Raw genomic sequence first — 55,637 nt, forward strand, 5'->3', positions numbered from 1 at the left:
TGCCTCGAAACCGTACGCGGTCCCGCCCCGCCTGCCCAGGCCTGTGGATAACGGTCGGCCGGGGGGCGGGCGGGCGGCCCCGGAACATGCCCCGGCGTGCGCCGGTCATGCGCCTGCCATGCGCCGGATGCGGAGCGCGGGCCGCCGCCGGACCATGGACCCATGGAAGACCTGGCCGATGACAGGACCGCGGCGCACGCCACCCCGGTCGCCGCCGCCCACCGTGCCCTCACCTCCGAGGGCGTCCACCTGATGTCCCCGGCGGCCCTCTCGGAGTGCCTCGGCACGGACGAGCACGACTGGGCCGCCTTCGCCGCCCATTGGGAGGACCTCGTACCCGACGCGTACGCGGCCGAACGGGGCACGCGCCGGCTGCGCCGCTACGGGCACTTCTCGCTGTCGCGCACCGGGGAACTGACGCCCCGGCCGCACGACACGTTCGTGCAGCCCGAGGACTCCAATCCGCTGTACGTGGACGTGGACCGGCACTTCGAGCCCCTGACGGACACCTTCGTGGCCGACCCGCTCCTGACGCCGCTGCTGCGGATGCTGGGCGACGTGGCGGCCTGCCTGGACGGCACGGACGAGTGGAGCGTCAAGGTCCACCCGTTCCGGGTGATCGCCACGGCCGGCGGTCAGGGCGCGCCCACCCCGGAGGGCCGGCACCGCGACGGCGTCACCCTGGTGACCTCGCTGCTGATCGGCAGGGAGAACGCCACCGGCGGCGAGAGCACCGTGTACGACGCGGACGGCCGGGAGTTGCTGACCACCACGCTCGACGCGCGCGGGACGCTGCTCCTGGGCGACGACCGCTCCACCCTGCACGGCGTGTCGCCCATCCGGCCGCTCGACGCCGGCGGGCCCGCCCGCCGGGACGTGCTGGTGACCACGCTCACGGCCCGCTGACCCGGCCGGTGGCGCGTACCAGCGCGTCGACCACCCCGGCCGGGCCGGCTCCGTCGCGGGCCCAGGCGCGCTGCCGCTCGGCGCCGGTGCCCCGGGCCGCCAGGCGCCGCAGGAACGCCGACACCTCGCCCATGTCCCCGTACGCCTCCAGCACCGGCCGGACGTGCCGCACCAGGCGCTCGGCCTGCTCCGGCACGGGCAGGACCCGCCCGCTGAGCGCGTCCACGCCGCTGCCGGGCCAGCCGTCCCGGGCGGCGCGCCAGTAGGCGGCGCGCAGCACTTCGGCGTCCGGGCGGGGTCCGGGGTCGCCCCGGACGGCCCGGTCCGCACTGGTCACGACGAGCGCCCTGACCAGTGCCGTCAGGGCCACCGTGTCGTCGACGTCCGCCAGGACGTCCATGGAGCGGACCTCCAGCGTCGGCAGGCGCGGGTTGGGCCGCAGGTCCCAGAAGGGCATGCCGGGCTCCAGCATCGCCTCCGACTCGGCCATGGCGACGGCCACCCGCTCGTGGTGGTCGAGGGACTCGGCGTACGGCGGCGGGCCCAGGCAGGGGAAGCGTGACCGGATGACGGACCGCCAGCTTGCGTAACCCGTGTCGTACCCCTCGTGGAACGGCGAGTTCGCGCTGAGCGCCACCAGGAGCGGCAGCCAGGGCCGCAGGTGGTTGCCCGCCATGACGGCGAGCTCGCGGTCGGGCAGGTGCACATGGACGTGGAGGGCGCTGATGGAGAAGTCGTCGAGCATGGCCCGGTACTGGTCGGCCCCGGCCCGGTAGCGCGGGTGGTCGCCGATCTCGGTGCGGGAGGAGGCGTCCCGGGGGGCGCCCAGGACGGGTGTGCCGGACGCGCACAGGTGGAGGCCCTCCGCCCGGGCGGCGGCGACGGCTGCCGCCCGAACCCGGTGGAGCTCCCGGCGGAGGTCCTCGGTGCCGGGGCAGGGCGGGGTCTTCCCCTCGATCTGGTACTCGGTGAACTCGCCGCACACGAGGTCCCCGACCATGGCGCGGGCCCTGGCCACCACCTGGGTGCCGGCGGGTTCCACGCCGCGGGTCTCCGGGTGGACGAGGAAGTACTCCTCCTCGACGCCGACCGTGGGCGCGCTGTTCTCCCAACCGTTCACCGCTACAGCATCACGCCCCCGGCGGGCCGTGTCTCGGGGAACGGCGGTGCGAGGGTGCCCGGGCTCAGGCGGTCAGCGGTGCCGGTCCGGCGGCGAGCCGGTCGAGGAGCAGGTCGCGGTGGAGCTCCGCCACGGGCGCGAGCAGGTCCGGGTGGCGCAGCAGCGCGGCGGCCCGGCGGTCGCGCTCGTCCGGGTCCACCAGGCGCCGGAAGTCGACGGGGGCGCCCGCGGTGTGCGCGGATCCGGTGAGGGCCTCCGCGGCGGTGGCGGCCAGCTCGGGCGCGCCGAGCAGGGCGGCGGCCCAGCTCGCGACGACCTCGTCGACCCAGGTCCGCCACGCCTCACCGTCCTCGTCCCCGGCCGCGTCGGCCCCGGTCACCCCGTCGAGCCGGGCGGCCCCGCCCGGTCCGGCGACGGCGACGAGCGCCGCGTCCATCGCGGTCGGGTAGCGCAGCCACGCGGCGACCGTGACGGCCTGCCGCGCCTGGGCCTCGGCCAGGGCGTGGTCGAGTGCGCCGCCGCCCGCCGGATAGGCGCGGGTCAGCCACCGCGCGGTCGCCGCTATGAGCGGGGAGAGCGAGAAGTCTGCGGGCACGGCTGGTCCATTCCGGATGTACGGGTGCGAGCGGACGGAAAACGTACCCCTGGAGCCCGAGGACCGAAATGACGCAGCTCACGCACGGCCGCACATGGGGCCGGGCCCGACACGCTGGGCGGACGGCAATACGCCCGGCACCGGCGCGGCGGCGTTTCATGGGGGATCCGTACAGCACGCGCGTGAGGAGCGACGGCATGGCACACGGTGGAGACGTCGTCACCGAACTGAGCAACGACCACCAGGAGGTGGAGGAGCTCTTCACCACCATCGAGGAGCTGCCGCCCGGCGACGGCCGGCGCAAGCAGTACGCCGACCAGGTCACCATCGAGCTGGTCCGGCACGCGGTCGCGGAGGAGACCTACCTGTACCCGGCGGTGCGCGAGCACGTGCCGGGCGGTGACGCGCTCGCCGACAAGGAGCTGGGCGATCACGCGGCCGCCGAGCGCGTCATGAAGGACCTGGAGGGCTGCGAGGCGGCGGACCCGCGGTTCGACGTGCTGGTCGACCGGCTCATGGCGGAGATCCGGTCGCACATCACCGACGAGGAGAACAACCTCTTCCCGCGTCTGAGGGAAGCGTGCTCCGCCGAGGTGCTGGCGGAGCTGGGCGACAAGGTGCGGCAGGCCAAGCGGACGGCGCCGACCCGCCCCCACCCCTCGGCCCGGGACCGGCCCCCGGCCGACAAGCTGCTCGCCCCGGGCGTCGGCATGATCGACCGCCTGCGCGACGCGATGACGGGCCGCGGCAAGGACGCCTGACGGGAGCGGCGGCCCGGCCCACGGAGGGGAGGCCCTCCGCCGTCACCCCGGCCGGCCGGCGACCCGCCAGGGCGGAGGGCAGGTCGATACGCGTGCCGTCCGGCGCCTGCTCGGTGGCGGGCAGCGGCATCCTGCCGGAGGCGAGCACGTCGGGGCCCGCCGTACGGAAGTGCTCCGGCAACTCGGCGCCGGCGACCGGGGCCGGGGCGATGCCGTGGCGGAGGACCGGCAGGACCTTGGGCGGCGGGCCGCCGGGGCCGCTCCCGTGCGCCGTTGCGCGCCGGGCATCCACCGGACCGACCGCCGTCAGTCCTCGTGGCCCAGACGGAGATCCCGCTCGGTGCGTCCGCCCCCCGCGACCTGGAAGACGGTGGCCACCGGCGCGTACCCGGCGGCGATGACGGTGTACTCGCCGGACGCGAGGTCCACGAAGCGGAACGTGCCGTCGGGGCCGGTGGTGAGCGTGTCGACGACCGTGCCGGCGGCGTCGAGCAGGGTTACGCGCGCGTCCTCCACGGGCCGTCCGCCGGGCGCCCGCACCGTCCCGCGCAGCACCGCTGTCCCGGCCAGCTCGATGTCCCGCCGGGTCTCACGGGCCGCCTGGACGCTCACGGGCAGGGCGGCGGGCCGGAAGCCCGGGGCGCTCGCGGCCAGGGTGCACTCCCCCGCGACCGGCGCGGTGAGGAGGTACCCCCCGTCGGGGCCCGTGCGGGTGCTCGCGACGACTTCTCCGCAGGCGTCGGTGAGGGTGACCGACGCCTCGCGCACGGGCGTGCCGTCGGCGGTGCGCACGGTCCCGGCCAGCCGGCCCGCGCAGCCGAGGACGACGTCGATCTCGACGGGCCCTTCGCCGACGGTGACGGGTACGGCCCGGGGCTGGTGCCCGCCGGCCGCCGCGATCAGCACGTACGACCCGGTACCGGGCACGCCGAGCGCGTACCGCCCGTCGTCGCCGCTCGCCGCGCGTCCGATCTGCCGCCCCTGGTCGTCGACGAGGGTGAGGGCGGCGCGCGGCACGCACGCCCCGTCGTGCTGCCGGACGGTTCCCCCGACCGGTACGTCGCCCCGCCGGCCCGGCTCGGTGCGGGGCGGGGGCACGGCGGCCGTGGTGGCGGCGCCGGCCGTCAGCGGCTTCTCCTTGAGGAAGAAGGCGATGACCAGGCCGAGCCCGAGGACCGGCACCAGATGGAGGAAGGTCCGGGGCATCGCCTGGGAGCACGCCTCCAGGTACGCGTCCCGGAGGGTGGCCGGCAGGGCGTGCAGGGTGTGGGCCGTGTCCGCCCAGGGGCCCGGCAGGCCGGGACCGGCGGGGGGCCGGCCGGTGAGGGCCCGGTCGAGGCGGTGGGTGAACAGGGCGCCGAGGGCGGCGGTGCCGAGACAGGTGCCGACCAGCCGGAGGTGGAAGTGGGCGCCGGTGGCGGTGCCCAGGGCGGCGGGCTGCGCGGCGTTCTGGACGGCGAGGACGAGGGCGGGCAGGACGAGTCCGATGCCCACACCGAGGACGGCCTGCCAGACGCCGTGGGTGAGGCGCGGTGTGTCGGGTCCGAGGCGGGACAGCAGCCACATGCCCACCACCGACACGGCGCCGCCGAGCACCGGGTGGACCGTGTGGCGGCCGGTGCGGGTCATGAGGTGTCCGGAGACGAGGGAGGCGACGGCGATGCCGCCCGCCAGCGGCAGCACCAGCAGCGCGGCCCCGGCCGCGTCCGTACCGGCGGTCAGCCGGAAGTAGGCGGGCAGGCAGCCGGCGACGACGTGGAGGGCGACGCCGGTGGTCACGCCCACGAGGCCGCTGACGGCGAAGGCGGGGTCGCGGAACAGCGCGAGCGGGAGGATCGGCTCGGGCGCGTAGTTCTCCACCACGACGAACAGCAGGGCGGCGCCGGCCGCCCCGCAGGCGAGGCCCAGGACGACGCGCGAGTTCCAGGCGTGCTCGGTGCCGCCCCAGTCGGCCAGCAGCACCAGGAAGGTGGTGGCGGCCGCCACCAGGACCGCACCCAGGACGTCCAGGCGCCCCCGGGCCGCGGGGGCGAGCGGGGTGAGGGCGGCGCCGACCAGGAGCAGGGCCAGCAGCCCGGGAGGCACGGTGAGCCAGAAGCACCAGCGCCAGGAGAGGTGGGCGGTGACGAGTCCGCCGAGCAGCGGGCCCGCCAGGGTGGCGAGGCCGAACACGGCGCCGAGCACCCCCATGAAGCGCCCGCGCCGGGTGGCGGGGACCAGGGCGGCCGTGATCGCCGGGGCGCCCGCCAGCAGGCCGCCGGCACCGGCGCCCTGGAGCGCGCGGAAGGCGATGAGCTGGTCCATGCCGCGCGACCAGCCGGACAACGCCGAGCCGGCGAGGAAGACGACCAGGGCGAGCAGGAAGAGCCCCTTGCGGCCGCGGAGGTCGCCGAGCCTGCCGTGCAGGGGCAGGGTCACGGCGGCGGCCAGGAGGTAGGCGGTCGCCACCCAGGGGGCCCGGCCCTCGCCCTGGAGGTCGCGGGTGACGGAGGGGAGGGCCATGGCGGTGACGAACTGTTCCAGCACGGCGAGCAGCAGTGCCAGGACGAGCCCGCAGAAGACGACGCGCACGCGCGCGGGGCTGTGGCCGGCGTCCGTCGGAGCGCCACCGCCCGGGGCTCCGGACTCGCCGGCCTGCTCCACTCCCCGTGCCATGTCCGGCCCCGGATCCTTGGGGACGCTGTCCCCGGGAGAGGCCTCGGGCACCCGGGGCGCGGCGACCCGTGCGCCGGGCAGGGACGTGGCGGCGGCGCCTTCCCAGGTGACGGTGTCGGGCCCCCACCCCCCGTCCGTCCCGGGGACCGCTCCCCGGCCCGGCCCGGGAGCGCCCTCCTGGTGGAGCCCCGCGCCACCGCCGGGTTCCCCATCGCCCGGTCCCGCACCATCGGGCCCTACGCCGCCCGGCCCCAGGGAAACCGGCCCCATGACGCCCGGCCGGGCAGCCGTACGGCCCGTGGCGCCGGACGCGGAGACGCCGTGCGCCGGAACACCGGGACCGGACGCGGCGACGTCGTACGCCGGGACACCGGAACCGGACGCCTCTCCCCCGGCCGCTCCGCTCCCGAACCCCTCACCGCCCGAGGCGGGCCGGCCGGCCCGTCCGGGGCTCACCGGCCCCGGGCCGGCGGCGGGGTCCGGGGGCGGGCCGGCCGCCGCGTTCCGCCAGGTGGCCGGGCCGGACCGGCCGCGGGCGGGTGGTGTGGTGTAGCCGTCGTTCGCCAGCGTGTTCCCACCCACGAACCTGCTCCCCTCGGTCGCGCCAACGCGGGGCGCCATTCTTCGCATTGCGCGCCGAGGGGGAGCAAGCGGGGCAATGCGAGGTCACGAGGGTGGGCGCCCGTTGCGCGCCGGGGCGCCCCGGCGCTCACCAGCGGCTTTTCCGTGGCCTACGGTGCGCCGGGCCGCCCTCACGCGCCGGGGAGCCGACGGGAAGACCACCCGAACCAGTGACCATGGCCGGGCGGCCGCGGGTCCTACTTCTCGACCTCGGCGGCGAGGTTGGCGAGCATCTGGTCGTAGATGCGGCCGAGCCCCTTGGGCGCGAAGGTCTTCTCGAAGAACCCGCCGATGCCGCCCGCCCCGTTCCACACGGTGGTGACGACGGCCTTGGAGCGGCCCTCACCGGCCGGGGTGACCGTCCAGGTGGTGACCATGGACGAGTTGCGGTCCTTCTCGACGAGCCGGCCGTCGGTCGGCTCGGTGACCTCCAGCAGGCAGTCGCGGATGCGCTTGCTGGTGGCCTGGAGCTTCCAGTGGACGAGGGTGCCCTCGCCGTCGCCGCCCTCCCGGACCTTGTACTCGCTGAAGTGCTCGGGCAGCAGCTTCTCGCGGGTCTCCTTGTAATCGGCCAGCGCGTCGAACACCGTCTCCGCGTCCGCCGCGATGACCCGCTCCGTCGTGGCCTCGACCTGCGCCATGCCATGTCCTCCAGCACTCGTTCCTAAGGGGGCACCAGCCAACCACTTGCGCCGTGACCGCCCAAATCCGCGGGAGTGGCCCGAGGCGATCATGGGAACACTTGTTCTATTGTGTGGGCGAGTACTACCGAGGAGGCGTCCATGCGCTGGGACAACCTGAGCGACCGGCCCGCCGGGGCCACCAGGGACACCGTGCTGTTCGGTACGGACGCCGTGACCACGCGAACGTTCGACACCCCCGAGTTCCGCGGGATCACCTTCCACGAGGTGCGCGCCCGCACCGCCCTGAACCGGGTCCCGGGTGCGTCGCGCATGCCGTTCGAATGGACCGTCAACCCCTACCGGGGCTGCACGCACGCGTGCGTCTACTGCTTCGCCCGCAAGACCCACAGCTACCTGGACCTCGACACCGGCCTGGACTTCGACTCCCAGATCGTCGTCAAGACCAACGCGCCGGAGCTGCTGCGCCGGCAGCTCGCGTCGCCGCGCTGGCAGGGCGCCCACATCGCCATGGGGACGAACGTCGACTGCTACCAGCGCGCCGAGGGCCGCTACCGGCTGATGCCGGGCATCATCGCCGCGCTGCGCGACCACGCCAACCCGTTCTCCATCCTGACCAAGGGGACGCTGATCCTCCGGGACCTCGACCTGCTGGTGCAGGCGGCCGAGGTGACCGACGTCGGCATCTCCGTCTCGGTGGGCTTCACCGACCGCGAGCTGTGGCGGACCGTCGAACCGGGCACCCCGTCCCCGGAGCGCCGCCTCGACGTCGTCCGGACCCTGACCGACCACGGCATCGGCTGCGGGGTGCTCATGGCCCCGGTGATCCCGTTCCTCGGCGACCACCCCGACCAGTTGCGCGCCACCGTGCGTGCCGTCGCGGCCTCCGGGGCGACGTCGGTGACCCCGCTCGTGCTGCACCTGCGGCCGGGGGCGCGCGAATGGTTCATGGCCTGGCTGGGCCGGCACCACCCCCACCTGGTGCGGCGCTACGAGCGGTTGTACGCGGAGGGCGCCTACGCCCCGAAGTGGTACCAGCGCCGGATCACCCGTCAGGTGCACGAGCTGGCCGACGAGTTCGGCATGGGACCCGCCCGGCGGGGAACGCCCCGCCGTGTTCCGGCGCCGCCCGTACCGCCGGAGCACCGCCCCACCGGCCCGGGCTCCGGCCCCGAACAGCTCACCCTCCTCTGATCGGGTCAAGTCTCACCCGTACGTGCCCCACCCGGCCGGATTGCGGGGACGATCCGCCGAGGGCCCCCGCGCCCTCGCCGCCATCGTTCCGCTCGCTCGGGAGGCCGTATGCAGAAACGCGCAGGAGTGCTGATCGCCACCGGGGCGCTGGTGGCGGGCGCGGTCGCCGCCGCCCCGTCGGCGGCGCGGCCGGCCGTGCGGGACCCGGCCGCCGCTCTCGTGTGGAAGGCGTGCGCCACCAAGGCGTACCCCAGCCTCCAGTGCGCGACCGTGCGGGTGCCGCTGGACCACGACGATCCGGACGGCGAGCGGATCACCCTCGCGCTCTCCCGGGTCCCGCACACCGCCAAGGCCTTCCAGGGTCCCCTCCTCGTCAACCCGGGCGGTCCGGGCGCCGGCGGGCGCTCGATGGCCGGGTTCGTCGCGGCGTCGCTGCCGGAGCGGGTGGCGGCGCAGTACGACGTCATCGGCTTCGACCCGCGGGGCGTCGGGGCGAGCCGGCCCGCCCTCGACTGCAAGCCGGGCCACTTCACCCCCGTACGGCCGGACTCCGTCCCCCGCGACCAGCGGGACGAGCGGGTCAATCTGGCCAGGGCCGCGTCGTTCGCCAAGGCCTGCGGCGACAAGTACGGCGGCCTGCTGCGGCACATGAGCACGGTGAGCGCCGCCCGGGACCTGGACGCCATCCGCCGGGCGCTGGGCGCCCGGCGGATCAACTACTTCGGCTACTCGTACGGGACCTACCTCGGCGCCGTCTACGCCAAGCTGTTCCCGCACCGGGTGCGGCGGGTGGTGCTGGACTCGGTGGTCGACCCGAACGGCGTCTGGTACCGGCTCAACCTGGAGCAGGACCTGGCCTTCGACGCCCGCCACAAGGCCTTCATGGCCTGGGTGGCCAAGCACCACCGGACGTACCGGCTGGGGACCGGCCCGGCGGAGGTCGAGGCGCGCTGGTACGCGATGCGCGAGGCGCTGCGGAAGAAGCCGGCGGGCCACAAGGTCGGTCCGGCCGAGCTGGAGGACACCTTCCTTCCCGGCGGGTACTTCAACGGCTTCTGGCCCACGCTCGCCGGGGCGTTCTCGGCGTACGTGAACGACCGGGACGCAAAACCCCTGGTCGCGGCCCACCGGACGCTGGCGGCGTCCGACGCGGCGGACGACAACAGCTACTCGGTCTACGCGGCCGTCCAGTGCCGCGACGCGCCCTGGCCGAGGGACTGGGGGACCTGGCACCGGGACAACTGGACGGTCTACGGCAAGGCCCCCTTCTCCACCTGGAACAACGCCTGGTACAACGCGCCGTGCGCCTTCTGGCCGGTCCCGTCGGCGGCGGCGCCGGACCTGGCGAACGACGCGGTGCCGCCGGTGCTGCTGTTCCAGGCGACGGAGGACGCGGCCACCCCGTACGAGGGCGGCGTCGCCGTCCACCGCAAGCTGCGGGACTCCCGCCTGGTGGTCGAGCGCGGCGGCGGCAACCATGCGGTCACCCTGGGCGGCAACGCCTGCCTGGACGCGCATCTGGTGCGCTACCTGGAGACGGGTGCGCTCCCGCGGGGCGGCGGGCAGAGCGAGGCGGACGCGGTCTGCCCGGCGGTGCCCGACCCGCGGCCGGCCGGGACGGCGGGTGGAGCGGGGGCGGCGGCCCGGGTCGGCGGAATCGCGCTGCACGGGCTGCTGGGTCACGGGGGGACCCGGCACTGACTGTCAGTGGCGTGCGCGAGGATGAGGCGCATGAGCAACCACCTCACCCACGTACACGCCCCGGACGGGGTCGCCCCCGGTTCCGGTTACAGCCATGTCGTCTGGGGCAGCGGCCGGTTCATCGCTATATCCGGCCAGTGCGCCTTCGACGCGGACGGCTCCGTGGTCGGTGAGGGGGACGCCGGTGCCCAGGCCCGCCAGGTCTTCCGCAACCTGCGGCGTTGCCTGGCCGCGGCGGGCGCCGGCTTCGACGACGTACTGAAGCTGACGTACTACGTCACGGACGTGGCGCACCTGCCGGCGGTGCGGGCCGCCCGGGACGAGGTGATCGACACCGCGCGGCCGCCGGCCAGTTCGGCGGTGCAGGTGGCGTCGCTGGTCCGGCCCGAGCTGCTGGTCGAGATCGAGGCGTTCGCGGTCCTCCCGGAGGGCCCCCGGCCGTGACGGACGCCGTGCGCGTGCGGGAGATGACGGAGGCCGACTGCGAGGCCGTCGCCGAGGTGCGGGTGCGCGGCTGGCGGTTCGCCTACGACGGCCTGCTGCCGGCGTGGTACCTGAGGGCGATGAGCGTCGAGGCGGACGCGGAGACCCGGCGCCGGCACTTCGCCCGGGACGCGGCCCGCCACGTCAACCTCGTCGCGGAGCGCGCCGGTGAGGTGGTCGGCTGGGCCTGCTACGGGCCGTACCGGACCGGGCAGGGCGGGACCGGCGGGCAGAGGACGACGGGTGAGGGGGAGCTGTACGCGCTGTACGCCCGGCCGGACCAGGTCGCGACCGGGGTGGGGCGTGCGCTGATGACCGAGGTGGTGGCCCGCGCGGCGGCCGACGGTTACCCGGTGCTGCGGCTCTGGGTGCTGCGGGACAACACCCGGGCGCGGCGCTTCTACGAGCGGGCCGGTTTCGTGCCGGACGGCCTGGAGGAGCCGTGGCACGTGGCGGGCGTCACGCTCTCCGAGGTGCGCTGCACCCGGCGCCCGGCCGCCTGACGGTTCAGCCGGGCGGCGCCGGGGCCGGCGCCAGCCGTGCCAGGGCCGCCGCGGCCGCCCGGGCGAGGCGCGGGTGGGCGAGGGCGGCCTCCAGGACCGGGCGGGCCCGGGGGTCGCCCAGGGCGCCGAGCCCTTCCGCGCAGGCCACGCCGACCCGCCAGTGCGGGTCGCCCACCGCCAGGCGCCGCTCCAGGACGGTGACCAGCGCCGGGACGGACTCCGGGGCGCGCAGTTCGGCGAGCAGGCGGACCGGCATCAGGGCGTAGGCGACGCGCAGCTCGTTGGTGGCGAGCGCCGCCGCTGCCCTCGGTGTGCGCGGGTCGCCCAGCCGGGCCAGGGCGTGGGCGGCGGAGACGCAGCGCTCGGGGTCACGGTGGTTCAGCAGCAGGACCAGCGCCTCGAAGGCGCGCCGGTCTCCGGCGAGCCCGAGCCGGAAGGCGGCGGTCTCCCTGGCCCACAGCTCCTGCCCGGGCCGGGTGAGCACGCCCGCCAGTTCCTCCGCGTCCCGGGTGGTGACCAGCCGCTCGAAGGCGGCCGCTCCCCCGGCCTCCCCGCGCAACCGGTGCACGAGCGACCGGAACTCCTCGTCCGCCTCCGTGCCGCGCCGTCCGCCCATGGCACCCGCCCCCTCCATGCCCTCACCCGACCCCGCCGCGCGGCCCGCCCCCGCACGGCGGGCACCGGCCACCGCCAGTATCCGGTCCGGGCGCGATCCACATCACACGTTCCACCCACTTCCCAGGACTGGCGCGCTCGTTACCCGCCGGTTAACCTCAGGTGAGCGGGTCACATCCCGCACTTCTCACGGCGGCCTGGTGACGCAGCCGCCGCGAGTGCCTTGTCGGTTCGGCACTTATACGGCGTGACTCCGGGACAGAGTCGGCCGGTTCTCCTCCACCGCGACAGCACGGCCGCGCAGCACGCCTGCGCGCGATCCGCTCGCACCGCGTACACCGCCTTCCGGTCGTACCCCCGCGCGCGCCCCTCATCAGTCGTCACTCATCCCTGGAGTCCCGTGATGGACACCCCTCTCTCCACCATCGCCGTCGTCGGTCTCGGCACGATGGGCACCGGCATCGCCGAGGTCCTGGCCCGGGCCGGGCGCGAGGTCATCGGCATCGACATCAGCGAGGCCGCCGCCGCCCGCGCGTCCACCGCCCTGGAGGCCGCCACCGCCCGTTCCGTGGCGCGGGAGCGGATCACCGAGAAGGAGCGGCGCGACATCCTCGCCCGTTTCCGTACCTTCTCCGACCTCCAGGCCGCGGCCGAGGCCGACCTGGTCATCGAGGTCGTGCCCGAGTCGTACGAGGTCAAGCAGCAGGTCTTCCGCGCGCTGGACGGGATCGTCCGCCCGGAGGCGATCCTGGCCACCGGCACCAACGCCCTGTCGGTGACCCGGCTGGCCGCCGACTCGGCGCGTCCCGAGCGCGTCCTCGGTCTGCACTTCTTCAACCCGGCGCCGGCGATGAAGCTCGTCGAGGTGGTCTCCTCGGTGCTGACCTCCCCGCAGGCCGTCGCCGCCGTCACCGACCTCGCGCAGGCGCTCGGCAAGGAGCCGGTCGCGGTCGGTGACCGGCCCGGTTTCGTCGCGGACGGCCTGCTCTTCGGCTACCTGAACCAGGCCGCCGCGATGTACGAGGCGAAGTACGCCTCCCGCGAGGACATCGACGCCGCGATGAGGCTGGGCTGCGGCCTGCCGATGGGCCCGCTCGCGCTGCTGGACCTGATCGGCATCGACACCGCCCGCACCGTCCTGGACGCGATGTACACCGAGTCCCGTGACCGGCTGCACGCGCCCGCGCCGATCCTGAAGCAGCTCAGCGAGGCGGGGCTGACCGGCCGCAAGTCGGGGCGGGGCTTCTACACCTACGAGGCGCCGGGCAGCGGCACGGTCGTGCGGGACGCGCTGACCCCGCTGGAGGCGGCCGCCACGGGCGCGTCCCGGGAGGTCCGCTCGGTGGGTGTGGCCGGTTCGGGCACCATGGCGAGCGGCATCGCGGAGGTGTTCGCGAAGGCCGGGTACGACGTGGTCCTCGCGGCCCGCTCGCCGGAGAAGGCGGAGACGGCCAAGGCGCGGATCGCGAAGTCCCTGGCGCGCTCGGTCGACAAGGGCCGGATGACCGCCGAGGCGCGCGACGAGGCACTGGCCCGGGTGACGCCCGCCGGTTCCCTGGACGCGTTCGCCGAGGTCGACCTGGCGGTCGAGGCGGTCGCCGAGGACCTGGAGGTCAAGCAGCAGCTCTTCGCGACCCTGGACAAGGTCTGCAAGCCGGGCGCGGTGCTGGCCACCACGACCTCGTCGCTGCCCGTCGTCGCCTGCGCCCGGGCCACCTCGCGCCCGCAGGACGTGATCGGGATGCACTTCTTCAACCCGGCCCCCGCCATGAAGCTGGTGGAGATCGTCCGTACGGTGCTGACGGCGGACGACGTCCACGCCACCGTCCGCGAGGTCACCGCGAAGATCCGCAAGCACCCGGTGGACTGCGGCGACCGGGCCGGTTTCATCGTGAACGCGCTGCTGTTCCCGTACCTGAACAACGCGATCAAGATGGTCGAGCAGCACTACGCCTCGCTCGACGACATCGACGCCGCGATGAAGCTGGGCGGCGGGTACCCGATGGGGCCGTTCGAGCTCCTCGACGTGGTCGGGCTGGACGTCTCGCTGGCCATCGAGCGGGTCCTGCACCGCGAGTTCCGCGACCCGGGCCTGGCGCCGGCGCCCCTCCTGGAGCACTTGGTGGCGGCGGGCTGCCTGGGCCGGAAGACGGGACGTGGCTTCCGCGAATATGCCCGGCGCTGAGCCGTACGGGGAGTGGGGCGGGTTGCTCGACCGGGCCGGCGGCCCGGCGGGCGACCCCGCCCCACAGGCGCGGTCTCCTGCACGGATGCAGTACGTTCAGGTCATGTCCCAGCCCGCTGACCCCGCCCGACGGCCCCCCCGTGCCACCGCCACGCCCGACGCCCCCGAGAGTTCCGCGGGCAGCCGCGCCGCCGCGCAGCGGCTCAAGATGCGCCGCGAGCTGGCGGCAGCGGCCATGGAACTGTTCGCCACCAAGGGGTACGAAGCGACGACGGTCGACGAGATCGCGGCCGCGGCCGGGGTCGCCCGGCGCACCTTCTTCCGCCACTTCCGCTCCAAGGAGGAGGCGATCTTCCCGGACCACGACGACACCCTGGTGCGGGCGGAGGCGGTGCTGAACGCGGCGCCGGCGCACGAGCACCCGCTCGACACGGTCTGCCGGGGCATCAAGGAAGTCATGAAGATGTACGCGGCCTCGCCGGCGGTCTCGGTGGAGCGCTATCGCCTCACCCGCGAGGTGCCGACGCTGCGGGAGCGGGAGATCGCCTCGGTGGCCCGTTACGAGCGGCTGTTCACCCGCTACCTGCTGGGCCACTTCGACGAGCGCGACCACCACGACGGCAATGACGACCCGCTGCTGGCCGAGGTGGCCGCGTCGGCGGTCGTCACGGCGCACAACCACGTGCTGCGGCGCTGGCTGCGGGCGGGCGGGCAGGGGGACGTGGAGGCCCAGCTGGACCACGCCTTCGCGATCGTCCGGGACACCTTCGGCACGGGGATAGGCGCGGGGCGCGCCGCCGGTGCGACGGCCCCCTCCAAGTCCCCCGCCGTGGCGGCGAGCACCTCCGGTGACGTGCTGGTCACGGTGGCCCGTACGGACGCGCCGCTGGACGAGATCATGCGAACCATCGAACGGACCCTCAAGGCCCGCTGACCCCGCGGACACCGCCGGCCCGGAGCCCCGCCGGCCCCCGCCCGGCGCGGCGGCGCCCGCGCCCGTCGCCACCGCCCGTCGACGCCCGCCGACCTGACGAATTCGCCAGCGATTCGCCGGGATCGGCGGGCGTTTCGTCGTGTTCGGGGGTCTACTCGATCGATCATCGCTCATGTGTGAACGGCGGATTGCATCTGAGAAAAATTGTTGGCACTCAGTGCCTTGCGGCCTGACACGCGGTGTCATACGTTGATGTCGTCCGGGCGGCCGGCGTGCAGAGACATCTCGTACGCCGGCTGTCCCCGCAAGGCCGATCGCGCCGCGCGCGCCCGGACGCCTGCGTCACAGGCAACCCCCGCGCTCCACCCAGCGCTGCCAGCACCACCCGGCCGAACCGACGGCACACCTCCACACCAGCAGCACTTCCCCGACGTTCCCCTCAACGTCTGCCCTGAAGACGTATTTCGCCGGAGGCAACACCGTGAAGGAAATCCTGGACGCGATTCAGTCGTCGGACACCACGTCCGCGGACTTCGCCGCCCTGCCGCTCCCCGAGTCCTACCGCGCGGTCACCGTGCACAAGGACGAGACCGAGATGTTCGCCGGTCTCACCACGCGCGAGAAGGACCCGCGCAAGTCGCTGCACCTCGACGAGGTGGCGCTGCCCGAGCTGGGCCCGGGCGAGGCGCTGGTGGCCGTGATGGCGTCCTCGGTCAACTACAACTCCGTGTGGACCTCGATCTTCGAGCCGGTCTCGACCTTCAGCTTCCTGGAGCGGTACGGCAAGCTCTCCGAGCTCACCAAGCGCCACGACCTGCCGTACCACATCATCGGCTCCGACCTGGCGGGCGTCGTCCTGCGCACCGGCCCGGGCGTCAACGCCTGGCAGCCCGGCGACGAGGTCGTCGCGCACTGCCTGTCGGTCGAGCTGGAGTCCTCCGACGGCCACAACGACACGATGCTCGACCCCGAGCAGCGCATCTGGGGCTTCGAGACCAACTTCGGCGGCCTGGCGGAGATCGCGCTCGTCAAGTCCAACCAGCTCATGCCGAAGCCGGACCACCTGAGCTGGGAGGAGGCGGCGGCCCCCGGCCTGGTGAACTCCACCGCGTACCGCCAGCTCGTCTCCCGCAACGGCGCCGGCATGAAGCAGGGCGACAACGTGCTCATCTGGGGCGCGAGCGGCGGCCTCGGCTCCTACGCGACGCAGTTCGCCCTGGCCGGCGGCGCCAACCCGATCTGTGTCGTCTCCAGCGAGCAGAAGGCGGACATCTGCCGGTCCATGGGCGCCGAGGCGATCATCGACCGCAGTGCCGAGGGCTACAAGTTCTGGAAGGACGAGCGGACCCAGGACCCGAAGGAGTGGAAGCGCTTCGGCAAGCGCATCCGCGAGTTCACCGGCGGCGAGGACATCGACATCGTCTTCGAGCACCCGGGCCGTGAGACCTTCGGCGCGAGCGTCTACGTCACCCGCAAGGGCGGCACCATCACCACCTGCGCCTCGACCTCGGGCTACATGCACGAGTACGACAACCGCTACCTGTGGATGTCGCTGAAGCGCATCATCGGCTCGCACTTCGCGAACTACCGCGAGGCGTGGGAGGCCAACCGCCTGATCGCCAAGGGCAAGATCCACCCGACGCTGTCGAAGACGTACGCGCTGGAGGACACCGGCCAGGCCGCGTACGACGTGCACCGCAACCTGCACCAGGGCAAGGTCGGCGTCCTGTGCCTGGCCCCCGAGGAGGGCCTGGGCGTGAAGAACCAGGAGATGCGCGACAAGCACATCGACGCGATCAACCGCTTCCGGAACATCTGATGACCCAGCGGAAGAAGGACCGCCCCTGGCTCATGCGGACGTACGCCGGTCACTCGACCGCCGAGGCGTCCAACGAGCTGTACCGGCGCAACCTCGCCAAGGGCCAGACCGGTCTGTCGGTCGCCTTCGACCTGCCGACGCAGACGGGCTACGACCCGGACCACATCCTCGCCCGCGGCGAGGTGGGCCGGGTCGGGGTCCCCGTCTCGCACCTCGGTGACATGCGCCGGCTGTTCCAGGACATCCCCCTGGAGCAGATGAACACCTCCATGACCATCAACGCCACCGCCATGTGGCTGCTGGCGCTGTACCAGGTGGTCGCGGAGGAGCAGGGCGCGGACATCACCCGGCTCCAGGGGACGACGCAGAACGACATCGTCAAGGAGTACCTGTCGCGCGGGACGCACGTCTTCCCGCCCGGTCCGTCGCTGCGGCTGACCACCGACATGATCACCTACACGGTGAACCACATCCCCAAGTGGAACCCGATCAACATCTGCAGCTACCACCTGCAGGAGGCGGGCGCCACTCCGGTCCAGGAGATCTCGTACGCCATGTCGACGGCCATCGCGGTCCTCGACGCGGTATTCGCCTCCGGACAGGTGCCCGAGGAGCGCAAGGGCGATGTGGTCGCGCGCATCTCCTTCTTCGTGAACGCGGGTGTCCGCTTCGTCGAGGAGATGTGCAAGATGCGGGCCTTCGGCCGCATCTGGGACAAGATCACACGGGAGCGATACGGGATCGAGGACCCCAAGCACCGCCGGTTCCGCTACGGCGTGCAGGTCAACTCCCTCGGCCTCACCGAGGCGCAGCCGGAGAACAACGTCCAGCGCATCGTCCTGGAGATGCTCGCCGTGACGCTGTCGAAGGACGCACGCGCGCGTGCCGTCCAGCTCCCGGCCTGGAACGAGGCCCTCGGCCTCCCCCGGCCGTGGGACCAGCAGTGGTCGCTGCGCATCCAGCAGGTCCTGGCGCACGAGAGCGACCTGCTGGAGTACGAGGACATCTTCGCGGGCTCGCACGTCGTCGAGGCCAAGGTGGACTCCCTGGTCCAGGAGTGCCTGGCGGAGATCGACCGGATCCAGGAGATGGGCGGCGCGATGGCCGCCGTCGAGTCGGGCTACCTCAAGTCGCAGCTCGTGTCCTCGCACGCCGAGCGGCGGGCCCGCATCGAGGCCGGCGAGGAGAAGATCGTCGGCGTCAACATCTTCGAGACGACCGAGCCCAACCCGCTCACCGCGGACCTGGACACCGCCATCATGACGGTGGACCCGGCCAACGAGGCGCGAGTGGTGGCGAAGCTCCACGAGTGGCGGGACAACCGTGACGAGACCCGCGCCCAGGAGGCGCTGGCCCGTCTGAAGGCGACCGCGGCCGGGGACGGGAACCTCTTCGAGTCGACCCTGGAGTGCGCCCGCGCGGGCGTCACCACCGGCGAGTGGTCCTGGGCGCTGCGCGACGTGTTCGGCGAGTTCCGGGCGCCGACGGGCGTCTCGTCCGCGCCGGTCGCCGTCGCCGCCGAGGAGGGCACCCCGCTGGCCGTCGTGCGCGAGAAGGTGGCGCGCACGGCCGAGGAGCTGGGTGCCGGGCGGCTGCGGCTGCTGGTGGGCAAGCCGGGCCTGGACGGGCACTCCAACGGGGCCGAGCAGATCGCGGTGCGCGCGCGTGACGCCGGGTTCGAGGTGGTCTACCAGGGCATCCGGCTGACCCCCGAGCAGATCGTGAACGCCGCGCTGGCGGAGGACGTGCACTGCGTGGGCCTGTCGATCCTGTCCGGTTCGCACGCCGAGCTGGTGCCGGACGTGCTCGCCCGGCTCCGCGAGGCGGGCGCCTCGGACATTCCGGTCATCGTCGGCGGGATCATCCCGAGCGCCGACGCCGCCGAACTGAAGCGCGCGGGTGTGGCCGCCGTCTTCACCCCGAAGGACTTCGGTATCACGGAGATCATCGGCCGTATCGTCGACGAGATCCGTAAAGCCAACAAGCTCAACGCTGTAGAAAGCACGGAGGTCCCCGCATGACGACCGTCAACCGTCTCCGCCCGCGCCGCTCCTGCCTGGCGGTCCCCGGCTCCAACCCGCGCTTCCTGGAGAAGGCCCAGGGCCTGCCGGCCGACCAGGTCTTCCTGGACCTGGAGGACGCGTGCGCGCCGCTGGCCAAGCCCGAGGCGCGGCACACCATCGTGAAGTTCCTCAACGAGGGCGACTGGACGGGCAAGACCCGGGTCGTGCGGGTGAACGACTGGACCACCCAGTGGACGTACCGCGACGTCGTCACCGTCGTCGAGGGCGCGGGTCCGAACCTGGACTGCATCATGCTGCCGAAGGTGCAGACCGCCGAGCAGGTCGTGGCGCTGGACCTGCTGCTGACCCAGATCGAGAAGACGATGGGCTTCGAGGTCGGCCGGATCGGCATCGAGGCGCAGATCGAGAACGCCCAGGGCCTGAACAACGTCAACGCGATCGCCCAGGCCTCGCCGCGCATCGAGACGATCATCTTCGGCCCGGCCGACTTCATGGCGTCGATCAACATGAAGTCGCTGGTCGTCGGCGAGCAGCCGCCCGGCTACCCGGCGGACGCGTACCACTACATCCTGATGAAGATCCTGATGGCGGCCCGCGCCAACGACCTCCAGGCGATCGACGGACCCTACCTCCAGATCAAGAACGTGGACGGCTTCCGCGCGGTCGCGGGCCGTGCCGCCGCGCTCGGCTTCGACGGCAAGTGGGTGCTGCACCCGGGTCAGGTGGACGCCGCCAACGAGGTGTTCTCGCCCTCGCAGGAGGACTTCGACCACGCCGAGCTGATCCTGGACGCGTACGAGTACTACACGTCCGAGGCGGGTGGCAAGAAGGGCTCCGCGATGCTCGGCGACGAGATGATCGACGAGGCCAGCCGCAAGATGGCGCTCGTCATCTCCGGCAAGGGCCGCGCCGCCGGCATGACCCGTACCTCCAAGTTCGAAGCCCCGGAGGCCTGATCACCATGCAGTTCGGACGCGCTTACGAGGAGTTCGAGGTCGGCGCGGTCTACAAGCACTGGCCCGGGAAGACGGTCACCGAGTACGACGACCACCTCTTCTGTCTGCTCACCATGAACCACCACCCCCTCCACATGGACACCAACTATGCGGAGAAGACGACGGACTTCGGCAGGAACGTCGTCGTGGGGAACTACATCTACTCCCTGCTGCTGGGCATGTCCGTGCCGGACGTCTCCGGCAAGGCGATCGCCAACCTGGAGATCGAGTCGCTGCGCCACGTGGCGCCGACCTTCCACGGCGACACCATCTACGGCGAGACCACCGTCCTCGACAAGACCCCCTCGAAGTCGAAGAACGACCGCGGGATCGTGTACGTCGAGACCAAGGGCTACAAGCAGGACGGCACGCTGGTGTGCGTGTTCCGCCGCAAGGTGATGGTCCCGACCGAGACGTACATCAAGGAGCGCGGCGGCGAGCAGCCCGGCCGCCCGGAACTGAAGGCGCAGGAGAAGTAGTCATGGCCCGACTCGCGCAGACCCACGGTCTGACGGACGTCCAGCAGGAGATCCTGTCCACGGTCCGGGACTTCGTCGACAAGGAGATCATCCCGGTCGCGACCGAGCTGGAGCACCGCGACGAGTACCCGCAGGACATCGTCGACGGGCTCAAGGAACTGGGCGTCTTCGGACTGATGATCCCGGAGGAGTACGGGGGTCTGGGCGAGTCCCTGCTCACGTACGCGCTGTGCGTGGAGGAGATCGCGCGCGGCTGGATGTCGGTGTCCGGCATCATCAACACGCACTTCATCGTCGCGTACATGCTCAAGCAGCACGGCACGCAGGAGCAGAAGGACACCTTCCTGCCCCGGATGGCGGCCGGCGAGGTGCGGGGCGCGTTCTCGATGTCGGAGCCGGCGCTCGGCTCGGATGTGTCGGCCATCACGTCCAAGGCGGTCAAGGACGGCGACGAGTACGTCCTGAACGGCCAGAAGATGTGGCTGACGAACGGCGGGACGTCAACGCTCGTCGCCGTTCTCGTCCGAAGTGACGAAGGACTCACTCCCGAAGAAGCAGCCGCCAAGCCCCACAAGTCGATGACGACCTTCCTGGTGGAGAAGGAGCCCGGCTTCGGCGAGGTCCGTCCCGGCCTGACCATCCCCGGGAAGATCGACAAGATGGGTTACAAGGGGGTCGACACCACCGAACTCATCATGGACGGACTGCGCATTCCGGCCAATCGTGTCCTCGGCGGGGTCACCGGCCGAGGGTTTTACCAAATGATGGACGGTGTCGAGGTCGGCCGCGTGAACGTAGCGGCCCGTGGTTGCGGCGTGGCGCAGCGTGCGTTCGAGCTGGGTGTCTCGTATGCCCAGCAACGCCACACTTTCGGCAAGGCGATCGCTCAGCACCAGGCGATCCAGTTCAAGCTGGCCGAAATGGCTACCAAGGTCGAGGCCGCTCATGCGATGATGGTCAACGCAGCACGCAAAAAGGACTCCGGGGAGCGAAACGACCTGGAAGCAGGGATGGCGAAGTACCTCGCCTCCGAATACTGCAAGGAGGTCGTCGAGGACGCCTTCCGTATCCATGGCGGCTACGGGTTCTCGAAGGAGTACGAGATCGAGCGTCTCTACCGGGAGGCGCCGATGCTGCTGATCGGCGAAGGTACCGCCGAGATCCAGAAAATGATCATTGGGCGTCGGTTGCTCGAGGAGTACCGATTCCAGGGGTGATTGTCGCTTTTGAGCCGGTTCGGCCGCGAAGAAGATCACACCCTGTCATCGTCTTCCGGCCGCCGACTCGGCTTCTGGCTTGCCCAGTTGCGGCCCGCAACCGATAGCATCGCCAAAAAGCCGCCGTCCCCCGCACTCGCGCGGCATCACCGCTACGAAGGTCATCCATGCCCCACAGCCAAACCTCTGCACCTCGCGACAGCCTCCTTGGCGTACGTATCGCTCGCGGAGCATCGCCGTGGCTTCTGCCGACCGTCGCCACCGCTGCACTCAGTCTTGCCCGCTCGCGCCGTTCCAAGCGCGCCGCGGCCATCGCTGTGCCCACCACCGCTCTGGCGGCGGGCATGCTGTGGTTCTTCCGCGACCCCGAGCGCGAGATCGCGCCGGGCAGGGTCATCTCGCCCGCGGACGGGGTGGTGCAGAGCATCATGCCGTGGAAGGACGGACGTACCCGGGTCGCCATCTTCATGAGCCCGCTGAACGTCCACGTCAACCGCGCCCCGCTGGCGGGCACGGTGACGTCCGTCGAGCACGTCCCGGGTGGGTTCGTGCCGGCGTTCAACAAGGAGAGCGAGAACAACGAGCGCGTTGTCTGGCACTTCGACACCGAGCTCGGTGACATCGAGATGGTGCAGATCGCGGGTGCGGTCGCCCGCCGCATCGTGCCGTACATCCCCCAGGGGACCAAGGTCGAGCAGGGCGAGCGCATCGGTCTGATCCGCTTCGGATCGCGCGTTGACATCTACCTTCCGGAAGGTGTCGACGTCGCTGTCGAGGTCGGTCAGACCACGACCGCGGGGGTGACTCGAATTGACCGTGATTGATCCTGACACACGCGCCGACTGGGTCGCCGACGCCGAGGTGGACATCGTCGAGGAAGCCGAGGAGATGCCGCTGTCGCTGCGTCTCTCGATAGCGGACACCCTCACGCTGGGTAACGCCACGTGCGGCTTCATGGCGGTGTACTTCACCACCACCGGCATCCTGATCCCGCACCTCACGGGCAGCCAGGAGACCGGCATGGCCCGGCACAGCGCCGCCACGGCGGTCATCCTGATGCTCCTCGCGGCCATCTTCGACCTCTGCGACGGGCTCGTGGCGCGCAAGCTGCGCAGCTCGCCGATGGGCGCGGAGCTGGACAACCTGTCGGACCTGATCAGCTTCGGACTCGCCCCGGCGTACTTCGTCCTGGTGTACGGCATGGTCGCCGACGACGCGCACCAGAAGGTGTCGGCGGTGGCCGCGATCGTGGTGCTGCTGGCGGTGGTGCTGCGGCTCGCCAGATTCAGTTGCGTGACCATGAAGGACGGCATGTTCCAGGGCATGCCGAGCCCCTTCGGAGCGCTGACGGTCGTCTCGATCGTGCTGCTGGAGCTGCCGTTCATCCCGACGCTGCTGGCGATCATCGGTACGGCGTGGCTGATGGTGAGCCGCGTGGAGTACCCGAAGCCGCGGGGCGTCCTCGCGGTGGCGATGCTGAGCTGGATCGTCGGGGCGATGGGCCTGCTGGCGGCCTGGGCGTTCGACGCCCCCGGCGGTCAGCTCCTGCTCCAGACCGGGTGCGCCCTCCAGGTGGTACTGGGCGCCGTGATCCCCCTCTTCGCGACGGCCCGCCGGGTGAACACCTTCCGTGACAACCGGCGCGAGAGCCGGGAGGCGCGGGCGGCACAGCTCCCGTAGGCCTCAGGCCTCGGTGCAGGCATGGATGACGACAAGGGCCCGGGTGCGGGAAACGCACCCGGGCCCTTGTCCATGCGCGATCACGCTCCGCCGAGGAGCTTGTAGTAGTAGGTCGTGGCGTGGGAGGCGCCCGTCGGGGTGAGCGCGTAGTGCGGGATCGTGCCGGCGCGGGTCCAGCCCGCCCGGCGGTACAGGGCCTCGGCCGCGCTGCCCGTCTCGGTGTCCAGCACCAGCAGGGTCAGCCCCTCCCCCGCCGCGGCCTCCTCCGCCGTCGCGAGCAGCCGGGCCCCCAGGCCGCGGCCGCGGGCGTCGCGGTGCACCAGGAGCTTGGCGATCTCACCGCGGTGCGGCTGGTTCGGCATGGCCGCCCGGACGAGGGTGACCACGCCCGCCACCCGGCCGCCGGGACCGTACGCCGCCCAGACGCTCCGTGCACCGGTGGCCGTCTGCTCGGCCGCCCCCCGCCACCAGGCCGCCGCCTCGGCGGGGTCCAGCGGGGCGAGGAAGCCGACGGAGACGCCGCCGTCGACGGCGTCCACGAGCAACGGGGCGAGCCCCTCGGCCGCCAGGTCGTGGACCCGCCGGGCGGTGAGGGGCTCGATCCGGTGGCCGGTGCGGAGGTCTTCGCTCATGCACGGAGCTTCACACGGCGGCGTTACGCCGGGATGACGGGGCCGTCCCCGCGGTCAGCCGCCGGGTGTGAAGGCCTTCGCGGCGTCGGAGACCTGCGGCCCGCGGACCACGCGGGAGCCTCCGGGGGCGGACGCGGCGGGCTGGATGATCGCGCTCTGCCGGGACGAGGGCGCCTGGGGGTCGGAGAAGTCGTGCGTCATGCCGAAGCCCGCGTCGTGGGCGTTCAGCGTCAGCAGCGCCTTGCCGACGCCCTCGCGGGTCAGGTCCTTGTCCGCGCACGCCTTCTTCAGCGCCTCGCCGAAGACCTGGGCGGCCGTCCACCCGGCGACGACGCCGTTGTCGAGGGCGTCCTTCGGATAGGCGGCGCGGTAGTCCGCGACGAGTTTCCTGGCGGCCGGGGTGTCGGCGCCGATCGGCAGGCTGGGCGTGGCCACGTAGTACATGCGTTCCAGCGCCGGGCCCGCCTGGGTGGCCAGCAGTTGCGGGGCGTACGCCGAGTTGTTGCCGATCACCGGGACGGTGAGCTTCACCGCGGCGGCCACGCCGACGAGCGAGGCCGCCTGGCGCGGTCCGGCGCTGACGACGATCGCCTTGACCCCGGCCTGCTTGAGGGCCGCCACCTGCGCCGTCATGTCGTTGTCGGTCGGTTTGATCTTCTGCTCGACGACCGTGAGGCCGGCCTTCCCGGCCGCGTACTTCGCCCCCTTCAGCGCGTTCTCGCCGTAGTCGCCCTCGAAGTAGACGTGGCCGAGCTTGTCGCCCTTGCGCAGACCCTTCTCCTTCAGCAGGAAGTCGACCGCGTTGATGGTCTCGATGTCGTACGTGGAGCCGATCACCCGGATGTGCCGGCTGCCCAGCAGCGACGCCGACCAGGCCTGCGGCAGGACGAGGCCCTTGTCCCGGCCGTCGATGCGCTGCTTGACGGCCGCCACGAAGGGCGAGCCGATGAACTGCGGGAAGCCCAGGACGTCGGGTTCCAGCTCGGTGTAGGCGGCGAGCGCCTTCTGCGGGTCGTAGCCGTGGTCGCGGACCGTGAGCTCCACCGTGCGGCCGCACACGCCGCCGGCGGCGTTGAGCTGCTCGACGTACAGCCGCTGGGCCTGGGTGACGCTCTTGCCGAGGGTGGCGTACACCCCGGTCATGTCGGTGAGGACGCCGAGCCGGATCGTCTTGGCGTCGACGCCGGTGCCGGTCCTCACCCCGTCCGCGCCCTGGCCGCCGGAGTCGTCGCCGGACTTCGCCTTGGAGCTGCAGCCGGCAGCCGCCGTCAGGGCGACGAGCGCGGCGAGGGTGGCGGCGAGCCGCCGGTGTCTGCGCATGGTCATCGTTCCTCCGCTGTGGTACCTGAGGGTTGTGCGGGACGCCGGGCGGCCGACCGGACCAGGCCGCCGGGCAGGAAGAGCACGACGGCCACGACCGCGGCGCCGTACAGGTAGCGCGACGCCTCGCCCGGTGCGATGCCGCCCGTGCCGGGGGCGGACACCAGGGGCAGCGCGTCGCTGTACCGGCCGAGGACCTGCGGCAGCAGGGAGACGAAGACGCCCCCCACCACCGCGCCCGCCACCGAGCCCAGCCCGCCGATGACGATCATGGCGAGGTACTCGAGGGAGAGCAGCATGCCGAAGTACTCCGGCACGGTCCGCTGGAACACCAGCGCCAGCAGGACGCCGGCGAGGCCCGCGTACATCGAGGACAGGACGAACGCGGCGGCGCGGTAGCGGGCCACCGGGATGCCCAGGACGCCCGCCGCCACGCGGTGGTCGCGGATGGCGTTCAGGGCCCGCCCCGGCCGCCCGCGCAGCACCCCGCGGGCGAACAGGGCGGAGGCGAGGAGCAGGGCCAGACCCAGGTACCAGAGCTTCTCGGCGGCGCCGAACGGCACCTGGGCCACCAGCAGCTCGCTGTCGTCGAAGGTGACGCCGAGCAGGCTCAGCGGCGGGACGGCCCGGCCGTTGAAGCCGCCGGTCAGGTCGTGCGCGTTGAACAGCACGTGCTGGCCGATGAAGATCAGCGCCAGGGTGGCGATGCCGAGATACGCCCCGCGCAGCCGGCCCGCGATCGGGCTGAACAGCCCGCCGGCGGCGCCCGCCAGGGCCACGGCGCCCACGGCGGCGAGCCAGCCGGGCAGGCCGAGGCCGGCCAGTCCGTCGCTCCCGTCGCCGGCGAACGCGCAGTAGCCGTAGGCACCGACGGCGAGGAAGAAGGCGTGGCCCATGGAGAGCTGGCCGGTGGCGCCGGTGAGCAGGTTGATGCCGATCGCCCCGACGGCGGCGGCCATGGCGAACAGCCCGGCCTGGAGCCAGAAGCGTTCGAGGTAGAACGGCAGGGCGAGGAGCAGCACCGCGCCGAGGGCCCAGAGGTACGCGCGGGGGCGGGTGAGCGTGTCAGACACGGGCGAGCTCCTTCGTACCGAAGAGCCCGGCGGGGCGGACCAGCAGGACCGCGACCATCACCAGGTAGGGCGCCAGGTCACCGATGCCCCGGCCGAGGAAGGTGAGGTCGCCCTGGTAGCCGGTGGCGAGGGACTCGGTGATCCCGACGAGCAGTCCGCCGACGAGCGCGCCGGTGGTGGAGTCCAGGCCGCCGAGGATCGCGGCGGGAAAGGCCTTGAGCGCGGCGAGGGAGGTGGAGCGTTCCAGGCCCGGGGTCGGGAAGACGGTGAGGAAGAGGGCCGCGACGGCGGCGAGGCCGCCCGCGACGGCCCACGCCCCCAGCGAGACGCGGCCGAGCCGCACCCCCATCAGGGCGGCGGTGGACGGGCTCTCGGCGGCGGCGCGCATCGCGACGCCCCAGGAGGTGAACCGGAAGGCCAGCAGGAACGCGGTGATCAGCAGGGCGGCGGCGAGGAACGCGGCGATGCGCGTCTGCGCCAGGGTGACGGAGCCGATCGTGACGACCGCGTCGCCCCACGGGTCGCCCGGCGAGAGCACGTCGGTGCCGATCCTGCGGGCGAGTTCGGTGGTCAGCAGGATGTCCACGCCGATCGTCACGATGGCGAGCACGCTGTGGTCCCGGCCGCGGTAACGGCGCATGACCAGGAACTCGACGGCCGCGCCCACGAGGGCGGCCCCGGCGACGCCCGCCGCGAGCGCCGGCCAGAAGCCGATGTCGTCGTGCAGGACGGCGGTGACGTACCCGCCCGCGAGGAGCAGGGAGGCGTGGGCGAAGTTGACGACCTCGGTGGCGCGGAAGATGACGACGAAGCCGAGGGCGATGAGGGCGTAGACGGAGCCGAGGGACACTCCGCCCAGGAGGAGTTCGGCGAAGGTGGTCACTCGGGGGTCTCCTGTCCGAGGTAGGCGCGGACGACCGCCGGGTCGTTCTGTACGTCGGCGGGTGTGCCGTCGGCGATGCGGCGGCCGAAGTCGAGGACGGTGACGTGGTCGGCGAGCCGCATCACCACGCCCATGTCGTGTTCGACCAGGACGACGGAGATGCCGAGGCTGTCGCGGACGCCCGCGATGACGGCCGCGGTGCGGCGGCGCTCGTCGCCGGTCATCCCGGCGACGGGTTCGTCGAGCAGCAGCAGCTTCGGCTCCATGCACAGGGCGCGGGCCAGTTCGGCGAGCTTCTGCTGCCCGTACGGGAGGGAGGCCGCCGGGTGGTCCAGCTTGTCGGCGAGGCCCACGAAGTCGGCGATCTCCCGCACCCGGGCGCGGTGGCGGGCCTCCTCGCGCGCGGCGGACGGCAGGCGCAGCCCGGTGGCGAGGAACCCGGCGCGGGTGAGGCGGTGGCGGCCGAGCATCAGCGCCTCGGCGACGGTGGCGTACGGCGGCAGGGCCAGGTTCTGGAAGATCCGGGCGACGCCGAGGGCGGCGATGCGGTGCGGGGGCAGACCGGTCAGTTCCCGGCCGTCGAACCGTACGCTGCCGGAGGTGGCGCGGTAGACGCCGGACAGCACGTTGAAGGTGGTGGACTTGCCGGCGCCGTTGGGGCCGATGACGGCGTGGACGGTGCCGGGGCGGACGGTGAAGCCGACGCCGTCGAGGGCGGTGAGGCCGGCGAAGCGGACGGTGAGGTCGCGTACGTCGAGGGTGGTCACGCGTCCTCCCAGCGGGCCAGGCGGGGCACCTCGGCGGGAGCCGCGTCGGCGGCCGCCTCCTCGTCGACGACGCCGAGGTAGCGGCGGCGCACCTCGTCGGAGGCGGCCAGCTCCTCGGCGGGTCCCTCGGTGGCGACCTCGCCGACTTCCAGGACGTAGGCGTACGAGGCGAGGCGCAGCGCGAGGGCGGCGTTCTGCTCGACGAGCAGGACCGAGGTGCCCTGGGCGTTGATCTCCCGGACGGTGTCGGCGATCCGGGCGGCCATCAGCGGGGCGAGGCCGAGGGACGGTTCGTCCAGCAGCAGCAGGCGGGGGGAGGCCATCAGAGCCCGGCCGACGGCGAGCATCTGCTGTTCGCCGCCGGACAGCAGGCCGGCGTGCTGGCGGGCGCGTTCGGCGAGGACGGGGAACAGCTCGTGGACGCGGCGGAGGGCGGCGGCCCGGCCCGGCCGGGCGGCGGTGAGCGCGCCGGCGCGGAGGTTGTCCTCGACCGTCATCCGGGCGAACACCTCGCGCCCCTCGGGGACGTGGCACACCCCGGCCGCGACGACCCGGTCGGGCGGTACGCCGTGCAGCGGCCGGCCGGCGAAGGTGACCGTGCCGGCGGTGGCGGCGCCGCCGTGGAAGGCGAGTGTGCGCGAAAGGGCGCGCAGCAGCGTGGACTTGCCGGCGCCGTTGCCGCCGAGGACGGCGACGCAGGCGCCTTCCGGTACGTCCAGCGAGACGTCGCGGAGGGCGGTGACGGGCCCGTACCCGGCTGTCAGCCCCCGCACGTGCAGGGCGGCAGCGCTCATGTGTTTCCCCTCGTCCGTCTGTTCGGTGGCGCTCACCCCAGCACCGGTTCCGGCCGCCCGTCCACGCCGCCGCCGGGAATCGCTGCCGGTGCCCAGCGGGCGTGCCGGCGGGTTGTGCACCCGCACAACACCGCGTGTCAGGGGCGTGCGCGCGGGGCCCGGGCGGTGGCATCCTCCGGGCCATGGGAGCGCGACGACCGCGTACGGGGGACGACTGGAAACTGCTCGCTCAGGCGTGCGCGGCGCTGCTGGAGCGGCTGCCGGAGCTGGTGGACGAGCACGTGCGGGAGCTGCACGCCCACTCCCCCGCGTACGGCCGGGTCATCGGCTACGACCAGCACTGGCAGGAGGCGCGGGAGGCGATGCGGATCGGCATCGAGACGATCTCGGCGCCGAGGGCGTCGCCGCGCCGCGACCTGGAGCACGCCGAGTGGCTGGGGCGGCGGCGGGCGGAGCAGGGGCTGCCGCTGGAACTGGTGGTCCACGCCTACCGGCTCGCCGGGCACCAGGTGTGGGACGCGCTCCTGGAGGGCGCGACGGCGGACGCGCGGCGGCTGGCGGTGCTGATGCAGTCGGCGACCATGGTGTGGTCGGCGGTGGACGCGCAGGCGGACACGGCGTCGGAGGCGTACCGGGCGACGGAGCTGGAGCTGCGGCGCCGGACGGACGAGCAGCTCCAGGCGCTGCTGGACGCGCTGCTGGAGGGCGGCCGGTCGGCGGAGGTCGCGGCGCGGGCGGCGGCGGGGCTGGACCTGCCGGAGCGGGGCCGCTACGCGGTGGTGGTGCTGCGCACCGCCCGGCGGGACCTGACGCACCGGCGGCTGCGGGCGGAGGGGCTGCGGTTCGTGTGGCGGATGCGCACGGACTGCGAGGTGGGCGTGGTGTCGCTGGACGAGGACACGGGTCTCGACGCGCTGGCGGAGCTCATGGAGGGGCGGTGCCCGGGGCCGGGCGGGATCAGCCCGGTGGTGGTGGGTCTGACGGAGCTGGGGCGGGCGCGGCGGCTGGCGGAGCTGGCGCTGCGTACGTGCCCGGCGGACGCGCCCGCGATCGTGCGGCTGGACCGCCGGATGCCCGGCGCCCTGGTGGTGAGCCAGCCGGAGCTGTCGTCCCTGCTGGTCTCGGAGGTGCTGGGGGCCCTTCTGGAGCTGGACCCGGCGGACCGGGCGGTCCTGCTGGAGACCCTGGACGTCTGGCTGGACTGCGAGGGGTCGGCGGGCCGGGCGGCGGGCCGTCTGTACTGCCACCGGAACACGGTCTTCAACCGGCTGCGCCGCCTGGAGCAGCTCACGTCCCGGTCCCTGTCCCGCCCCCGGGACCTGACCGAGATGACGCTCGCCCTGGACGCCTTCCGGCTGACGGCGGGCTGACGGGGCGGGCCGCCCGCCGGCGCCCTGTGGCTGCTGCGGGAGCCCGTCCGGCGGCCGGGCCTCGGTTCCGGTTCTGGTTCCGGTTCTGGTTCCGGTTCCCCCGAACGGGTGCAGTCGCCCGGAGCCCCGGTGGCGTTGAACCGGTGCGGCCCCCGCGCACCGTGGGGAGCCGCACCGGCACGGTACGCCCCTGACGGGGCACACGGGGCCCGACGGCCGCCACTCATCGATCGGGGGATCCGCCCATGACGTCCGACCTGCTGCTCGCCCTGTCCGTCCCGGCCCTGGTGGGCGTCTCGGGGCTGTACGCGCTGGGCGAGGCGTGGTGGCGCCGCCGCCACCCCGGTCCGCGTCCTGTGCCGTACCTGCCCGGACGCGGGCCGGTCGCCGGGCACGAGCAGGTCGCCGTGGCGGAGGCCATCGTGGCCGAGGCCTACGCCCGCTACGGCGCCCTGTACGACACCCCGGCACCCGGTGGGGACGGGGAGCGGGGCGCCCTGGCGGGCCCGGCCCGCGGAGGCGGCGCCGCCGGGTGACGCGCCCGGACGGCCGCGCCGCCACGGGAGGACGGCGCGGGCGCGACGGCGAGGGAGCGACGGGCGCGACGGCGCGGGCGCGGGTGGCGACGCGCCGTCGCCGAACCGGGCCGGGCCGGGCCGGGCCTACGACAGGAAGTCGCGGGCGATGTTCGCCGCCTGGCGCTCCAGCAGCGGGCCGGCCTCGGCCATGCACCTGGCCGGGTCCGGCTCCAGCTCCAGCAGCGGGTAGGCGCGGCGGATGCCCGCCCGGCCCAGTGCCTCGGGCGGCAGGGCGAGGCGACCGCAGACCGCGACGACCTCGATGCCCGCCGCTCGGGCCGCCGCCGCGACACCGGCCGGGGCCTTGCCGTGCAGGGTCTGCTCGTCGAGGGAGCCCTCGCCGGTGATGACCAGGGTCGCGCGGGACAGGGCGGGGCCGAAGCCCAGGACGTCGAGCATCACCTCGATGCCCGGGCGGAAGCTCGCGCCCAGGGCGACCAGCGCCCCGTACCCGATGCCGCCGGCGGCGCCGGCGCCCGGGGACTCGGCCAGCTCGGCGGCCCGGGGGCCGATCGCGCCGGCGAGGACGGCGGCGAAGTGCGCCAGCGCGGCGTCCAGCTCCGCGACGTCCTCCGGCGAGGCGCCCTTCTGCGGCCCGTACACGGCGGGCGCGCCCTTCGGGCCGGTCAGCGGGTTGTCGACGTCGCTGGCGAGGACCAGGTCCACGTCCGCGAAGCGGGCGTCCAGGCCCGACAGGTCGGCGGTGGCGAGGTCCGGCAGCCCGCCGCCGCCCGGTCCGACGGGCTCGCCGTCCTTGTCGAGGAAGCGGGCGCCGAGCGCGGCCAGCATGCCGGCGCCGCCGTCCGTGGTGGCGCTGCCGCCCACGCCGAAGACGATGCTGCGCGCCCCCGCGTCCAGCGCGGCGCGCAGCAGCTCGCCGGAGCCGTACGTGGTGGACGTCAGCGGCGCGAAGACGCCCTCGGGGAGGAGCTGAAGGCCCGAGGCCTCCGCCATCTCCACCACGGCCGTCCCGTCGCTCAGCGCGTACGCGGCGGTCACGGGCGCGCCGAGCGGGCCGGTGACCCGTACCTCACGCCGTTCGAACCCGGCCGCCACCGCGGCGGCGACCGTGCCGTCGCCGCCGTCGGCCACGGGCAGGGTCTCCACCTCGAGTCCCGGGACGACGTGCCGGAGCCCCGCCGTCACCCGCTCCGCGACCTGTACGGCCGTGAGCGACCCCTTGAACTTGTCAGCCGCGACGAGCACGCGCGCGGCCGTAGTAACTGCTCCGTCCGTCACCTTGCATCCCTTGCTATCGAACAGGCAGTCGCGCCGGGGCCGACCCTATCCGGAGGGTGAGACGCTGTGCCACCCCTGTCCGGCGTGCGGACCCGCTGGTCAGCACGCCGGTGGGGTACGCCGGCGCGGGACGCGACTCAGGCCGCCCAGGGCCAGTCCGCGGCCCGCCCGGCCTCCAGCAGCGGCACCATCCGGAACGCCGCGTCCGTCAGGCCGCCGAACGTGTGCCGGCCGGCGCCGCCGGAGGGGGCGTGGCCCGGGCGGTAGCCGGCGAGGTTCCAGGTGTAGACCGGAACGTGCGCCGGGACCTGCTGTGCCGGGTCGCCGTGGTGGCTGTACGCGGCCTGCTCGTCGGTGACGATCAGAACCCGGTCGTGGCCGCGGTAGTGGGCACGTACCGCCTCGGTGGTGTGGGTGCCGCCCAGGCTGTGGAAGCGGTCCAGGACCTTCAGCACCGACTCGCCCGCCCGGTAGGGGACGGGCGCGCTGCTGGTGCCGAACTCGACCAGGTCGGCGTCGGCGGCCCGCAGGGCCAGCGCGGCACCGAAAACGGCCGCCGCGTCGGCCCGGTTGAGCTGGGAGCGCTGGGAGAGGGGCGCCCACATGGAACCGGAGCGGTCGACCAGGACCAGGGTCCGGCCGGACAGGGCGGGCACGTTCGCCAGCGAGTGGCCGAGCGCCCGCTCCAGCGGGTAGGACCAGCGCAGCGACGGCGCGTGCTGGTACGCGGCCAGGTAGCGGAACGGGAACTGGCGGGAGGCGGCCACGGCCTCCGGGTCGGAGATCCGCGCGGCGACGCGGGCGGCGGCCTCGTCGCTCACACCGGCCTCGTCGAAGTTGCGGAGGTTGCGCAGCAGGGCCATGGCGCCCATGGACGGGATGACCGCCTCCCAGGCGGCCGCGTCGAGCGGCCCCTGGAGCCAGCCGGCCAGGGATTCCCAGGTCATGCCCGCCTCGGCCAGCCGCTCGGCGCCGTCCGGACCGGTGACCACGGCGCGCCGTTCGGCGACCGGGAGCTCCATCAGCGCCCGGTGGGCGGTGAGCATCCGGTTCGAGGCGGGCGGCAGCGCGGTGCCGGGGCGGTGGCGGCGGTCCAGGGCGTACCGGAAGAGCTCGCCCTGCCAGGGCTGCTTCGCCGGGTCGGGGGCGGCGTGCACGAGGTTGAGGACGTCGCCGAAGCGGTAGCCCTTGCCGGCCGTGTCGTACTTCAGGAGGGACCGGGCGGTGTAGAGCCGCTGGACGGCGTCCGCGATGCCCCGCTTGACCGGCTTGGGCACGTTGCGGCCGTACCGGGAGGTCCAGTAGCCGAGGAGCTCGCCGGGTTCGTCCGCGCGCTGGAGGACGGAGGCGATGACCCGGCGGTTGGCGGGGCCGTCGGTGGCGGAGGCGGCCAGGCGGGCGTGGACGTACTCGGCGGCGCCGACCAGGGAGGCGGTGCGCATGCCGCCCTCGCCGCGGAGCCAGCCCAGCAGGCCGGCGGTCCACTCGGGGTCCTCGACGGCGAGCTCACGCACCAGAGCGGCGAACCGGTCGTCGCGGTCGCCGGCCGACTCGTGGAAGGTCGACTGGGTGACGAAGTTGGCGACGGCGAGGAGGAAGAGCTCGGAGCGCGGGTCGCGCAGCACACCGGCGCCGCCCAGGTGGGTGGTGGTGCGGCCGGTGGACCGGACCGGCGAGACCGCGCGGCCGACGGCGGTGGCGGCGGTCCGGCGGATGTTGAAGCGTGCCATGTGAATTCCCCCCGAATTCGGTGGGGACGCACGGCGGAGGGGGTGCCCGAGGTCGCATGCCGGCGACGGCCGTCATAACAGCCGCTCCACCTCGCTGAGCCACACCGGCGCGGGGCCGGTGGCGGGATTCGAACCCGCGCCCTGCTGTCCCCTGAGAAGTACCCGTCACCTTCGCACCGGGCACCCCGTCCGCCGCGCCTCCCGAGATCAAGGTGGCGGCGGCGTGATTTCGTGGGAAGGAAGTAGCCGCGGCCGGCGCACCGGGAGGTGCGTTCCGTACAGGTGTCCAGAGTTCAAGGCCGGCGGAACCGACAAGGTGCTCTACCGACTGAGCTACACCGACCCGAAGTCGATGACGGGACTCGAACCCGCGACCGCCCCATTAGCAGTGGAAGTAGGTCCTGCCTTCGCACCTGGACGACGTTCACTCTAGGGAGGCGAACTGTCCTGCCGCCACGGATTATTCGCGTCCCCGGGTGGCTATGCGCCCGAGTCGCGGGTGTCGGCCATTCGTGTGACGCTCGCATCATGACATGGGCATCGTGGACGACAACGGAGGTGTACACGGGTCGTGGCGGGGTTCGTACCGACGAGCTCGGGATCGTCACGGGCAATGTCTCCGTGCACACCACATGGGCGGGCGGCGAGGCACAGATCGCCGTCCAGTACACCGGGGCATCCGACTGGTTCACCATGACGGGCAGCCCCGTGGCGTGCCGTTCGGAGAGGGACAGCAGGGATCTGCACGAGGCCGTGGTGGAGGCCGTGCGGGCGGGCGGCGGTGCCGTCGTGCCGTCCCCCTCGCTGCCGTCTGCGTGACGGTGACCGTGACCGCGCGGGAGGCGTCGGTGCCGGCCCCGGGCCCGGACCTGGCGGACCGGATCCTCGGCGGCTGGTCCGGGCGCATCGCCGGGAACATGCTCGGCAAACCCGTCGAGCGTGGCGACTACTGGACACGCGACCGGATCGACCGCTACCTGCGGGCCACCGGCGCCCTCCCCCTGACCGACTACCTCCCCGGGCCGCCACCGGACGGTGACGCCGCCGGGTTCGAGCTGCGGCCCGAGTGGCGCGACTGCGTGCGGGGCCGCATCCACGGCAGTTGCCGGGACGACGACGTCGACTACGCGATCCTGGCCCTGCACCTGCTGGAGACCCACGGGCCGGACTTCACCACCGAGCAGGTCGGCGAGCTGTGGCTGCTGCGCCTGCCCTACCTCCAGACGTTCACCGCCGAACGGGCCGCCTACCGCAACCTCGCGAACGGTGTGCGGCCCCCGTTCACCGCCACCCGCGACAATCCGTACCAGGAGTGGATCGGGGCCCTGATCCGCGCGGACGTCTTCGGCTGGACGTCCCCCGGCGACCCGGCCCGCGCGGCAGCGCTGGCGCGCCGCGACGCGGTGCTGTCCCACACCGGCAACGGCGTGTACGCGGCGATGTGGGCGGCGGCCCTGGTCGCCGCGGCCTTCACGGCGCCCGGTCCGCGTGCCGCGGTCGAGTCGGCCCTGGGGCGCGTCCCCGGGAGCAGCCGCCTCGCGCGCGTGGTGCGGTACATGTGCGCGCTCTATGACGCGGGGGTGACCTGGGACGACGCGCTGACGGAGGTGGAGCGGGAGCTGGCCGGGCTGCACTGGATCCACGCCGTGCCCAACGCGGCCGTCCTCACGGCGGGTCTGCTGTACGGGGGCGGCGACTTCACCCGCACCATCGCCTTCACGGTCCGGGGCGGCCTCGACACCGACTCCAACGGCGCCACCGCCGGGTCGGTCGCGGGCGTGCTGTGCGGGGCGTCGGGCATCCCGCGCCACTGGACGGACCCGCTGGAGGACCGGGTGCGCAGCGCGGTGTTCGGCTTCGACGGCGTACGGATCGGTGAGCTGGCCGCGCGGACCCTCGCACTAGGCTGACGCCGTGACCACCACCGATTACGCCACGTACATCGCGGGCCTCCCCCGCGTCCTGGCCGGCGCCGCCGCGCTCTTCCGCGACGGGGAGGGCCGGGTCCTGCTGGTCGAGCCCAACTACCGGGAGGGATGGGCCCTGCCCGGCGGGACCATCGAGTCGGACGCCGGGGAGACCCCGCGGCAGGCGGCCCGGCGCGAGACACTCGAGGAGATCGGCCTCGACGTGGAGCCCGGCCCGTTGCTCGCGGTCGACTGGGTGCACGGGGCGGGACGTCCGCCGATCGTGGCGTACATCTACGACGGTGGCGTGCTGAGCGGCGAGCGGTTCCGGGAGATCCGGCTCCAGGAGGAGGAACTGGTCTCCTGGAAGCTTGTGGAGCCCGAGGACCTGCCCACGTACCTGCTGGGTTCGCTGGGTCCGCGCGTGGCGGCCGCGCTGGACGCCCTGGCGGCCGGCCGGGGTGCGGTGGAGCTGGAGAACGGCCGGCCGGTCGGCTGAGGCGGACGGCCGGGCGGCGGGTACGGCGGGCGGCACGGGGCGGGCGGCGGGCGGCACGGGGCGGGCGGCGGGCGGCAACTCGTTCGCGTGTGCGGGCGGACGCTGCGTAACCTCGGCCGCATGACTCTCGTCGCGTTCCTCACCGGTGCCGGCATCTCCACGGACTCCGGCATCAGTGACTACCGGGGACCCAACGGCCTGTGGCGGCGCGACCCGGAGGCCGAGAAGCTGGTCACCTACGCGTACTACACGGCCGACCCGGAGATCCGGCGCCGGGCGTGGCTGATGCGGCGCGACGCCGCGACACCGCGGCCGGAGCCGAACGCGGCGCACCGGGCGATCGCCGCGCTGGAGCGGAGGCCGGGTTTCGCGGTCCGGGTGATCACCCAGAACGTGGACGGACTGCACCAGCTTGCCGGGACCCCGGTGCGCAAGGTGCTGGAACTGCACGGCACCGCCCGGGCGGTGGTGTGCACCGGGTGCCACACCCGCTCCTCGATGGAGGACGCGCTGGCCCGGGTGGAGGCGGGTGAGGCCGACCCGGCGTGCGAGGCGTGCGGGGGGATCCTGAAGCCGGCGACGGTGATGTTCGGGCAGCGGCTGGACCCGGTGGTCCTGGGCGAGGCCCTGTCGATCGCCAAGGCCGCCGAGGTGTTCGTCGCGGTCGGCTCGTCGCTCCAGGTGCAGCCCGCCGCGTCCCTCGCCGGTACGGCGGCGGAGCACGGAGCCCGGCTGATCGTCGTGAACGCCGAGCCGACGCCCTACGACGAGCTGGCCGACGAGGTCGTGCGCGAGCCGATCGGCACGGCGCTCCCGGAACTGCTCCAGCGGCTGGAGTGACCGGGCGCCGGCCTCGGCGGCCGGGCTAGAACAAGGTTTCCGCCACGGGGCCGGCCGGGGGCGCGCTCGCGGGGCCGCCGTCGCGGGCTCCGTGGAGGGCTCCTTCGAAGGCCAGCAGCCGCTGCTTGCGCTCCAGGCCGCCGCCGTATCCCGTGAGCCCGCCGCCCGCGCCGATGACCCGGTGGCACGGGACGATGATCCCCACCGGGTTCTTGCCGTTGGCGAGCCCGACGGCCCGGGAGGCGCCGGGTTTGCCCAGGAGCTCGGCGAGTTCCCCGTACGAGCGGGTCTCGCCGTAAGGGATCTTCCGCAGCAGCTCCCAGACGCTGCGCTGGAACGGTGTCCCGGCCAGGTGCAACGGCAGGTCGAACTCGGTCAGTTCACGGGCGTGGTAGGCGTCGAGCAGGCGGACGACCTCGGTGAAGGGGCGCGGGTCGCGGTCGCCGAAGGTCTCCTCCGGCGGGCGGTGGCGCTGTCCGGTCATGTAGAGCCCGCTGAGGACGCCGTCGGTGGCGACGAGGGTGAGCGGGCCGTAGGGGCTGTCGGTGACGGTGTGCCGGCGGTTCATCGGCGGACTCCCTTACGCGGGCAGGTGGTTGACGGGGTGGCTGTCGGTGGCCCACAGGTACTGGACGGCGTAGGCGCGCCAGGGCCGCCAGGCGGCGGCGCGGGCGGTCAGCGCGGCGGGGGTCGCCGGCAGCCCGAGGCCGGCGGCGGCGCGCCGGACGCCGAGGTCGGTGGGGAGGAAGGCGTCGGGGTCGCCGAGGGCGCGCATCGCGATCACCTCCACGGTCCACGGGCCGAAGCCGGGGAGCTCACGGAGGCGGGCGCGGGCCTCGTCCCAGTCGCTGTCCGGGCCGAGCGTGAGCGTGCCGTCCGCGAGGGCGCCGACCAGGGTGGTGAGGGTGGTGCGGCGGCTGCGCGGCAGGGCGAGCGACCCGGGGTCGAGGGCGGCGAGTGCCGCGGGGGCGGGGAAGAGATGGGTCAGCCCGCCCTCCGGGTCGTCGACGGGCGTGCCGTACGCGGTGACCAGGCGGCCCGCGTGGGTGCGGGCGGCGGCGGTGGAGACCTGCTGGCCGAGGACCGCGCGGACGGCGAACTCGGCGGCGTCGGCGGTACGCGGGACGCGCCGGCCGCGCGCCTCGCCGACGAGTGGCGCGAGGAGCGGGTCGCCGCGGAGCTGGTCGTCGACGGCCACCGGGTCGGCGTCCAGGTCGAGCATCCAGCGGCAGCGGCTGATCGCCAGGGTGAGGTCGCGCGGGTCGGTGAGGGAGAGCCGGCAGGCGATGTGGTCGGGGCGCGGGGAGAGGGCGACGACGCCGTGGCCGTGCGGGAGCGCGAGGGTGCGCCGGTAGGCGCCGTCCCGCCATTCCTCGACGCCGGGCACGGCGGTCGCGGCCAGGTGTCCGAAGAGGTTGGAGGGGTTGAGGGGTGCGCGGTACGGCAGCCGGAGGGTGAGGACGCCGGGGGTGGGCGGGGTCTTCTCGGCGGTGCGCGCGGCGCGGGCGCGCAGTGCTCCGGGGGTGAGGGCGAAGACCTCGCGGACGGTGTCGTTGAAGGTGCGTACGGAGGAGAAGCCGGCGGCGAAGGCGACGTCGGCCATCGGCAGCGCGGTGGTCTCGATGAGCAGGCGGGCGGTCTGGGCGCGCTGGGCGCGGGCCAGGGCGAGCGGGCCGGCGCCGAGTTCGGCGAGCAGTTGGCGTTCGATCTGGCGGGTCGAGTAACCGAGCCGGGCGGCGAGCCCGGGCACCCCTTCGCGGTCGACGATTCCGTCGCGGATCAGGCGCATCGCGCGGGCGACGGTGTCGGCGCGGGCGTTCCACTCGGGCGAGCCGGGGCTGGTGTCGGGGCGGCACCGCTTGCAGGCGCGGAAGCCGGCCTGCTGGCAGGCGGCGGCACTCGGGTAGAACACCATGTTCTCGGGCTTGGGCGGCACGACCGGGCAGCTGGGCCGGCAGTAGATGCGGGTGGTGAGGACGGCGGTGAAGAACCATCCGTCGAAGCGGGCGTCCTTCGACCGGACGGCCCGCACGCAGCGCTCGGTGTCGGTGTGCATGGCTCCAGCATCGGGGAGCGGGGGCGGGGGCCGCTGGCGAGAATGCGACATCAGCCTCGCGCTGCCTGCGCTGCCCCGATTCCCCGGCGCCGCGCGGTGACGGTGTGGGAGCATCTGGTCACGTCACGTCGTGGTTCCAGGACCTTCCAGGGGGACGCATGATGACCGAGCGGGTGCTGCTCGACCCTCACAGCCCGGACCAGCGGGCCCAGGCGGAGGAGTTGCGGAGGTGGGGCCCGGTCGCGCCGGCGGAGTGGCCGGGCGGGGTCCCCTGCTGGGCGGTCGTGGGCCACGCCGAGCTGGAGACCGTGCTGACCGACGGGCGCTTCGCCCGCTCCCCCGCGCACTGGCGGGCCCTGCGGGAGGGCGAGGTGCCGCCGGACTGGCCGATGCTGGCGCACCTGACGCGGAAGTGGATGCTGACCGCCGACGGCGCCGACCACCGGCGGCTGCGGCGGGTGGTGGCCGCCGCGTTCACCCCCCGTCGGGTCGAGGGCCTCGCGCCGGCGATCACGCGGACCGTCGGCGCGCTGCTGGACGCAATGGAGGACGCGGCCGGTGCCGGGGCGCCGGCCGGGCGCCGGCCGGTCGACCTCCGCCCGGCCTTCGCGCTGCCGCTTCCGCTGCGCACGCTGTCCGACCTGTTCGGGGTGCCCGCCGAGGACCGGCCGGCGGTCGTGGAACTCGTCGGCCGGGCGTTCTCGCGGGCGGCGCTCGGTCCGCGGGAGTCGGCCCGGCTGACCCGCGACATCAACGCCTACCTGCGGAAGCTGGTGGAGAGCCGGTCGGCCGCGCCCGGCGACGACCTCGTCACCGACCTGATCCACGGGGACGGCGAGCGCCTGACGGACGGCGAACTCGTCGACATGCTGTGGCTGTTCCTGGGCGCGGGGTTCGAGACCACGGCCGGCGCCCTGGTCAACACGGTCGGCGCCCTGCTGGCGCACCCCGGGGAGCTGCGCCTCGTCCTGGACGGGCGGGCCGGCTGGGACGAGGTCGTGGAGGAGGGCCTCCGCCACGACTCGAGCGTGTACGCCCTGCCCTTCGCGTTCCCCACCGAGGACGTGGAGCTGGGCGGCCGGCCGCTGCGCGCGGGGGACGCCCTGCTGCTGTGCTTCGCGGCGGCCAACCGCGACCCGCGGCATGGCCCGGGCCGGTTCACGCTCGGCGCGGGCGGGCAGCGCCCGCGGCAGCTCGGGTTCGGGCAGGGGCCGCACTTCTGCGTGGGCGCCCCGCTCGCCCGGCTCCAGTTGCGCATCGCGCTGGCCGCGTTGTTCGAGCGGTTCCCGGGCCTCCGGCCGGCCGGTCCGCCCGGCCCGCCGGTCCCGTCGCTGATCGCCAGCACGCCGAGCGCCCTGCTCGTCACCTGGTAGCGGGCGGGGGTGCGCGCGCCGGGCCGGCGCGGGTGCCGCCCGGCCCGGAGGGGGTGCCCGCCGGGCCCGTGCGGCCACCCGAAGGAAGTCCTGATTCCGCAGGTGTGAGTCCGCGGAACCCGGGCAGATGATGATCAGGGCCCCGTCGTGTCTCCCCCGTCGCGACGGGGCCTCCCCCTTTCCGGTGCCGGGTGGCGCACGCGTCGGCGACCGGGGGGCCGGTTGCCGCGGAGGAAGGCGGCGGAGTACCGCGGCCGGTTCCGCCGCTCCGGCCGGGGCCGAGCGGGCGGAGTCGCGGTGGACCGCGTCAGCCGAGCCGTTCGGCGAAGGCCCGGTACGCCCGCTCGTCGAAGAGCACGAAGCGGACCTCCTCCACCGACGTGGTCGCCGCCCGTACGGCCTCGACGGCGATGCGGGCGGCGTCCTCCACCGGCCATCCGTAGACGCCCGTCGAGATGGCGGGGAACGCGACGGTGCGGGCGCCCAGTTCGTCGGCGACGCGGAGGGACTCGCGGTGGCAGGAGGCGAGCAGCCCGGAGCGGTCCTCCTGCTCGGAGTGGACCGGCCCGACGGTGTGGATCACCCATCGGGCGTGCAGGCGGCCGGCGGTGGTGGCGACGGCCCGTCCGGTGGGCAGGCCGCGACCGTACCGGGAGGCGCGGAGTTCGCGGCACGCGGCGAGGATGGCGGGGCCGCCCTTGCGGTGGATGGCGCCGTCGACCCCTCCGCCGCCCAGCAGGGAGGAGTTGGCGGCGTTGACGAGGGCGTCCGCGTGCTGCTCGGTGATGTCTCCGCGTACGAGCGTGATGTTCACCGGCGGGTCTTCCTCAGGTGCCGCCATACGGCCTTCGCCGCGTTGTGCCCGGACATGCCGTGGACGCCGGGGCCGGGCGGGGTCGCGGAGGAGCAGAGGAAGACGGCCGGGTGCGGGGTGTGGTACGGGAAGAGGGACAGGCGGGGCCGCAGCAGCAGTTGGAGGCCGCTGGCGGCGCCGCAGGCGATGTCGCCCCCGACGTAGTTGGCGTTGCGGGAGGCGAGTTGCGGCGGGCCGGCCGTGGCGCGGGCGAGGACCAGGTCGCGGAAGCCGGGGGCGAACCGCTCGATCTGGCGCTCCATGGCCTCGGTGAGGTCCCCCTCCCAGGCGTGCGGGACGTGGCCGTAGGCCCAGAAGACGTGCTTGCCCTCCGGCGCACGGGACGGGTCGACGAGGCTCGGCTGGGCGGTGATCAGGAAGGGCGTACGGGGAGGGGTGCCGCGGTACACCTGGTTCAGGGCGGTGCCGATCTCGTGGCTGCTGGGGCCGATCTGGACGGTGCCGGCGCGGCGCGGAGCCTCGGCGGTCCAGGGGACGGGCCCGTCCAGCGCGTAGTCGATCTTGAAGACGGAGGCGCCGTAGCGGTAGCCGTCGTAGTGGGAACCGAAGCCCGCGATGCGGGCGAGGGCGGTCGGTGAGGTGTCGAAGACGTACGCGCGGGCGGGCGGCAGGTCGTCGAGCCGCTTGACCTCGTAGGAGGTGTGGACGACGCCGCCGAGGTCCTTCACGTACGCGGCCAGGGCGTCGGAGATCGCCTGGGAGCCGCCGCGCGGGAGCGGCCAGCCGCCGGCGTGGGCGGCGAGCGCGAAGACGAGGCCGATGGCGCCGGTGGCCAGTCCGCCGAGCGGGGCGATGACATGGGCGACCAGTCCGGCGAACAGGGCGCGGGCCCGGTCGTCGCGGAAGCGGCGCATCAGCCAGGTGGAGGGTGGCAGCCCGTCTACGCCGAAGCGGGCGAGCGTGACCGGGTCGCGCGGCAGGGCGGTCAGCGGCAGCGACATGAAGTCCCGCACGAGGGTGTCCCACTTGCCGAGGTAGGGCGCGACCAGCCGGCGGTACGCGCCGGCGTCGCGGGGCCCGAAGGAGGCGGCCGTCTCGGCGACGGAGCGGGACAGGACGGCGGCGGTGCCGTCGTCGAAGGGGTGCGCCATGGGGAGCTCGGCGTGCAGCCACTCCAGGCCGTACCGGTCGAGGGGCATGGCCTTGAAGGCGGGCGAGCCGATGCCCAGCGGGTGCACGGCGGAGCACGGGTCGTGCCGGAAGCCGGGCAGGGTGAGTTCCTCGGTCCGGGCCCCGCCACCGACCGTGTCGAGTGCCTCGAACACCGCCACGGAGAAGCCGCGGCGGGCCAGTTCGGCGGCGGCGGTCAGTCCGTTGGGCCCCGCTCCCACGACGACGGCATCGAACATCGACGGCACCTTCGGACTCCTTCGTCAGCCGACGGCCAGGTCACTTAAGGATATTGAACCGGTGGGCGGCTCCGGGCGGGGGGTGGGGCGATGTCCGGACCCGCCCGCACCCGCCGTCCGAAAACCGTCTACCGGGTGGCCAGCAGGGCCCGGATGCGGTCGGCCGTGGCCCGGTCGCGGGCGGCGGTGAAGGGCAGGGCGTTGGCCCCGGTGACGCGGAAGGGGTCGCCCGCCAGGGTGGTGTGGGCGCCGCCCGCCTCCTCGACCAGGAGCAGGCCCGCGGCATGGTCCCAGGCGTACTCCCAGGAGAACGCGACCGCGTCCAGCTCGCCCTTGGCCACGGCCAGGTACTCCAGGCCCGCCGAGCCGCAGGGGCGGGCCTCGACGCCCTCGGTGTACAGGCCCAGGAGCGCGGCCTTCTGCTCCTCGGTGGTGTAGTCGGGGTGGGAGGTGGCGATCTTGAGCGCCGCGCCCGGCGCGGGCGCCCCCGCCCGTATCGCCTCGCCGTTCAGCCGGGCGCCCCCGCCGCGCACCGCCACGGCCATCTCGTCCCGTGCCGGGGCGAACGTCCAGGACGCCAGGACCTCGCCGCGCAGCGCCAGCGCGACGAGCGTGCAGAAGCCGGGGTCGCCGTGCGCGAAGTGCCAGGTGCCGTCGACCGGGTCGACGATCCAGACCGGCGCGTCGCCCTTGATCTCCTCGTACACCGCGGGGTCGGCGTGGACGGACTCCTCGCCGACCACCACGGAACCGGGGAGCAGTCGGGTGAGCGAGGCGGTGAGGTGGGCCTCGGCGGCCCGGTCGGCGACCGTGACGAGATCGTGGGGTCCGCTCTTCTCGACGATCTCGTGCGTGGCGAGCTGCCGCCAGCGCGGCACGATCTCGGCGGCGGCCGCCGCGCGCACCGCCTCCTCGACCGCGGCGGAGGCCGTGGTGGACAGGGACCCGGAACCGTCGAGAAGTTCATCGATCATGCGTCCAGCTAAGCATGACCCGCTGACAGCGCGGCCCCCGCCGGGTGAACCGGTGGGGCCGGGTCAGCGGCCGACCGCGTAACCCTGCGCTCCGCGCGGGTCGGCCGCCGCCGAGAGGATCCCGGTGCGCGGGTCGCGGGCCACCGCGCACAGCCGTCCCTCGGACCAGGGCCCGGCGACCGTGACGTCATGGCCGCGGCGGCGCAGTGCGGCGATGACGGCCGGGTCCGTCCGGGACTCGACGGTGAGGGAGCCGGGCCGCATGCCGCGGGGGTGGAAGGAACCGGGGAAGGCGTCGTGGTGCCAGTTCGGGGCGTCGACGGCCTCCTGGAGGTCCAGTCCGCCATGGGTGACGGCGAGGAAGAAGTGCAGTTGCCACTGGTCCTGGTGGTCGCCGCCCGGTGTGCCGAAGGCCATGACGGGCACGCCGTCGCGCAGCGCCAGCGACGGACTGAGCGTGGTGCGGGGACGCCGGCCGGGCGTCAGCGTGTTCGGCAGGCCGGGGTCCAGCCAGGCCATCTGGAGCCGGGTGCCCAGCGGGAAGCCCAGTTCGGGGACCACGGGGTTGGACTGGAGCCAGCCGCCGCTGGGCGTGGCGGCGACCATGTTGCCCCACCGGTCGACGACGTCGATGTGGCAGGTGTCGCCCCGGGTGGACCCGTCGGTGGCGACCGTCGGTTCACCGGCCCCGGGGGCGTACGGCTCCCCCGCCGCTCCCGGCCCGTGCCCGCTCCCGCTCCTGCTCCTGCTCCGGGCGGCGACGGCGAGGGCGTGGGCGCTCAGGCGCGGCGTACGGCCGCCGGGGCTGCCGGGGCGCAGTTCGCGGGAGGCCGTGTCCCCGACGAGCGCGCGCCGTCCGGCGTTGTACGGCCCGGAGAGCAGGGCGTCGAGCGGGACGTCGGCGGCGTCCCCGTACCAGGCCTCGCGGTCCGCCATGGCGAGCTTGCCGCCCTCGACGAGGAGGTGGACGTAGTCGGCCGAGCCGTGGGCGGGCAACCGGTCGGGCAGCAGGGCGAGTTGCTGGAGGAACACGGGGCCCTGGCTCCAGCCGCCCGGCTTGCACACGGTCCAGCCGTCGTGGTCGTACGTGACGGGGTCCTCGTAGGTCGCGGACCAGCCGGCCAGGTCGGCGGCGGTGAGGGTGCCGGTGTGGCGGGCGCCGCTGGTGTCCGTGGTGGGGCGCCCGGACTGCCGTACGAGCGCTTCGGCGATGAAGCCGGTGCGCCAGACGCGGCGGGCCTCCTCGATCTGGCCGGTCCGGTCGTCACCGGCGGCGGTGACCGCCTCGTCGACCAGGCGGCGCCAGGTCCGGGCGAGGGCGGGGTTGCGCAGCAGCCGCGCGGGGGACGGGGGCCGGCCGTCCGGGAGGTAGACGTCGGCGGAGGAGGTCCACTCGTCCTCGAAGAGCGCGCGTACGGTGCCGACGGTCTCGGCGATCCGCTTCACGGGCGGGTGCCCGTCCTCCGCGTACGCGATGGCGTACCGCAGCACCTGGGCGAGGGTCATGGTGCCGTGGTCGCGCAGCAGGAGCATCCAGGCGTCGAACGCGCCCGGCACGGCGGCGGCCAGCGGGCCGGTGCCGGGGACCAGGTCGAGGCCGAGGGCCCGGTAGTGCGCGACGGTCGCCCCGGCGGGCGCGGGGCCCTGGCCGCACAGCACTCGCACCCGGCCCCCGGCGGGCGCCAGGAGGACGGGGACCTCCCCCGCGGGCCCGTTGAGGTGCGGCTCGACGACGTGGAGGACGAACCCGGCGGCGACGGCGGCGTCGAAGGCGTTGCCGCCGTCCTCCAGGACGGCCATGGCCGACTGGGAGGCCAGCCAGTGCGTGGACGAGACCATGCCGAAGGTGCCGCGGAGGGTCGGCCGGGTGGTGGACATGCGCCCTGTCACCTCACGGTTCGGATGCGGTGGGGATCCCGGGCGGGTGCGGCCGGTTCGCCGGGCCGGGTGCGGCCGGGCTGGGTGCGGCCGGTCGCCGGGCCGGGTGCGGCCGGTCGCCGGGCCGGGTGCGGCCGGTCGCCGGGCCGGGTGCGGCCGGTCGCCGGGCCGGGTGCGGTCAGGATCCGGCGGACGGGGCGAAGCCGGTCGACGAGCGGCGCAGTTGCTCGTTGAGGCGCAGGGCCTCCTGGAGCTGGTCCTCGAGGATGATGATGCGGCAGGCGGCGTCGATCGGCGTGCCCTGGTCGACGAGTTCGCGGGCGCGGGCGGCGATGCGCAACTGGTAGCGGGAGTAGCGGCGGTGGCCGCCCTCGGACCGCAGCGGGGTGATGAGGCGGGCGTCGCCGAGGGCCCTGAGGAACGCGGGTGTGGTGCCGGTCAGTTCGGCGGCGCGGCCCATGGTGAAGGCGGGGTAGTCGTCGTCGTCGAGCCTGTCGGCGGTGGGGTGCGGGGTCTCCCGGGTCACTGGCACCTCTTCTTCCTTTGCCGGACGCGTCCCTCGTCGGACGCGCGTCGAGGGGCCCTGGCGCCGTACGGCACCAGGGCCCCGAGGGGTTTCAACACCATCTACCGGCGCTCGGCGCCGTTCTTCGGTTTCCGCACGCCCGACCGGGTGGAGGGGGATGCGGGGATCGTTGCTGCGTGACCGGGGACCACCTTCCCATCCGGGGCCGGCGAGTCCGGGCGGAGTCGTTCCTCGCCCGGGCGATCCTGATGGCGTCTGCTCCTCTCTCGTGCTTCTGGGTACGAGTGAACCCTAGCTCCGTTATGAGCCAATGTCTATAGCGGCGAGGACAGGTTTCCCTCGTTCGGAGGAGCAGCTTCCCGGCGAGTCCTCCGCCCCTCCCCGGGCGCCGCACCGGCGGGCCGCCGGGGAGCGGAATCGGGGTGTCGCCCTGCCGATGGCGAATACCTGCCCCCGCAACAGGAGAATTTCCGGCTCGGCATTTCGCGCGCCGCAAACAATCCGCGCACACCTGACCGTTCCGTGCTACTGTCGATTTCAGTTGCAGTTGTGGTTCCCAAAGACTTCAAGTGCCCTCGCCGGATCCAACGTCGGCGGGAGCACTTTTGTATTTCCGGTACTTTTTTCCGGACGGGGCGATCATCGCGGCGACTCGGGGTCCGCACAGTGCGGGCCCCAGGGCACTGCCCCGAAGGAGATATGACATGGCTACTGGCACCGTGAAGTGGTTCAACGCGGAAAAGGGCTTCGGTTTCATCGAGCAGGACGGCGGCGGCCCCGACGTCTTCGCCCACTACTCGAACATCGCCTCTTCCGGCTTCCGTGAGCTCCAGGAAGGCCAGAAGGTGTCCTTCGACATCGCGCAGGGCCAGAAGGGCCCGACCGCCGAGAACATCGTCTCGGCCTGACGTCGCAGACGCAGCGCACCATCACGTAGCTGGGGCCCGCACCTTGGGGTGCGGGCCCCGGCTCGTTGGTTTTCCGTACGGCTCTGCCGCACGGTTCCACGATTTCGACCACGACGCGCGCCGCGCCGGCCGATGCCGGACGCACGGCCCGCCGCGTCCCGCACCGGCCGCGCCGAATTCACGGCCCGCCCGGTCCGCATTTCCCTACGGCTCGATCTTGCGATTCTCTCCGGGCCGCGGCCCGGGAATTTTCCTCGATACGTGCCGCATCGAGGAAGGTTCCGCATGAACCGCACGTCCCGCTCGAACGACCGCTACTCCCGCAGCCGCACCGCCGGCTCCGCCCCCTCGGGGGGCAACGCCTTCCGCTCCGGCGCGCCGAAGCGGTCCGCCGCTCCCGGCCGCGTCCGCGGCCACGGTCGTCCCGCGGCACCTCGGGGCGAGTTCGCCCTGCCCGTCACCCTGACCCCGGCCCTCCCGCCGGTGGAGGCCTTCGCCGGGATGGACCTGCCGGCGCCCCTGCTCGCGGCGCTCGCGGCCGAGGGCATGACCGTGCCCTTCCCGATCCAGGCGGCGACCCTGCCGAACTCGCTGGCCGGCCGGGACGTCCTGGGCCGTGGCCGCACCGGCTCCGGGAAGACCCTGGCCTTCGGTCTCGCGCTCCTGGCCCGCACCGCCGGGCGGCGTGCCGAGCCCCGTCGGCCGCTGGCCCTCGTCCTCGTACCCACCCGGGAACTGGCCCAGCAGGTGTCCGACGCGCTCACCCCGTACGCCCGCTCGCTGCGCCTGCGCCTGACCACGGTGGTCGGCGGCCTGCCGATCGGCCGCCAGGCGGGGGCGCTGCGCTCCGGCGCCGAGGTCGTCGTCGCCACGCCCGGCCGGCTCAAGGACCTCATCGACCGGGACGCCTGCCGGCTGGACGACGTCGTCACCACCGTCCTGGACGAGGCCGACCAGATGACCGACATGGGCTTCATGCCGCAGGTCACCGCGCTGCTGGACCAGGTGCAGTCCGGCGGCCAGCGGATGCTGTTCTCCGCCACCCTGGACCGCAACGTCGACCTGCTCGTCCGCCGCTACCTGCACGACCCGGTGGTCCACTCCGTCGACCCCTCCGCCGGGGCGGTCACCACGATGGAGCACCACGTCCTGCACGTGCACGGCGCCGACAAGCACGCCACCGTGACGGAGATCGCCGCCCGCGACGGCCGGGTGATCATGTTCCTCGACACCAAGCACGCCGTGGACCGGCTCACCAAGGACCTGCTGGCCAGCGGAGTGCGCGCGTCCGCCCTGCACGGCGGCAAGACCCAGCCCCAGCGCACCCGCACCCTGGAGCACTTCAAGACCGGGCACGTCACGGTGCTGGTGGCGACCAACGTCGCGGCGCGCGGCATCCACGTCGACAATCTCGACCTGGTCGTGAACGTCGACCCGCCGACCGACCACAAGGACTACCTGCACCGGGGCGGCCGCACCGCCCGCGCGGGCGAGTCCGGCAGCGTGGTGACCCTGGTGCTGCCCAACCAGCGGCGTACCGTGACCCGGCTGATGGCCGACGCCGGGATCACCCCGCGGACCACCACCGTGCGCTCCGGCGAGGCCGAGCTGAGCCGCATCACCGGGGCCCAGGCGCCCACGGGCGTCCCCGTCACCATCACGGCGCCCGTCGGCGAGCGGACCAGGACCGGCGGTGCGCCCTCCGGCCGCCGTGGCCGCCCGGGCCGGGCACGCCGCCGCCCGGTGCGCAACGGCACCGCCGCCTGACCGGCGTCCCGCCCGTCCCGTCCCGCCCCCTCCTACCCAGCCGAGGCCCCATGCGCTGCGTCATCGCCCGTTTCCCGTTCGACCTCGACAAGCACCAGGTGCAGCAGTCGATGAAGGGCGTGAAGCCCGAGCCCATCACCGGCGGGTCCGTGCTCATCGGGCGCCGTCACTACCCGGTCAAGCAGGTCGGCGAGGTCATCACGCGGCAGGACCGCCGTGACTTCACCGCCGCCGAGGTGACCCGGGCGCTCACCCGCCTGGGCTTCACCTGCACCACGGCCACGGCCGCCCCGGCCGCCGCCCTCAGCCCGGTCCAGGCGGCGTCGGCGATGCTCGGCGCACCGGACGGCGTCGCGGTCTGACGGAGGAGCGGTGGCCGGGGCACCGTCACCGGCCGCCCCGGCCACCCTCCGGCTCCTCCCGCCCCTCCGGCTCCTCCCGCCGTGATCCGGGCATAGGCTGACATGACGGTCGGTTCGGGGACGGGAGGCGGCGGACGTGCACGGTGAGTACAAGGTTCCGGGCGGCAAGCTCGTGGTGGTGGACCTCGACGCGGAGGACGGGGTGCTGCGGCGGGTGCGGGTCGGCGGGGACTTCTTCCTGGAGCCCGACGAGGCCCTGGTCGCCATCGACCGTGCCCTGGAGGGCGCGCCGGCGGACACCGACGCGTCGGGGCTGGCGGCCAGGATCGACGCGGCGCTGCCGCCCGGGACGCAGATGTTCGGCCTCACCACCGAGGGGATCGGGGTCGCCGTACGGCGTGCCCTGGCGCACGCCACCGACTGGACCGACTACGACTGGCAGCTCGTCCACGACGGGCCCCAGCCGCCCGCCCTGCACATGGCGCTCGACGAGGTGCTCACCGGTGAGGTGGCCGCCGGGCGCCGGCCGCCGACGTTGCGGGTGTGGGAGTGGGGCGCGCCGGCGGTGGTGATCGGCAGCTTCCAGTCGCTGGGCAACGAGGTGGACCCGGAGGCCGCCGAGCGGCACGGCATCACCGTGGTGCGCCGGATCAGCGGCGGCGGGGCCATGTTCATCGAGCCCGGCAACACCATCACGTACTCGCTGTCCGTGCCGGAAGCACTGGTCCAGGGCCTGTCGTTCACCGACAGCTACGCCTATCTGGACGACTGGGTGCTGGGGGCGCTGGGCGACATGGGCATCAAGGCCTGGTACCAGCCGCTCAACGACATCGCCACCGAGGCGGGCAAGATCGCCGGGGCGGCGCAGAAGCGGGTGGTGGGCGGGGCGGGGGCCGTCCTGCACCACGTGACCATGGCGTACGACATCGACGCCGACAAGATGACGGACGTCCTGCGCATCGGCCGGGAGAAGCTCTCGGACAAGGGGACGAAGAGCGCCAGGAAGCGGGTCGACCCGCTGCGCCGCCAGACGGGGCTGCCGCGCACGACGGTGATCGAGAAGATGATCGGCTCGTTCCGCGAGCGGTACGGGCTGTCCGAGGGCGCGGTCACGGACGACGAGATGGCCCGCGCGCGTGAGCTGGCCCGGACGAAGTTCGGCTCCCCGGAGTGGACCGCACGGGTCCCGTGACCCGGGTGCCCCGCCGGGGCCGCTGACAGGGGCGGGCCGCCGGTGGCGGGCCGCCTTCCGCTTTTTTCGCGCACACCTCTTGCCCTTCGCCGTCTACCAGGCAGTAACCTCCTCGCACCCTCATCCGGTACCGGTGCCGCGTTCCTCCCGTGCCCGCGGTCTCCCGGTCCGCCGGCCGCTTCCTCGTGCCCTCCCGCGATCCGGGACGAGCGACACGACGCTCCCGAGCCCCCCTCCGGCGTTGCCGCGCCGTTCGTCCCCTCCGCTCCGCACGACTCGTGAGGTCATCATCGTGAGAAGACACCTGACCGTGGCCGTCATGGCCGCCCTCCTGCTGTCCCCGCAGGTCCTGTCCCCCGCCGGCGCCGCCGACCCGGCCGCGGCGGCCCCGGGCTTCGGCGCGGGCAGCCACCCGGTCCTGTTCGTGCACGGCTACAACGGCAGCGCCGCCAACTGGGACACCATGGCGGGCCGGTTCCGGGCCGACGGATGGCCGGCCTCGCACCTCGACCAGTGGGCGTACGACTCGCGGCAGTCCAACGCCACCACCGCCGAGCGGCTCTCCGCCGAGGTGGACCGGCTGCTGGCCGCGACCGGGGCGTCGAAGGTCGACGTCGTCACGCACTCGATGGGCGGGCTGTCCTCGCGCCACTACGCCAAGAACCTCGGCGGCGACGCGAGGATCGACGCCTGGGTGTCGCTCGGCGGCCCCAACCACGGCACGGACTGGGCGAACGACTGCTTCGACACCTCCTGTTACGAGATGCGCGCCGGTTCCGCCTTCCTGACCGCCCTCAACTCCGGTGACGAGACCCCGGGGGCGCCGCGCTACGCGACCTGGTGGTCGCCCTGCGACACGATCATCAACCCGGACAGCAGTGTCGCCCTGTCCGGGGCCACCAACACCCAGACCTCGTGCCTGAGCCACAACGGACTGCTGACCGACGCGACGGTCTACGCGAAGGTGCGCGACACGATCAACCGCTGACGGGACCGTGCGGGGGCGGCCGCCGGCCCTCCGTCCGGCGCCGCCGCCCGGGCGCACGCCCCGCGAGGATTCGTCCCTAGGAGTTCAGCGCGGGAATGATCTCGGCGCCGTACGCGTCGATCGTCGCCTCCTTGGCGTCGTGCATGTCGTAGAGCGCGAACTGGTCGACGCCCAGGTCGCGCAGCGCCTCCAGCTTGGCGATGTGGGCGGCCGGCGGGCCCAGCAAGCAGAAGCGGTCGACGATCTCGTCGGGCACGAACGCGGTGGACGGGTTCCCGGCGCGGCCGTGGTGGCTGTAGTCGTAGCCCTCGCGGGTCTTGATGTACGAGGTGAGGGCCTCGGGCACCAGGCCGGAGTGCTCGCCGTAGCGGCCGACCAGGTCGGCCACGTGGTTGCCGACCATGCCGCCGAACCAGCGGCACTGGTCGCGCGCGTGCTCCAGGTCGTCCCCGACGTAGGCGGGCGCGGCCACGCAGACGGTCAGCGAGGCCGGGTCGCGGCCCGCCTCCTCGGCCGCCCTGCGCACCGCCTTGACCATCCACTCGGTCAGGAACGGGTCGGCGAGCTGGAGGATGAAGCCGTCCGCCTTCCGCCCGGCGAGCGCCAGGGCCTTCGGCCCGTACGCCGCCATCCAGACGGGCAGTTTCCCGTCGCGCACCCAGGGGATGCGCAGCGGCTGTCCGTCGACGACCGCCTCGCGCCCCTCCGCGAGGTCCCGGATGACGTCGATGGCCTCGCCGAGCCGGGCGAGGGTGTTGGGCTTGCGGCCGGCGACGCGCATCGCGGAGTCGCCGCGTCCGATGCCGCACACGGTCCGGTTGCCGTACATGTCGTTGAGGGTGGCGAAGGTGGAGGCGGTGACCTCCCAGGTCCTGGTGCCGGGGTTGGTGACCATGGGGCCGACGGTCAGCTTGCTGGTGTGCTCCAGGATCCGGCTGTAGATGACGAAGGGTTCCTGCCACAGCACGGCGGAGTCGAAGGTCCAGCCGTAGCGGAAGCCGTTGCGTTCCGCCCGCCGCATCAGACCGACCACGGCGGAGCCCGGTGGGTCGGTCTGGAGGACGAGTCCGAAGTCCATGACGGGCTCCTAGTTCAGGTACTGGCAGGTGGAGCGGGGGGTGTAGACGCCGTGACCGGCCCGGCCGGTGTAGGTGCCGCGGTCGATCACGACCTGGCCGCGCGACAGGACGGTCTCGACCCGCCCGGTGACGGTCTTCCCCTCGTACGCGGAGTAGTCGACGTTCATGTGGTGGGTGGCCGCGGAGATGGTCTGCACGGTGTGCGGGTCGTAGACGACGACGTCGGCGTCGGCGCCCGGCGCGAGGGTGCCCTTCTTGGGGTGGAGCCCGAACATCCGGGCCGGGGCCGTGCAGGCGATCTCGATCCAGCGGCGGCGGCTGATGTGTCCGTCGACGACCGCCTGGTGGAGCAGGTCCATGCGGTTCTCCACGCCGGGCAGGCCGTTGGGGATCTTGGAGAAGTCGCCGCGGCCCAGCTCCTTCTGCCCGCTGTAGCAGAAGGGGCAGTGGTCGGTGGAGACCACCTGGAGGTCGTTGGTGCGCAGGCCGCGCCAGAGCGCCGCCTGGTGCTCGCGCGGCCGCAGCGGTGTGCTGCACACGTACTTGGCTCCCTCGAAGCCCGGCTCGGCGAGGTTGTCGGTGGACAGGAAGAGGTACTGGGGGCAGGTCTCGCCGAACACGTCGAGGCCCTTGTCCCGGGCGGCGGCGATCTCGGCCACGGCCTCCTCGGCGGAGACGTGCACCACGTACAGCGGAGTGCCGCCGGCGACCCGGGCGAGCTGGACGGCGCGGTGCGTGGCCTCCGCCTCCAGCAGCACCTTGCGCACCTCGCCGTGGTGGCGGGGGTCGGTCTCGCCGCGGGCGAGCGCCTGTTCGACGAGGACGTCGATCGCGATGCCGTTCTCCGCGTGCATCATGACCAGTCCGCCGTTGACGGAGGCGCGCTGCATCGCACGGAGGATCCGGCCGTCGTCGCTGTAGAACACGCCGGGGTAGGCCATGAACAGCTTGAAGGAGGTGACGCCCTCCTCGACCAGCAGGTCCATCTCCTTGAGGGAGGCTTCGTTCACGTCGGAGAGGATCATGTGGAAGCCGTAGTCGACGGCGCACTTGCCGTCGGCCTTGGCGTGCCAGGCGTCCAGTCCGTCGCGCAGCGCGTGCCCCATCGACTGGACGGCGAAGTCGACGATGGTGGTGGTGCCGCCCCACGCGGCGGCGCGGGTGCCGCTCTCGAAGTCGTCGGAGGCGAAGGTCCCCCCGAAGGGCAGTTCCATGTGGGTGTGGGCGTCGACGCCGCCCGGGATGACGTACTTGCCGGTGGCGTCGATGGTCCGCCCGGCCGTCCAGGACTCGCTGATGCCGGAGCCGTGGGCGGCGAGGGCGGCGATGCGGCCGTCCTCGATGAGGACGTCGGCGTGGGTCTCGTCGGTGGCGGTGATGACGAGGCCGCCGCGAATGAGGGTGCGCGTGCTGGTCATGGTGGTTCGGCCCCCTTCGGCCAAGTCCTAGATGGAGCGCAGGGCCCGTTCGAGGATCGCGGCGCCTTCCTCGGCCTCGGCGACGGTCAGGGAGAGGGGCGGGGCGATCCGGAGGGCGCTGGTGTTGTGGCCGCCGCCCTTGCCGATGAGCAGTCCACCGTCACGGGCGGCCTCCAGGACGGCCGCGGCCGCCCGCGGGTCGGCCTCGTCGGAGCCGGGCCGCACCAGTTCGATGCCGAGCATCAGGCCCCGGCCGCGGACCTCGCGCACGTGGTCGAGGCCCGCCCCGATGGCGCGGAGCCGCTCGGCGAGCAGTCCGCCGACGCGCCGGGCGTTGCCCTGGAGGTCGTGTTCCAGGAGGTACGACAGGTTGGCGAGGCCGGCGGCCATGGTGACGGGTGAACCGCCGAAGGTGGAGATGGAGTTGGCGTCCAGGCAGTTCATGACCTCGGCCCGGGCGACGACCCCGCCGACGGACATGCCGTTGCCGATGCCCTTGGCGAAGGTGAGCACGTCGGGCGGGCCGCTCGCGGCGTGCGCCTGCCAGCCCCAGAAGTGCTCGCCGGTGCGGCCCCAGCCGGTCTGCACCTCGTCGGTGATCCACAGGATGCCCCGGGGTGCGAGGACCTCGCGGAAGGCCGCGTACAGCCCGTCGGGCGGGGAGGTGAAGCCGCCGACGCCCTGGATGGGTTCGGCGATCAGCGCGGCGACGTCCCCGGTGTGCCCGAGCAGGTCCTCCAGGTCGGCGACGCACGCCTCGATGAACCGGGCGTCGGACAGGTGGGCGTAGGGGCCCCGGGAGCGGACGCCACCGTGGACGTACAGCGTCTGGAGCGGGGAGAGGGTGGTCGGGGTCCAGGCGCGGTTCCCGGTGATGGAGACGGTGGAGAAGGACCGGCCGTGGTAGCTGTTGCGCATCGCCAGGATCTGGTTGGTGCGGCGGTGGGCCGTGGCCAGCAGCAGGGCGGTGTCGTTCGCCTCCGTACCGGAGGTGGTGAAGAAGACCCGGGCGTCGGGGATGCCGGAGAGGCGCGCGATGCGCTCGGCGAGCTCCACCATGGGGCGGTTGAGGTAGAGGGTGGAGGAGTGGATGATCCGCCCGGCCTGTTCGGTGACCGCCTTGGTGACCTCGGGGAGGGCGTGGGCGGTCATGGTGGTGAGGATGCCGCCGAAGAAGTCGAGGTAGCGCTTGCCGGTGGCGTCCCAGACGTACCGTCCCTCGCCGTGGGTGATCTCGATGGGGTCCTGGTAGTAGAGGGAGACCCAGTCGGGGATGACGGCCCGGTGGCGGGCGAGCAGGTCGGCCGCGTGGAGGTCGTGGGTCATGGCTTCATCAGTCCCTCGTACGCGTCGGGGCGGCGGTCGCGGTAGAAGGCCCAGGTCTGCCGGACGTCGTCGATGAGCCGGAAGTCGAGGTCGCGGACGAGCAGTTCCTCCTGCTTGTCGGAGGCCACGTCACCGACGAACTGCCCGCGGGGGTCCACGAAGTAGCTGGTGCCGTAGAAGTCGTTGTCGCCGTACTCCTCCTGTCCGACGCGGTTGATCGCGGCGACGTAGTAGAGGTTGGCGACCGCGGCGGCGGGCTGTTCGAGCTGCCAGAGGTGGGAGGACAGGCCGCGGTGGGTCGCCGAGGGGTTGTACACGAGCTGGGCGCCGTTGAGGCCGAGTTGGCGCCATCCCTCGGGGAAGTGGCGGTCGTAGCAGATGTAGACGCCGACGCGGCCGACGGCGGTGTCGAAGACCGGCCAGCCGAGGTTGCCCGGCCTGAAGTAGTACTTCTCCCAGAAGCCCCTGACCTGGGGGATGTGGTGCTTGCGGTACTTGCCGAGGTAGGAGCCGTCGGCGTCGATCACGGCGGCGGTGTTGTAGTAGAAGCCGGGGCCGTCGACCTCGAACACCGGGACGACGATCACCATGCCGGTCTCGCGCGCGAGGTCCCGCATCCGCCGGACGGTCGGGCCGTCGGGGACGGGTTCGGCCCAGCGGTGGTGCTCGGGGTCCTGCACCTGGCAGAAGTAGGGGGCGTTGAACACCTCTTGGAAGCCGATGACCTGGGCGCCCTGCCGGGCCGCCTCGCGGGCGTGCTCCTCATGCTTGGCGATCATGGATTCGGTGTCGCCCGTCCAGGTCGCC

General features: G+C 73.5%; 52 protein-coding genes (2 of these 52 running past the window's edge). 27 read left to right on the forward strand and 25 right to left on the reverse strand.

Features of this window, described 5'->3' with window-relative positions:
* Nucleotide 1, reverse strand: partial view of a M55 family metallopeptidase gene (locus tag ACZ7LK_RS18225; protein WP_392274044.1) — a 1-nt sliver only. It extends 833 nt beyond the left edge of the window; a 1-nt sliver of its 834-nt coding sequence is all that appears in the window; its start codon straddles the left edge of the window (only 1 of its three bases is visible, at nt 1); the stop codon falls past the left edge of the window.
* 161 nt (nt 2–162) lie between these two features.
* Here ACZ7LK_RS18225 and ACZ7LK_RS18230 point away from each other — a divergent pair, with 161 nt between their 5' ends.
* Nucleotides 163–906 (forward strand): 2OG-Fe dioxygenase family protein, encoded by a 744-nt coding sequence (locus tag ACZ7LK_RS18230; RefSeq protein WP_392274045.1) that lies wholly within the window; start codon nt 163–165, stop codon nt 904–906.
* Here the strand turns inward: ACZ7LK_RS18230 and ACZ7LK_RS18235 are convergent.
* Together ACZ7LK_RS18235 and ACZ7LK_RS18240 are read right to left on the reverse strand one after the other, a co-directional pair.
* Complete coding sequence (locus tag ACZ7LK_RS18235; protein WP_471141835.1) at nt 893–2,026, reverse strand: carboxylate-amine ligase; 1,134 nt, start codon at nt 2,024–2,026, stop codon at nt 893–895. The genes ACZ7LK_RS18230 and ACZ7LK_RS18235 overlap by 14 nt on opposite strands.
* A gap of 64 nt (nt 2,027–2,090) precedes the next feature.
* Nucleotides 2,091–2,621 carry a hypothetical protein gene (locus ACZ7LK_RS18240; RefSeq protein WP_392274047.1) on the reverse strand — a complete coding sequence of 177 codons (531 nt, stop codon included), beginning with the start codon at nt 2,619–2,621 and terminating at the stop codon, nt 2,091–2,093.
* A gap of 197 nt (nt 2,622–2,818) precedes the next feature.
* Here ACZ7LK_RS18240 and ACZ7LK_RS18245 point away from each other — a divergent pair, with 197 nt between their 5' ends.
* On the forward strand, nt 2,819–3,382 hold the full coding sequence (locus tag ACZ7LK_RS18245) for a hemerythrin domain-containing protein (RefSeq protein ID WP_471141838.1): 564 nt from the start codon (nt 2,819–2,821) through the stop codon (nt 3,380–3,382).
* Nucleotides 3,383–3,688: 306 nt separating this feature from the next.
* On the opposite strand, the gene ACZ7LK_RS18250 is transcribed toward ACZ7LK_RS18245, so the two are convergent.
* Both ACZ7LK_RS18250 and ACZ7LK_RS18255 read right to left on the reverse strand, forming a co-directional pair.
* A complete protein-coding gene (locus ACZ7LK_RS18250; RefSeq protein ID WP_471141841.1) occupies nt 3,689–6,037 on the reverse strand; it encodes an MFS transporter in 2,349 nt (782 codons plus the stop codon).
* A gap of 818 nt (nt 6,038–6,855) precedes the next feature.
* A complete protein-coding gene (locus ACZ7LK_RS18255; RefSeq protein ID WP_471141843.1) occupies nt 6,856–7,299 on the reverse strand; it encodes an SRPBCC family protein in 444 nt (147 codons plus the stop codon).
* A gap of 141 nt (nt 7,300–7,440) precedes the next feature.
* Here ACZ7LK_RS18255 and ACZ7LK_RS18260 point away from each other — a divergent pair, with 141 nt between their 5' ends.
* The 4 genes from ACZ7LK_RS18260 (at nt 7,441) to ACZ7LK_RS18275 (ending at nt 11,180) form a co-directional block, all read left to right on the forward strand.
* Entirely contained in the window at nt 7,441–8,493 is a 1,053-nt protein-coding gene (locus ACZ7LK_RS18260) for an Rv2578c family radical SAM protein (RefSeq protein ID WP_471141845.1), read from the forward strand.
* A gap of 108 nt (nt 8,494–8,601) precedes the next feature.
* Nucleotides 8,602–10,194 (forward strand): alpha/beta hydrolase, encoded by a 1,593-nt coding sequence (locus ACZ7LK_RS18265; protein WP_392274052.1) that lies wholly within the window; start codon nt 8,602–8,604, stop codon nt 10,192–10,194.
* A 30-nt stretch (nt 10,195–10,224) separates the two neighbouring features.
* Entirely contained in the window at nt 10,225–10,638 is a 414-nt protein-coding gene (locus ACZ7LK_RS18270) for a RidA family protein (RefSeq protein ID WP_392274053.1), read from the forward strand.
* On the forward strand, nt 10,635–11,180 hold the full coding sequence (locus ACZ7LK_RS18275; RefSeq protein WP_471141850.1) for a GNAT family N-acetyltransferase: 546 nt from the start codon (nt 10,635–10,637) through the stop codon (nt 11,178–11,180). The genes ACZ7LK_RS18270 and ACZ7LK_RS18275 overlap by 4 nt, the downstream gene beginning before the upstream one ends.
* A gap of 4 nt (nt 11,181–11,184) precedes the next feature.
* Here the strand turns inward: ACZ7LK_RS18275 and ACZ7LK_RS18280 are convergent, their stop codons facing one another.
* Nucleotides 11,185–11,796 carry an adenylosuccinate lyase gene (locus tag ACZ7LK_RS18280; RefSeq protein ID WP_471141853.1) on the reverse strand — a complete coding sequence of 204 codons (612 nt, stop codon included), beginning with the start codon at nt 11,794–11,796 and terminating at the stop codon, nt 11,185–11,187.
* A gap of 402 nt (nt 11,797–12,198) precedes the next feature.
* On the opposite strand from ACZ7LK_RS18280, the gene ACZ7LK_RS18285 reads away from it, so the two are divergent.
* From ACZ7LK_RS18285 to pssA, 9 genes are all read left to right on the forward strand, one after another.
* Nucleotides 12,199–13,980 (forward strand): 3-hydroxyacyl-CoA dehydrogenase family protein, encoded by a 1,782-nt coding sequence (locus ACZ7LK_RS18285; protein WP_392274056.1) that lies wholly within the window; start codon nt 12,199–12,201, stop codon nt 13,978–13,980.
* Nucleotides 13,981–14,083: 103 nt separating this feature from the next.
* Complete coding sequence (locus ACZ7LK_RS18290) at nt 14,084–14,914, forward strand: TetR family transcriptional regulator (RefSeq protein ID WP_392274057.1); 831 nt, start codon at nt 14,084–14,086, stop codon at nt 14,912–14,914.
* A gap of 481 nt (nt 14,915–15,395) precedes the next feature.
* Complete coding sequence (ccrA, locus tag ACZ7LK_RS18295) at nt 15,396–16,733, forward strand: crotonyl-CoA carboxylase/reductase (protein WP_392274058.1); 1,338 nt, start codon at nt 15,396–15,398, stop codon at nt 16,731–16,733.
* Nucleotides 16,733–18,754: a protein meaA gene (locus ACZ7LK_RS18300; RefSeq protein ID WP_469461540.1), complete on the forward strand. Its 2,022-nt coding sequence runs from the start codon at nt 16,733–16,735 to the stop codon at nt 18,752–18,754. The genes ccrA and ACZ7LK_RS18300 overlap by 1 nt, the downstream gene beginning before the upstream one ends.
* Nucleotides 18,751–19,713 carry an HpcH/HpaI aldolase/citrate lyase family protein gene (locus ACZ7LK_RS18305; RefSeq protein WP_392274060.1) on the forward strand — a complete coding sequence of 321 codons (963 nt, stop codon included), beginning with the start codon at nt 18,751–18,753 and terminating at the stop codon, nt 19,711–19,713. The genes ACZ7LK_RS18300 and ACZ7LK_RS18305 overlap by 4 nt, the downstream gene beginning before the upstream one ends.
* Nucleotides 19,714–19,718: 5 nt before the next feature.
* Nucleotides 19,719–20,231, forward strand: coding sequence for a MaoC family dehydratase (locus tag ACZ7LK_RS18310; protein WP_471141858.1), 513 nt, complete (start codon nt 19,719–19,721; stop codon nt 20,229–20,231).
* Between the two features lie 2 nt (nt 20,232–20,233).
* Nucleotides 20,234–21,448: an acyl-CoA dehydrogenase family protein gene (locus ACZ7LK_RS18315; protein WP_392274061.1), complete on the forward strand. Its 1,215-nt coding sequence runs from the start codon at nt 20,234–20,236 to the stop codon at nt 21,446–21,448.
* Between the two features lie 167 nt (nt 21,449–21,615).
* Nucleotides 21,616–22,272 (forward strand): phosphatidylserine decarboxylase, encoded by a 657-nt coding sequence (locus ACZ7LK_RS18320; RefSeq protein ID WP_392274062.1) that lies wholly within the window; start codon nt 21,616–21,618, stop codon nt 22,270–22,272.
* The gene (pssA, locus tag ACZ7LK_RS18325; protein ID WP_392274063.1) at nt 22,265–23,128 is read left to right on the forward strand and encodes a CDP-diacylglycerol--serine O-phosphatidyltransferase; all 864 of its coding nucleotides are present in this window, start codon (nt 22,265–22,267) and stop codon (nt 23,126–23,128) included. Before ACZ7LK_RS18320 ends, pssA begins: the two co-directional genes overlap by 8 nt.
* An 80-nt stretch (nt 23,129–23,208) precedes the next feature.
* Here the strand turns inward: pssA and ACZ7LK_RS18330 are convergent, their stop codons facing one another.
* From ACZ7LK_RS18330 to ACZ7LK_RS18355, 6 genes are read right to left on the reverse strand one after another with little or no spacing between them, the layout of a single operon-like run.
* On the reverse strand, nt 23,209–23,760 hold the full coding sequence (locus ACZ7LK_RS18330) for a GNAT family N-acetyltransferase (RefSeq protein WP_471141864.1): 552 nt from the start codon (nt 23,758–23,760) through the stop codon (nt 23,209–23,211).
* 54 nt (nt 23,761–23,814) lie between these two features.
* Complete coding sequence (locus ACZ7LK_RS18335) at nt 23,815–25,086, reverse strand: ABC transporter substrate-binding protein (protein WP_469461536.1); 1,272 nt, start codon at nt 25,084–25,086, stop codon at nt 23,815–23,817.
* Nucleotides 25,083–26,153 (reverse strand): branched-chain amino acid ABC transporter permease, encoded by a 1,071-nt coding sequence (locus ACZ7LK_RS18340; protein WP_392274066.1) that lies wholly within the window; start codon nt 26,151–26,153, stop codon nt 25,083–25,085. Before ACZ7LK_RS18340 ends, ACZ7LK_RS18335 begins: the two co-directional genes overlap by 4 nt.
* The gene (locus ACZ7LK_RS18345) at nt 26,146–27,036 is read right to left on the reverse strand and encodes a branched-chain amino acid ABC transporter permease (protein WP_392274067.1); all 891 of its coding nucleotides are present in this window, start codon (nt 27,034–27,036) and stop codon (nt 26,146–26,148) included. Before ACZ7LK_RS18345 ends, ACZ7LK_RS18340 begins: the two co-directional genes overlap by 8 nt.
* On the reverse strand, nt 27,033–27,803 hold the full coding sequence (locus ACZ7LK_RS18350) for an ABC transporter ATP-binding protein (protein ID WP_392274068.1): 771 nt from the start codon (nt 27,801–27,803) through the stop codon (nt 27,033–27,035). The genes ACZ7LK_RS18345 and ACZ7LK_RS18350 overlap by 4 nt, the downstream gene beginning before the upstream one ends.
* On the reverse strand, nt 27,800–28,597 hold the full coding sequence (locus ACZ7LK_RS18355) for an ABC transporter ATP-binding protein (RefSeq protein WP_469461533.1): 798 nt from the start codon (nt 28,595–28,597) through the stop codon (nt 27,800–27,802). Before ACZ7LK_RS18355 ends, ACZ7LK_RS18350 begins: the two co-directional genes overlap by 4 nt.
* 182 nt (nt 28,598–28,779) lie before the next feature.
* Between ACZ7LK_RS18355 and ACZ7LK_RS18360 the strand changes: the two genes are divergently transcribed.
* Together ACZ7LK_RS18360 and ACZ7LK_RS18365 are read left to right on the forward strand one after the other, a co-directional pair.
* The gene (locus ACZ7LK_RS18360) at nt 28,780–29,967 is read left to right on the forward strand and encodes a PucR family transcriptional regulator (protein WP_471141870.1); all 1,188 of its coding nucleotides are present in this window, start codon (nt 28,780–28,782) and stop codon (nt 29,965–29,967) included.
* Between the two features lie 245 nt (nt 29,968–30,212).
* The gene (locus tag ACZ7LK_RS18365; RefSeq protein ID WP_392274071.1) at nt 30,213–30,503 is read left to right on the forward strand and encodes a hypothetical protein; all 291 of its coding nucleotides are present in this window, start codon (nt 30,213–30,215) and stop codon (nt 30,501–30,503) included.
* Nucleotides 30,504–30,629: 126 nt separating this feature from the next.
* Here ACZ7LK_RS18365 and ACZ7LK_RS18370 read toward each other — a convergent pair whose 3' ends face one another.
* Together ACZ7LK_RS18370 and ACZ7LK_RS18375 are read right to left on the reverse strand one after the other, a co-directional pair.
* Entirely contained in the window at nt 30,630–31,784 is a 1,155-nt protein-coding gene (locus ACZ7LK_RS18370; protein ID WP_471141872.1) for a glycerate kinase, read from the reverse strand.
* A gap of 137 nt (nt 31,785–31,921) precedes the next feature.
* The gene (locus tag ACZ7LK_RS18375; protein ID WP_471141875.1) at nt 31,922–33,514 is read right to left on the reverse strand and encodes a TROVE domain-containing protein; all 1,593 of its coding nucleotides are present in this window, start codon (nt 33,512–33,514) and stop codon (nt 31,922–31,924) included.
* Nucleotides 33,515–34,042: 528 nt separating this feature from the next.
* On the opposite strand from ACZ7LK_RS18375, the gene ACZ7LK_RS18380 reads away from it, so the two are divergent.
* The 4 genes from ACZ7LK_RS18380 (at nt 34,043) to ACZ7LK_RS18395 (ending at nt 36,760) form a co-directional block, all read left to right on the forward strand.
* A complete protein-coding gene (locus tag ACZ7LK_RS18380; RefSeq protein ID WP_392274074.1) occupies nt 34,043–34,333 on the forward strand; it encodes a hypothetical protein in 291 nt (96 codons plus the stop codon).
* Nucleotides 34,330–35,424: an ADP-ribosylglycohydrolase family protein gene (locus tag ACZ7LK_RS18385; RefSeq protein ID WP_469461526.1), complete on the forward strand. Its 1,095-nt coding sequence runs from the start codon at nt 34,330–34,332 to the stop codon at nt 35,422–35,424. The genes ACZ7LK_RS18380 and ACZ7LK_RS18385 overlap by 4 nt, the downstream gene beginning before the upstream one ends.
* Nucleotides 35,425–35,428: 4 nt before the next feature.
* Nucleotides 35,429–35,920 (forward strand): NUDIX domain-containing protein, encoded by a 492-nt coding sequence (locus tag ACZ7LK_RS18390; RefSeq protein WP_392274076.1) that lies wholly within the window; start codon nt 35,429–35,431, stop codon nt 35,918–35,920.
* Between the two features lie 120 nt (nt 35,921–36,040).
* Nucleotides 36,041–36,760: an SIR2 family NAD-dependent protein deacylase gene (locus ACZ7LK_RS18395; protein ID WP_471141879.1), complete on the forward strand. Its 720-nt coding sequence runs from the start codon at nt 36,041–36,043 to the stop codon at nt 36,758–36,760.
* A 25-nt stretch (nt 36,761–36,785) separates the two neighbouring features.
* Here the strand turns inward: ACZ7LK_RS18395 and ACZ7LK_RS18400 are convergent, their stop codons facing one another.
* Together ACZ7LK_RS18400 and ACZ7LK_RS18405 are read right to left on the reverse strand one after the other, a co-directional pair.
* Complete coding sequence (locus tag ACZ7LK_RS18400) at nt 36,786–37,328, reverse strand: methylated-DNA--[protein]-cysteine S-methyltransferase (protein WP_471141882.1); 543 nt, start codon at nt 37,326–37,328, stop codon at nt 36,786–36,788.
* A 12-nt stretch (nt 37,329–37,340) separates the two neighbouring features.
* The gene (locus ACZ7LK_RS18405; protein WP_469461520.1) at nt 37,341–38,816 is read right to left on the reverse strand and encodes an AlkA N-terminal domain-containing protein; all 1,476 of its coding nucleotides are present in this window, start codon (nt 38,814–38,816) and stop codon (nt 37,341–37,343) included.
* A 158-nt stretch (nt 38,817–38,974) separates the two neighbouring features.
* Between ACZ7LK_RS18405 and ACZ7LK_RS18410 the strand changes: the two genes are divergently transcribed.
* The gene (locus tag ACZ7LK_RS18410; protein ID WP_471141884.1) at nt 38,975–40,189 is read left to right on the forward strand and encodes a cytochrome P450; all 1,215 of its coding nucleotides are present in this window, start codon (nt 38,975–38,977) and stop codon (nt 40,187–40,189) included.
* Between the two features lie 307 nt (nt 40,190–40,496).
* On the opposite strand, the gene ACZ7LK_RS18415 is transcribed toward ACZ7LK_RS18410, so the two are convergent.
* From ACZ7LK_RS18415 to ACZ7LK_RS18435, 5 genes are all read right to left on the reverse strand, one after another.
* Nucleotides 40,497–41,003: an O-acetyl-ADP-ribose deacetylase gene (locus ACZ7LK_RS18415; protein WP_392274081.1), complete on the reverse strand. Its 507-nt coding sequence runs from the start codon at nt 41,001–41,003 to the stop codon at nt 40,497–40,499.
* On the reverse strand, nt 41,000–42,421 hold the full coding sequence (locus tag ACZ7LK_RS18420) for a phytoene desaturase family protein (RefSeq protein ID WP_469461514.1): 1,422 nt from the start codon (nt 42,419–42,421) through the stop codon (nt 41,000–41,002). Before ACZ7LK_RS18420 ends, ACZ7LK_RS18415 begins: the two co-directional genes overlap by 4 nt.
* A 119-nt stretch (nt 42,422–42,540) precedes the next feature.
* Nucleotides 42,541–43,386, reverse strand: a complete 846-nt coding sequence (locus tag ACZ7LK_RS18425) for an inositol monophosphatase family protein (protein WP_471141888.1) — start codon at nt 43,384–43,386, stop codon at nt 42,541–42,543.
* 63 nt (nt 43,387–43,449) lie between these two features.
* The gene (locus ACZ7LK_RS18430) at nt 43,450–45,264 is read right to left on the reverse strand and encodes a gamma-glutamyltransferase family protein (RefSeq protein WP_469461510.1); all 1,815 of its coding nucleotides are present in this window, start codon (nt 45,262–45,264) and stop codon (nt 43,450–43,452) included.
* Nucleotides 45,265–45,442: 178 nt separating this feature from the next.
* On the reverse strand, nt 45,443–45,796 hold the full coding sequence (locus ACZ7LK_RS18435) for a helix-turn-helix domain-containing protein (protein ID WP_471141891.1): 354 nt from the start codon (nt 45,794–45,796) through the stop codon (nt 45,443–45,445).
* Nucleotides 45,797–46,494: 698 nt separating this feature from the next.
* Between ACZ7LK_RS18435 and ACZ7LK_RS18440 the strand changes: the two genes are divergently transcribed.
* From ACZ7LK_RS18440 to ACZ7LK_RS18460, 5 genes are all read left to right on the forward strand, one after another.
* Nucleotides 46,495–46,698: a cold-shock protein gene (locus ACZ7LK_RS18440; protein ID WP_385391974.1), complete on the forward strand. Its 204-nt coding sequence runs from the start codon at nt 46,495–46,497 to the stop codon at nt 46,696–46,698.
* Between the two features lie 285 nt (nt 46,699–46,983).
* The gene (locus ACZ7LK_RS18445) at nt 46,984–48,465 is read left to right on the forward strand and encodes a DEAD/DEAH box helicase (protein WP_392274086.1); all 1,482 of its coding nucleotides are present in this window, start codon (nt 46,984–46,986) and stop codon (nt 48,463–48,465) included.
* A 50-nt stretch (nt 48,466–48,515) separates the two neighbouring features.
* Entirely contained in the window at nt 48,516–48,827 is a 312-nt protein-coding gene (locus ACZ7LK_RS18450) for an SCO5918 family protein (RefSeq protein ID WP_392274087.1), read from the forward strand.
* A gap of 136 nt (nt 48,828–48,963) precedes the next feature.
* The gene (locus ACZ7LK_RS18455) at nt 48,964–50,019 is read left to right on the forward strand and encodes a lipoate--protein ligase family protein (RefSeq protein ID WP_392274088.1); all 1,056 of its coding nucleotides are present in this window, start codon (nt 48,964–48,966) and stop codon (nt 50,017–50,019) included.
* A gap of 319 nt (nt 50,020–50,338) precedes the next feature.
* Nucleotides 50,339–51,007, forward strand: coding sequence for an esterase/lipase family protein (locus ACZ7LK_RS18460; protein ID WP_471142227.1), 669 nt, complete (start codon nt 50,339–50,341; stop codon nt 51,005–51,007).
* 76 nt (nt 51,008–51,083) lie between these two features.
* On the opposite strand, the gene ACZ7LK_RS18465 is transcribed toward ACZ7LK_RS18460, so the two are convergent.
* The 4 genes in view from ACZ7LK_RS18465 to ACZ7LK_RS18480 are tightly spaced (at most 27 nt apart) and all read right to left on the reverse strand, a layout consistent with a single transcriptional unit that may run on beyond the window.
* Complete coding sequence (locus ACZ7LK_RS18465; protein WP_471141897.1) at nt 51,084–52,085, reverse strand: TIGR03842 family LLM class F420-dependent oxidoreductase; 1,002 nt, start codon at nt 52,083–52,085, stop codon at nt 51,084–51,086.
* 9 nt (nt 52,086–52,094) lie between these two features.
* A complete protein-coding gene (gene hydA, locus ACZ7LK_RS18470) occupies nt 52,095–53,504 on the reverse strand; it encodes a dihydropyrimidinase (protein WP_392274091.1) in 1,410 nt (469 codons plus the stop codon).
* Between the two features lie 27 nt (nt 53,505–53,531).
* A complete protein-coding gene (locus ACZ7LK_RS18475) occupies nt 53,532–54,830 on the reverse strand; it encodes an aspartate aminotransferase family protein (RefSeq protein ID WP_469461506.1) in 1,299 nt (432 codons plus the stop codon).
* A protein-coding gene (locus ACZ7LK_RS18480) for a nitrilase-related carbon-nitrogen hydrolase (protein WP_392274093.1) crosses the window boundary here: on the reverse strand, nt 54,827–55,637 show its 3' portion. 32 nt of this gene lie beyond the right edge of the window; the window shows 811 of its 843 coding nt (coding positions 33–843); its start codon lies off the right edge, out of view; its stop codon occupies nt 54,827–54,829. Before ACZ7LK_RS18480 ends, ACZ7LK_RS18475 begins: the two co-directional genes overlap by 4 nt.

The sequence above is a fragment of the Streptomyces sp. NPDC039423 genome (genome assembly GCF_055598725.1).

Coding starts and splice junctions, on each gene's coding strand:
- ACZ7LK_RS18230 (WP_392274045.1), top strand. CDS start 163: ATGGAAGACCTGGCCGATGACAGGACCGCGGCGCACGCCACCCCGGTC.
- ACZ7LK_RS18245 (WP_471141838.1), top strand. CDS start 2,819: ATGGCACACGGTGGAGACGTCGTCACCGAACTGAGCAACGACCACCAG.
- ACZ7LK_RS18250 (WP_471141841.1), bottom strand. CDS start 6,037: ATGGCACGGGGAGTGGAGCAGGCCGGCGAGTCCGGAGCCCCGGGCGGT.
- ACZ7LK_RS18255 (WP_471141843.1), bottom strand. CDS start 7,299: ATGGCGCAGGTCGAGGCCACGACGGAGCGGGTCATCGCGGCGGACGCG.
- ACZ7LK_RS18260 (WP_471141845.1), top strand. CDS start 7,441: ATGCGCTGGGACAACCTGAGCGACCGGCCCGCCGGGGCCACCAGGGAC.
- ACZ7LK_RS18265 (WP_392274052.1), top strand. CDS start 8,602: ATGCAGAAACGCGCAGGAGTGCTGATCGCCACCGGGGCGCTGGTGGCG.
- ACZ7LK_RS18270 (WP_392274053.1), top strand. CDS start 10,225: ATGAGCAACCACCTCACCCACGTACACGCCCCGGACGGGGTCGCCCCC.
- ACZ7LK_RS18280 (WP_471141853.1), bottom strand. CDS start 11,796: ATGGGCGGACGGCGCGGCACGGAGGCGGACGAGGAGTTCCGGTCGCTC.
- ACZ7LK_RS18285 (WP_392274056.1), top strand. CDS start 12,199: ATGGACACCCCTCTCTCCACCATCGCCGTCGTCGGTCTCGGCACGATG.
- ACZ7LK_RS18290 (WP_392274057.1), top strand. CDS start 14,084: ATGTCCCAGCCCGCTGACCCCGCCCGACGGCCCCCCCGTGCCACCGCC.
- ACZ7LK_RS18300 (WP_469461540.1), top strand. CDS start 16,733: ATGACCCAGCGGAAGAAGGACCGCCCCTGGCTCATGCGGACGTACGCC.
- ACZ7LK_RS18305 (WP_392274060.1), top strand. CDS start 18,751: ATGACGACCGTCAACCGTCTCCGCCCGCGCCGCTCCTGCCTGGCGGTC.
- ACZ7LK_RS18310 (WP_471141858.1), top strand. CDS start 19,719: ATGCAGTTCGGACGCGCTTACGAGGAGTTCGAGGTCGGCGCGGTCTAC.
- ACZ7LK_RS18315 (WP_392274061.1), top strand. CDS start 20,234: ATGGCCCGACTCGCGCAGACCCACGGTCTGACGGACGTCCAGCAGGAG.
- ACZ7LK_RS18320 (WP_392274062.1), top strand. CDS start 21,616: ATGCCCCACAGCCAAACCTCTGCACCTCGCGACAGCCTCCTTGGCGTA.
- ACZ7LK_RS18330 (WP_471141864.1), bottom strand. CDS start 23,760: ATGAGCGAAGACCTCCGCACCGGCCACCGGATCGAGCCCCTCACCGCC.
- ACZ7LK_RS18335 (WP_469461536.1), bottom strand. CDS start 25,086: ATGACCATGCGCAGACACCGGCGGCTCGCCGCCACCCTCGCCGCGCTC.
- ACZ7LK_RS18355 (WP_469461533.1), bottom strand. CDS start 28,597: ATGAGCGCTGCCGCCCTGCACGTGCGGGGGCTGACAGCCGGGTACGGG.
- ACZ7LK_RS18360 (WP_471141870.1), top strand. CDS start 28,780: ATGGGAGCGCGACGACCGCGTACGGGGGACGACTGGAAACTGCTCGCT.
- ACZ7LK_RS18365 (WP_392274071.1), top strand. CDS start 30,213: ATGACGTCCGACCTGCTGCTCGCCCTGTCCGTCCCGGCCCTGGTGGGC.
- ACZ7LK_RS18375 (WP_471141875.1), bottom strand. CDS start 33,514: ATGGCACGCTTCAACATCCGCCGGACCGCCGCCACCGCCGTCGGCCGC.
- ACZ7LK_RS18380 (WP_392274074.1), top strand. CDS start 34,043: ATGACATGGGCATCGTGGACGACAACGGAGGTGTACACGGGTCGTGGC.
- ACZ7LK_RS18395 (WP_471141879.1), top strand. CDS start 36,041: ATGACTCTCGTCGCGTTCCTCACCGGTGCCGGCATCTCCACGGACTCC.
- ACZ7LK_RS18400 (WP_471141882.1), bottom strand. CDS start 37,328: ATGAACCGCCGGCACACCGTCACCGACAGCCCCTACGGCCCGCTCACC.
- ACZ7LK_RS18405 (WP_469461520.1), bottom strand. CDS start 38,816: ATGCACACCGACACCGAGCGCTGCGTGCGGGCCGTCCGGTCGAAGGAC.
- ACZ7LK_RS18410 (WP_471141884.1), top strand. CDS start 38,975: ATGATGACCGAGCGGGTGCTGCTCGACCCTCACAGCCCGGACCAGCGG.
- ACZ7LK_RS18425 (WP_471141888.1), bottom strand. CDS start 43,386: ATGATCGATGAACTTCTCGACGGTTCCGGGTCCCTGTCCACCACGGCC.
- ACZ7LK_RS18430 (WP_469461510.1), bottom strand. CDS start 45,264: ATGTCCACCACCCGGCCGACCCTCCGCGGCACCTTCGGCATGGTCTCG.
- ACZ7LK_RS18440 (WP_385391974.1), top strand. CDS start 46,495: ATGGCTACTGGCACCGTGAAGTGGTTCAACGCGGAAAAGGGCTTCGGT.
- ACZ7LK_RS18445 (WP_392274086.1), top strand. CDS start 46,984: ATGAACCGCACGTCCCGCTCGAACGACCGCTACTCCCGCAGCCGCACC.
- ACZ7LK_RS18450 (WP_392274087.1), top strand. CDS start 48,516: ATGCGCTGCGTCATCGCCCGTTTCCCGTTCGACCTCGACAAGCACCAG.
- ACZ7LK_RS18460 (WP_471142227.1), top strand. CDS start 50,339: ATGGCCGCCCTCCTGCTGTCCCCGCAGGTCCTGTCCCCCGCCGGCGCC.
- ACZ7LK_RS18465 (WP_471141897.1), bottom strand. CDS start 52,085: ATGGACTTCGGACTCGTCCTCCAGACCGACCCACCGGGCTCCGCCGTG.
- hydA (WP_392274091.1), bottom strand. CDS start 53,504: ATGACCAGCACGCGCACCCTCATTCGCGGCGGCCTCGTCATCACCGCC.
- ACZ7LK_RS18475 (WP_469461506.1), bottom strand. CDS start 54,830: ATGACCCACGACCTCCACGCGGCCGACCTGCTCGCCCGCCACCGGGCC.